This is a genomic window from Polaribacter filamentus (assembly GCF_002943715.1).
GTDB lineage: Bacteria > Bacteroidota > Bacteroidia > Flavobacteriales > Flavobacteriaceae > Polaribacter > Polaribacter filamentus.
In genome coordinates this window covers 1,979,804-2,037,474 of the sequence record NZ_MQUA01000013.1, presented here as the reverse complement: position 1 = coordinate 2,037,474, position 57,671 = coordinate 1,979,804, and the positions used below count along the sequence as shown (strand labels likewise).

Annotated in this window: 28 protein-coding genes and 1 pseudogene (1 of these 29 cut by a window edge); all 29 read left to right on the top strand. The window is 34.8% G+C overall.

What is annotated here, in order from left to right; genetic code table 11:
• Positions 1-453 carry the end of a family 43 glycosylhydrolase gene (locus BST83_RS11445; protein ID WP_104810853.1) on the top strand. The gene continues 486 nt to the left of window position 1, outside the view, so 453 of the gene's 939 nt are visible here — the last part of the coding sequence; its start codon lies beyond the left edge, outside the window; the stop codon is at positions 451-453.
• A gap of 229 nt (positions 454-682) precedes the next feature.
• Positions 683-1,990, top strand: a complete 1,308-nt coding sequence (locus BST83_RS11440; RefSeq protein ID WP_146092158.1) for an IS4 family transposase — start codon at positions 683-685, stop codon at positions 1,988-1,990.
• A 150-nt stretch (positions 1,991-2,140) separates the two neighbouring features.
• Positions 2,141-3,073: a family 43 glycosylhydrolase gene (locus tag BST83_RS11435; protein WP_104809905.1), complete on the top strand. Its 933-nt coding sequence runs from the start codon at positions 2,141-2,143 to the stop codon at positions 3,071-3,073.
• A 73-nt stretch (positions 3,074-3,146) separates the two neighbouring features.
• Positions 3,147-4,253: a hypothetical protein gene (locus BST83_RS11430; RefSeq protein WP_146092157.1), complete on the top strand. Its 1,107-nt coding sequence runs from the start codon at positions 3,147-3,149 to the stop codon at positions 4,251-4,253.
• Between the two features lie 424 nt (positions 4,254-4,677).
• Positions 4,678-8,493, top strand: a complete 3,816-nt coding sequence (locus BST83_RS11425) for a T9SS type A sorting domain-containing protein (RefSeq protein WP_104809903.1) — start codon at positions 4,678-4,680, stop codon at positions 8,491-8,493.
• A gap of 460 nt (positions 8,494-8,953) precedes the next feature.
• Positions 8,954-11,326, top strand: coding sequence for a CBM35 domain-containing protein (locus tag BST83_RS11420; protein ID WP_205853576.1), 2,373 nt, complete (start codon positions 8,954-8,956; stop codon positions 11,324-11,326).
• Positions 11,327-11,791: 465 nt separating this feature from the next.
• Positions 11,792-13,681, top strand: a complete 1,890-nt coding sequence (locus BST83_RS11410; protein ID WP_146092156.1) for a metallophosphoesterase family protein — start codon at positions 11,792-11,794, stop codon at positions 13,679-13,681.
• Positions 13,672-14,598, top strand: coding sequence for a T9SS type A sorting domain-containing protein (locus tag BST83_RS11405; RefSeq protein ID WP_146092155.1), 927 nt, complete (start codon positions 13,672-13,674; stop codon positions 14,596-14,598). Before BST83_RS11410 ends, BST83_RS11405 begins: the two co-directional genes overlap by 10 nt.
• A gap of 98 nt (positions 14,599-14,696) precedes the next feature.
• The gene (locus BST83_RS11400; RefSeq protein ID WP_104809899.1) at positions 14,697-17,300 is read left to right on the top strand and encodes a T9SS type A sorting domain-containing protein; all 2,604 of its coding nucleotides are present in this window, start codon (positions 14,697-14,699) and stop codon (positions 17,298-17,300) included.
• Between the two features lie 116 nt (positions 17,301-17,416).
• Complete coding sequence (locus BST83_RS11395) at positions 17,417-19,399, top strand: T9SS type A sorting domain-containing protein (RefSeq protein WP_205853575.1); 1,983 nt, start codon at positions 17,417-17,419, stop codon at positions 19,397-19,399.
• Positions 19,400-19,665: 266 nt separating this feature from the next.
• On the top strand, positions 19,666-22,371 hold the full coding sequence (locus BST83_RS11390) for a sulfatase-like hydrolase/transferase (RefSeq protein ID WP_104809897.1): 2,706 nt from the start codon (positions 19,666-19,668) through the stop codon (positions 22,369-22,371).
• A gap of 15 nt (positions 22,372-22,386) precedes the next feature.
• Positions 22,387-25,401 (top strand): T9SS type A sorting domain-containing protein, encoded by a 3,015-nt coding sequence (locus BST83_RS11385; protein ID WP_104809896.1) that lies wholly within the window; start codon positions 22,387-22,389, stop codon positions 25,399-25,401.
• A gap of 422 nt (positions 25,402-25,823) precedes the next feature.
• Positions 25,824-28,055: pseudogene (locus BST83_RS11380) on the top strand (GH92 family glycosyl hydrolase); the annotation flags it as partial.
• A gap of 300 nt (positions 28,056-28,355) precedes the next feature.
• Positions 28,356-29,564: a mannose-6-phosphate isomerase, class I gene (manA, locus tag BST83_RS11375; protein WP_104809894.1), complete on the top strand. Its 1,209-nt coding sequence runs from the start codon at positions 28,356-28,358 to the stop codon at positions 29,562-29,564.
• A gap of 273 nt (positions 29,565-29,837) precedes the next feature.
• Positions 29,838-31,223: a 3-keto-disaccharide hydrolase gene (locus BST83_RS11370; RefSeq protein WP_104809893.1), complete on the top strand. Its 1,386-nt coding sequence runs from the start codon at positions 29,838-29,840 to the stop codon at positions 31,221-31,223.
• A gap of 28 nt (positions 31,224-31,251) precedes the next feature.
• Positions 31,252-32,595: a Gfo/Idh/MocA family oxidoreductase gene (locus BST83_RS11365; RefSeq protein WP_104809892.1), complete on the top strand. Its 1,344-nt coding sequence runs from the start codon at positions 31,252-31,254 to the stop codon at positions 32,593-32,595.
• 9 nt (positions 32,596-32,604) lie between these two features.
• Positions 32,605-33,804 carry a Gfo/Idh/MocA family protein gene (locus BST83_RS11360; protein ID WP_104809891.1) on the top strand — a complete coding sequence of 400 codons (1,200 nt, stop codon included), beginning with the start codon at positions 32,605-32,607 and terminating at the stop codon, positions 33,802-33,804.
• Positions 33,805-33,828: 24 nt separating this feature from the next.
• Positions 33,829-35,430: a sulfatase-like hydrolase/transferase gene (locus tag BST83_RS11355; RefSeq protein ID WP_104809890.1), complete on the top strand. Its 1,602-nt coding sequence runs from the start codon at positions 33,829-33,831 to the stop codon at positions 35,428-35,430.
• A 21-nt stretch (positions 35,431-35,451) separates the two neighbouring features.
• Positions 35,452-36,678, top strand: coding sequence for a hypothetical protein (locus BST83_RS11350; RefSeq protein ID WP_146092154.1), 1,227 nt, complete (start codon positions 35,452-35,454; stop codon positions 36,676-36,678).
• Between the two features lie 10 nt (positions 36,679-36,688).
• Positions 36,689-39,013 carry a GH92 family glycosyl hydrolase gene (locus BST83_RS11345; RefSeq protein ID WP_104809888.1) on the top strand — a complete coding sequence of 775 codons (2,325 nt, stop codon included), beginning with the start codon at positions 36,689-36,691 and terminating at the stop codon, positions 39,011-39,013.
• Between the two features lie 117 nt (positions 39,014-39,130).
• Positions 39,131-42,532, top strand: a complete 3,402-nt coding sequence (locus BST83_RS11340; RefSeq protein WP_104809887.1) for an alpha-mannosidase — start codon at positions 39,131-39,133, stop codon at positions 42,530-42,532.
• Positions 42,533-42,568: 36 nt separating this feature from the next.
• On the top strand, positions 42,569-43,825 hold the full coding sequence (locus BST83_RS11335) for an Nramp family divalent metal transporter (protein ID WP_104809886.1): 1,257 nt from the start codon (positions 42,569-42,571) through the stop codon (positions 43,823-43,825).
• A 64-nt stretch (positions 43,826-43,889) separates the two neighbouring features.
• Positions 43,890-44,966 (top strand): class I mannose-6-phosphate isomerase, encoded by a 1,077-nt coding sequence (locus BST83_RS11330; RefSeq protein WP_104809885.1) that lies wholly within the window; start codon positions 43,890-43,892, stop codon positions 44,964-44,966.
• A 147-nt stretch (positions 44,967-45,113) separates the two neighbouring features.
• Positions 45,114-48,254: an FIDD domain-containing protein gene (locus BST83_RS11325; RefSeq protein ID WP_104809884.1), complete on the top strand. Its 3,141-nt coding sequence runs from the start codon at positions 45,114-45,116 to the stop codon at positions 48,252-48,254.
• Between the two features lie 57 nt (positions 48,255-48,311).
• Positions 48,312-49,205, top strand: a complete 894-nt coding sequence (locus BST83_RS11320; RefSeq protein ID WP_104809883.1) for a sugar phosphate isomerase/epimerase family protein — start codon at positions 48,312-48,314, stop codon at positions 49,203-49,205.
• Between the two features lie 2 nt (positions 49,206-49,207).
• Positions 49,208-50,074, top strand: coding sequence for a Vgb family protein (locus tag BST83_RS11315; protein WP_104809882.1), 867 nt, complete (start codon positions 49,208-49,210; stop codon positions 50,072-50,074).
• A gap of 186 nt (positions 50,075-50,260) precedes the next feature.
• Positions 50,261-55,003, top strand: coding sequence for a T9SS type A sorting domain-containing protein (locus BST83_RS11310; protein ID WP_104809881.1), 4,743 nt, complete (start codon positions 50,261-50,263; stop codon positions 55,001-55,003).
• On the top strand, positions 55,000-55,692 hold the full coding sequence (locus tag BST83_RS11305; RefSeq protein WP_104809880.1) for a fibronectin type III domain-containing protein: 693 nt from the start codon (positions 55,000-55,002) through the stop codon (positions 55,690-55,692). Before BST83_RS11310 ends, BST83_RS11305 begins: the two co-directional genes overlap by 4 nt.
• A 64-nt stretch (positions 55,693-55,756) precedes the next feature.
• Positions 55,757-57,067, top strand: coding sequence for an L-fucose:H+ symporter permease (gene fucP / locus BST83_RS11300; RefSeq protein WP_104809879.1), 1,311 nt, complete (start codon positions 55,757-55,759; stop codon positions 57,065-57,067).
• Positions 57,068-57,671 lie beyond the last annotated feature (604 nt).

Here is a 57,671-nt window from a genome sequence, read left to right as displayed (position 1 = left end):
GATCCTAGCTTATTTATCGATGATGACGGACAGGCTTATTTCTATTACGGAGGCGGTGGAAAATGTGCTGCAGGAAAGCTAAAAGATAATATGATGGAAATTGATGGCGAATTAAAACTACAAGAAGGACTCGCCGATTTTCATGAAGCACCATGGGTGTTTAAGCATAAAGATTTGTATTATTTAATTCATTCAGACAATGCGAAACCATTAAATAATATGGTTTATGCCACCAGTGAAAATCCGTTAGGACCGTGGGAAAATCGTGGTGTTTTTATGGATGAGGTAGGTTGTGGAACCACACATGGTTCTGTGGTTAAATACAAAGATCAGTGGTATATGTTCTACCATAATCAAGCGCTTTCAAATGAAGGTAATTTACGTTCTATTTGTTTCGATAAATTGTTTTTTAATGAAGATGGTAGCATTCAAAAAGTCATACAAACTAAATAACTAATTAAAGAAATAGCCTTTTAATAATTTAATCGAAAGAATTCCCCGATGCTTGCGTCGAAATAAAAAAGAAATTCCTATTTGATACCTCATACCCTTGGGTCGAGGTCAATGTCATTAAGTTAACGATTTAAATAACTGATATTCAGATAATTAAATTAGTTATATTCAAATTAATTTCGTATATTTAACTGATAATCAATTAGATGTAAGATGAAAAAAAACACCTATTTTTATTTTTAAAAAGATCGGTAAAGAAATTTTTAGTAGTCAACTTAAAGAAAGCTTTAGAGTTTCAGAAAAAGATTTTACAAGAACAAGAAAACAATCCTTTTCTACAACCTTATTACTTATGATGAATTTTTTAACAAAAAGCCTTTCTATAGAAATAGAAAACTTTGTAAATCATTTAAGACGAGACTGCGGTCTATTAAGTTTAAAATCTTTTACAAAAAGTGCTTTCGTGCAATGTCGTAAAAAAATACAACCAGGAGTTTTTAAAAAATTAAGTGAGATGCTCATTGATGAATTTTATACCGATAATGAACTAGGAATAAAATTATGGAATGGATTTAGAGTTTTAGCAGTTGACGGTTCTTCCATTACGCTTCCCTTTACAGATGAGTTGAAAGGTATTTACGGTCTTGTAAAAAATCAAACAGATACAGGCGTCGTTCAAGCAAGGGTTTCTGTACTCTATGATGTTTTAAATAAGTATGTTTTAGATAGTCAATTATCACCAAAAAAAGAGGGAGAAAGGGCCTTAGGATTGCTACATTTGGTAAAAACTAAAGCACGCGACTTGATTATTTATGACAGAGGATATCCCTCTTATGATTTTATAAATACGCAGTGCATAAAAAACATCGATTATTTGATGCGAATTAAAACAAGTTTTAGTGGCGTTACTAAAACTTTTATAGCCAGTAATAAAACAAGTCAAATTGTAGAAATTTTCCCAAGTAAAAACGCTGTTGTATCTGATAAACAATATGATAGAAATACCCCGATAAAAGTGAGATTACTTCGTGTGAAATTACCCAGCGGAGAAACAGAATTATTAATCACCTCTTTATTAGATAGCAAGAAGTATCCTAATAAAATATTCAAGGAACTATATTTTAAAAGATGGGGTGTAGAAATTTTTTACGATGAATTGAAAAACAAATTAAAAGTAGCGCATTTTTCAGGCTATTCCAACCAAAGTATTTTACAAGACTTCAATGCAGCTATATTCATTAGTAACGTACAGACACTAATCGTCAGCGATTTAGAAGATGAAATAATAGAGCAAACAAAAAACAGAAAGTTAACTTATAAAATAAACACCAATTTATCTTATGGCTTTTTGAAGAATAAAATAGTATCCTTATTTTTCTCTAATACAGATATGGAAGCTATTGTGGAGCAAATTAAAATACTGTTCAAACAAGAACTAGTCCCTATAAGACCCAATAGATATTATCAAAGAAATATAAGGAAATATGTTAGAAGAGAGAAACCGAAAGTTACTAAAAATCAAAAAGATAGCATATGAAAATCCCTTAACTTAATGACATTGGGGTCGAGGTAGTTCATTAATAAAGAAAATAACAAAAGCCAAAATATAAAACACTATTGATAACTAAAATGGGTTGAGGTATCAAATAAAACTCTAATCTGCTGAATCAATTTTAAAACTCATAAAATGAAACATATTTTTGTATTGCTAGCTATGTTTATTATCAACATCGGGGTGAAAGCCCAAAATCCGGTCATCAAGCATCCGTTTACGGCAGATCCCGCTATTCACCAATGGAGCGACGGAAAGTTTTATTTGTATGGTTCGCATGACAAAGACGATGCAGGGGTGTGGGACATGGAAGATTATCATGCTTTTTCTTCAGAAAATTTAGTGGATTGGAAAGATCATGGTGTGGTATTGCGCAATTCTGAAACCCCTTGGAGTGGATCGTTTTGGGCACCTGATACCGCTAAAAAGAACGGCCATTATTATTTCTATTTTCCGGAAGGAGACCATATAGGTGTTGCAGATAGTGACTCGCCTACAGGACCATTTAATAATCCTCGCAGTTTATATAAAATGCCAGATGGCTATGTACAAGCTCATGATCCTTGTGTATTTAAGTATAAAGGGAAAAATTATCTTATTATTTCTGAACGTAAAAGTCTGGATTCGCCTTTTTACCCTGTAGTTTTTACACTTACTGAAACTATGGATCAGATTGTCCCTGGTTCTAAAGAGGAACTTCCACCTATGGAAGGTTTTCATGAAGGACCGTTTCTATTTGAACGAAAAGGAAAAGTATACATGATTGGTGGAGGTTATGCTTCCCTGCGTTATTGGATGGCTGACGACCTTTTTGGTCCCTATGAGTATATGGGCGATTTTTTTAAAGGAAATGACACGTTTACAATCTCAAAAACAGCACATGGTTCTGTTCTGGAATTAGAAGGACAATATTATTTGGCGTATCACTACGATATTTTTCCAGATGGCGCATACCAACGTACAACATGTATTGATTATATGTACTTTAATGAAGATGGCACCATCAAACTTATTACACCAACTAGAGCTGGGGTTAAACCTGTTGTTGTTGAAAAAAAAATAAGATGATGATTTTGAGCTAAACACATAATAGTATAAAGAAAACTCATAAAATAGAAAAGGATTTATAATTCTTAAAGTTATGTCCAAAACAGCTTTCATAAAAATGGTCTTTCTAGAATGTTGGATTATGGCATTAGGTTGTAATCTTGATAAAGTGGTTTTGCAAAATAAAAATCATGGTTTTGAAAAAAGTCTTGCAGGTTGGTCCACATATATAGCACCCAGTATGGCTGCTGATGCTATAATAAAGACGGTCCATAGTGAAGGCGCAAAAAAAGGACAGCACCATTTATTTATGCGTTTGCCCGCTAATGCAAAGGATAATCAATCTCATTTTATTCACATCGGGCAATACCTAGACTTAAAGAAGCAAAAGCGGTACAGGTTTTCTGTGGATGTAAAATGGGCGAATCCAGAGAATACATTACCAAGTGCCATTATTTCCATTTGGGCTAAAGGGAGTGATGCTACTTATTTTGGAAAAGATGTGTGGATTGATAAAGGAGATGGGTTTAAACATTTTGAATTTGAGTTTATGCCTCAGGAAAATGAGAAAGTGTTTTGCTATTTATCGTTATTAACGCATCAAGAAGACTATGATGCTACCGATATTTATGTTGATGAATTTAAGATTGAGGAAATGGGCCTTGTTTTTGTTGAAGCCGATCCCCGACCAGCTTATAAAAATTTGCTTAAAAATACTACTTTTGATGAAGGCTTAAAACATTGGCTTACTACCAGTAATAATCCACATAGGGTAGACCATTTAAATAGTTATGTGCTCAAGGAGGTAGGTAATCCTAAATTACGCTTTGAACTACCAGCAGCAAGTGATTCGGATTATTTAAATAATACTTGGGCGGGTGTTTATCAAAACCTCAAACTGTATGCGGGCAATAACTACCAATTAAAGGTCATGATTGATAGAGTAGTTCCAGATTCAACACAATATCCAACCATTGTTAATATTTATGCTTACAAACCTAAATCGGATTTGAGCGATTCCAGATGGTTGGGTTCGGTAGATTATAAATTCAATAAAGCAGAACCTCATTTATATTCCAAGCGCTTAACCCCTTTAGAAACTGCCGATTACCATATTGTGCTGCGCATATTTGGTTGGGGGAATAACGGCAATCCGTTTAAATTGAATATTGATAATATTAAAGTAGAGCGCATTGAGTAATCTGTCATCTTATTTAAGGTTCTCGATCAGTAAATTATTGCTTGGTAAAATAATTTACTTATACCATTTCTTATTTAAAATTGCTGTAAAATAAAATGATGATTTTTTTCTTTATACGAAATAGAAAAATAAAGCATAGCCTTAGTTATGGTTTTTTTTATGTTGAAGTAGAAAGGAAAAAGGGCGTTTTATTACGGTTATTTTAGATGAGAGATGGTATTACTACAAATTTATTTCAAATGATATCATGCATTCTATTGTTTGTGTAGGATGATTTTTTTTAAACATATCTGTGCTATTTTATACAAATACTAGTGTGTTAATCAATTATTAATCCTATTGTAACTGTTTATTAATCAATTTTTAATAGTCCCATCTACTTTCGGTAACTAAATAATAATTAAACCTAATAACAACTAAACAAATGAAACTACAAAAAATTTTAAGTTGCTTACTTTTTACAGTAGCAACAACATTCAGTTTAAATGCGCAACAATATGATTATGGTTCGCGTGAAACCAAAGGGAACTTATCTAGCTCAATACCTGAAGCTAGTGGCATGGCACCATCTTATAAACATAGTAACTCCTTTTGGGTGCATAATGATGGTGGTTCTTCAAACAATGAAATTTATCTGTACAACTATGATTCTGAAACAATTACAAAAACGGTCACGATAAATAATGAAGAAAATCGTGATTGGGAAGACATGGCGTCTTTTGAATATGGCGGTACAAGCTACCTTGCCATTGGAGCAACTGGAAAAAACAGCAGTGGCGGTAAACGAAGACAAATTATTATTGTTGAAGAACCTGGCAGTAACACTACTGTCTCTAAACACAAAAGATTTGTACTTAAAGATCCAGGAAGTGGTTTGGAAGATATTGAGGCCATTGCTGTAGCTCCATTAGCTAATAAAGTTATTATGCTAGGAAAAGATGGTAATATAAATACTGGCAAATCAAGGATCTATTCTTTTGATTTAAACATGAATAATACCACAACGGTAGATTTAGATTTGGGGCAACCAAGTATAAAAACAGATGAAATGGTATTAAGAGTTACCGGAATGGATATCTCTAAAGATGAAAAAAGAATCATCATCATTGGTTATAAAAATAATACAGGAGATAACGATTTACATGAATATACTGTAAACAATGGACAATCTATTAAAGATGCATTACATGATAATACGCCTCGTAAAATAGATCTTGAAACTAATAAGGGCTACCAATACGAATCTGTTTGTTATGATGAAGAAGGAAAAGATATTTATTACACCTATGAAACAAATGGTGCTAGAGTATATAAATTTAGTGCTATAGAAAACAATACCAACCCATTACCTAGCGATTACTTTTTTGATGTAGAAAGCCTTACAGATTGGACATCTTCTGGAAGTATATCATTAGATAATGATAGAGAAATTGGAGATAAATCTATAAAAGGAAATAGTTTTTCATCGAGTGTGGAGTATAAAAAAGAAATTACAAATGGTAAAACCACAGGTGTTACCCATAACAATGGGAAATTAAAATTTTGGTATAAAGCGAATGACGCTGTTAGTCAAAACAAATCAGATCAAATTCGTGTAGAAATAAGAAGTGTTGGTGGCGACGATAATAATGAGTACCAATGGACTTTAACTAATGTTGTTGCCGGTTGGAAACAATACACTTTAGATTTAGATGATAATGCTAAAACTGGAACAGTAGATTTATCTAACATCAATTATTTTAGAATTTATAATAGTTATGGCAGTTTTGGAAGAACAACATTTTTAGATGCTATCAGTTTTGAATCAGATGCACCAAGTATACCTGCAATAATTGATAATTGTGAATCTACATCAGGATGGTCTTCAGAAAATGGAAGCGTTATTCTTAGTGGTACAAGACAAGAAGGAGATCACAGTGTTAAAATGGAAGGTACTAATGTATTAGAATTCAAAAAAGAGTTTTCTGGAATTAGTACAGGCTATTCTTTAAGTAATGGCATTTTAAAATTGGATTATTATGCAAGTGAAGATTTAGACGATGTTCATTTTGAAATCAGTAGTACAGCCGGATCTAATGTAGATAATGAAGATTTAGAATGGGTGCAAGATGCAAGCGAAGGTTGGAATGCAATTAATATACCTTTGAATGACCCAAATGTTATTGGCTCTGGAAATATTAACTTAAATTCTATTAAGAGTTTTAGAATATTTAACACTACGGAAAACGGTAATAATAGAACCACACGTGTAGACCATATTAGAATTGAATCTTCTTCTTCTAATCCTATTCCCGTCCAAAATGATATTGTAGGTAAGTTAATTACAGGTTACCAAGGTTGGTTTGGAGCTGATGGAGATGGCTCACCAAGAAACCATTGGAGACACTGGAATTCCAGTCAGCCTACTGCAAACGATCAAGATTTTGAACTGTATCCAGATATGCGAGAGTATACCAATACGTATCAAACAGGCTACGCGAATTTAGGAAATGGGCAGCCAACAACATTATTTTCATCTTATGACAATCAAGTGGTTGACAAGCATTTTGAATGGATGCGAGACTATGGTATTGACGTAGCAGCTTTACAGCGTTTTGGAAGTAGTTTAACTAATACAACAAAGAAGGCTCATAGAGATGGTATGGCAACCAAAGTTAGAAATGCTGCTCAAACTTTTGGACGTAAGTTTTTTGTTATGTATGATATTTCTAGCTGGACTAATTTTCAAAGTGAAATTAAAACAGATTGGCAAAATACTATTGATGGAAGTTTAGATTTACTTGCATCACCTGCATATGCGAAACAAAATGGTAAACCAGTAGTTTGTATTTGGGGGTTTGGAACACCAAATAGACCAGGAAACAATGCTTCGTATTTAGATGTAATAAATTGGTTTAAAGGCCAAGGCTGTTATGTTATGGTTGGTTTAGATAAAGATTGGAGACAACAATCGCAAAATTTACAAGCCTTTAATGAGGCCGATATGATTACGCCATGGCATGTAGGTACTTTTGAGTACAGTGGTTTGAATAGTCAGGAGTTTAATCATAGTTGGGTCCAAAAGATAGATGATGATATGGATTATTGTAAAGCAGAAGGTATTGATTATATGCCTGGTGCATGGGCAGGTTTTGCTTGGTCTAACTGGAACGGAGGAACGGTTAATAGCAAACCAAGAATGCACGGTGATTTTATGTGGGATCAATTTTATTACATAAAAAGTAAATTTAATGAGAAAAATATGCCAGCAACGACTTATGTTGCCATGTTTGATGAGTATGATGAAGGTACTGCCATAGCTAAAGCAGCTGAAGACGCGTCTATGATTCCAACAGATCAGTATTTCTTAACACTAGATGCTGATGGTGTGCATTGCTCATCTGATTTTTATTTAAGACTTACGGGTGATGGTGCTAAAATGATGAAAGGCGAAATAGCTTTAACTAAAAACCATCCTACCCCTCATGTTGTTCCTATTACAACAGCAGATGATTATTTGGATGTTTGTGATTCTTCCTATGGATGGAATACCAGTAGCTCTAATACTTTAACAGCTAGTGGTACAGTTCAGGAAGGAAGTCATAGTGTGAAAATGATAGGAGATGGACAGGATGAGTTTTATAAAGTGTATCCAACACCTTATAATACTGAGGTATCTGAAACTGCTGGGGTGCTTAAGTTTTGGTATTACGTAGAAGATGTTTCGAAGTTTAATTCCAGCAACCAGATAGAATTGGGTAGTGGCGGAGCAGCAGATGTAAATGAATACAATTGGAGCTTAAGCGGGTTAACTAATGGCTGGAATGAAATAAGTTTGAACATAAGTGATGCAAACGTTACAGGTGGTACACCAGATTTAGGTGCTATAAACTGGTTCCGTATTTACCGAAGTAAAAATGGTTCTACAACCACACGAGTGGATGGAATTCAATTACAGAATGGGGGCTCTTCTTCTAAAACGGCAAAAAGCAAATTAAAAAATAATGCTGAGTTGTCTAGAATTAATCTTTACCCCAATCCAGCTAAAGGTTTTGTTAATATTGATTTAAATGGTTACCAGACTAAAAACATTCATATTAGACTTTATGATATTACCGGTAAAAAAATTATAGATCAAGAAATTTCAGGTAAGAGTCAATCCGTTTTTAGATTGGATGTTAATCAAGTTAGTTTAGGAATACATATACTTCAAGTTGTATTTGATGGTCAAATTCAAAGGTTAAAGTTGAGTATAAAGTAAAATAGCAAAATAAAAAAGTAATTTAAAGCCAGTGATGTATACATCACTGGCTTTTTTTTTAAACATGCTTAACGGTTCGATTATATCTAATCTAAAACTTAAAGTTTGATTGAATTAAAAAGAGTTTAGGTTTTTGAATATGTTTTTTTTTCAATCATCTATAATGGATTCTTCAAAAGATTTTAGACAGCATATTGTTATTGTTAATAAATGAATATATGTTACAAATTTGCTTCAAAACTTATTATTCATCAGAGGTTTTTAGATGAATAATTTATCAAAATCACAAAATATTTCTTTTTCTTGCAAAGATTATTTGTTATTAATCTTTTGGTAATTTGTTATTAATCAGTAATTAATATTATAATTTACTTTAGCTATAAATTAAATTTAAATTATGGAGCTTATTCAAATACAAAAAAGCACACTGATAGGTGTATTCTTTCTTATAGCAAGCTTTATGGCTTCAGCTCAAAATGATATCATAGGAAAATTAATTACGGGATATCAAGGCTGGTTTGCATGTGATAATGGTGATTCACCTGAAAATAAATGGGTGCATTGGGGAATGGGTTCTAATATTCCTGAAGCAGGAAATTTAAGTTTTGAGCTTTATCCAGATATGCGTGAATATGCCAATAAGCATCCCACTGGTTTTGCTAATTTGGGTAACGGAGAGCCGGCAACCTTGTTTGGATCCTATGATACCCAAACAGTGGATACGCATGTGAGATGGATGAAAGAGTATGGTATAGACTGTATAGCGCTTCAGCGTTTTGGTAGTGCGCTTGGTAGCAGCAAAAAAAAGGCGCATAAAGATGGTATCGCCACTAAAATAAAGAATGCGGCAGAAACCTACGGGCGTAAGTTTTATATGATGTATGATATTTCGGATTGGACAAACTTCCAGAGTGAAATAAAAACAGATTGGAGTAATACTATTAACGGCAGTTTAAACTTACTAGCACCTCCAGCCTATGCTAAACAAAATAATAAACCTGTGGTTTGTTTATGGGGAGTGGGGTCTAATCGCAGACCAGGGGACGTGACATCATGGAAAGACGTTGTAAACTGGTTTAAAAGTCAAGGGTGTTATGTTATTGTTGGAGGTGATAAGAATTGGCGAACTAATGTACCAAATAGACCAGCTTTTGAAGCGGCAGACATGATTTCGCCTTGGCATGTGGGTACGTTTAATGCAAGCAGTATCAATAATTGGGGCGAAAAAATAGAGGAAGATATACAGTATTGTATCGATAAAGGCATCGATTATATGCCTGTGTTGTTCCCCGGTTTTTCTTGGTCAAATTGGAAACCTGATTATGAAAACAGGCCGAATCATCTTCCTCGAATACATGGCAACTTCATGTGGGAACAGTTTTATATCGCTAAATCTAAATTTAATACTAAAAATTTGACTGCTAGTGTTTATGTAGCCATGTTTGATGAGTTTGATGAAGGTACTGCAATAGCTAAAGCTGGCGAAGATGCTTCTATGGTACCAACAGATCAATATTTCTTAACGCTAGACGCTGAAGGTGTGCACTGTTCTTCAGATTTTTATTTAAGACTTACGGGCGATGGTGCAAAAATGATAAAAGGGCGAACTCCTTTGGTGCAAAATCATCCAACACCGCATACCATTCCAATTTATGATAATGGGTATTTTCTTGATGATTGCGATGCATTTGAAGGGTGGAATAGCAAAGCGAGTCTTAATAGTGCTGATAAAAAACAAGGTAGTGCGGGTCTGGAATATACAGGAACAAGTAGTGCGGAGTTTTCTAAATCCTTTAGTACAGTGTATAATCATGAAGCATCCGTTGAAAATGGAGTGCTTAAGTTTTGGTATTATGTATCTGATGTGTCTAAGTTTACTTCAAGCGGTCAGGTAGAAATAGGTAGTGCTGGGGCCTCTGACAGCAGCGAATATAATTGGAAAATGATAGGTTTAGAAAATGGCTGGAATGAAATCAGTTTAAAAATAAGCGATGCTGGCACTACAGGAGGAACCCTAGACTTAAATGCTATAAACTGGTTTCGTATTTATAATGGTAAAACAGGTACAGTAACCACAAAGGTTGATGGTATTTATATAAGCGATGGCGGCAGTATTCCTGCGGAATCATTTGTGCTTCAGGCAGAGGATGTATTGTATAGCGGTGCTTTGGTTTCAAGTGATAATCCAGGGTATAATGGAACAGGTTTTGTTGAATTCCAAAATGCATCAGGAGATTATATTGAATGGGTTGTGAATGTAGCAAAGGCAGGGCGTTATAATTTGACTTTTAAGTATGCGCTAGCTACTGGAAATAGCCCGTTAGAAATGGAAGTAAACGGTGCTACAGAAATGGAATCTTTGAGCTTTTCAGCAACTGGTGACTGGGCGCAGTGGGAAACGGTTGGCATTACTAATCAGGCTTTAAATGCAGGGATTAATACGGTTAGGCTTACGACTGTGGGTTCAGGCGGCGCTAATATTGATGAACTTGTTGTGGAATATATATCAACGCTTTCTATCCCAGATAACTTAGATATTGAAACCAATCAGGTATTCTCAATCCGAAGCTATCCAAATCCTTTTAGTTCAGAAACAACCATCGCTTATCAACTTACAGAAAGCTCTAATGTTACTATCGATATCTATAACATATATGGACAAAAAGTAATGAGCATGTCCAATAATGAACAGCAATCGACGGGGGAACATTCTAAAATATGGAAACCTACGGATTCAGGTAAAATTTCAAGTGGTGTTTACATTTGTAATATTCAGGTTACGAATGCTAATGGCACAGAAAAAAAGAGCCATAAATTAAACTTTATCAGGTAATTGATTAAGAATTCCCTATTTCTTATATTTAGATATGGGGGAGTTTTTTCAAAATAAAAACCGACCAAATAAATATATTTTATCAATCGTTAAAATTAAGTTTATAAAAAGACTTAAAAGAAGACTTGGTAAACTTCTCCTGTAAATCCATACAAAAAATAAACTTTTTTTCATATTAAGTGTTTATTAATCGAATATTAAAAAATAGGTGCTTTTTTTAATTCTTTATTAACTGTATGTGCTTAATTTGTAGTTAAATGAACTAAATACTGAGAATACTGAGAATACTGAGAATACTGAGAATACTGAGAATACTGAGAATACTGAGAATACTGAGAATACTGAGAATACTGAGAATACTGAGAATACTGAGAATGTTCTTTTTATTACAGAAACAGCCATCACTATAATGGGAAAAAGAAAGCGTCTAAACCAAACTAAGAAATAACAAAAACTAATTAAATTATGAAAAATTTCGGACGACGCAGAAACATGATTTCAGGAATAATGTTTCTTGTAATAGCTTGTATATCAACATCTGGTTGGTGTTCCAAAATCGTATACCCATGGCGATCCACAACGGCTATTGTAAAAACGGGGGAAACTTTTGAGGTCTGGTTTGATGCCGACAACGGGCAAACGGTAAATTCCATTGAACTCAAAGGGCCTTACAACACAGTAGGGACAACGTTTAGTGTTGTGACTGGCGATTGGGAATACGATCCATTATCTGGAAATAGATATAATACACGATTAAAGGTAACCGTTCCAGCTTCAGCGCCAGCAGATCGTTATGACTTGATTTTAAAAACCACCAATGGTGATGCGCTGTCTTCAGGGGCGGTCAAAGTAGTACATCAGTTTAAGAACGATTATTATATCATGCATTTCTCTGATGGGCACTTTTATCAAAACGGTCATGATACCAATACGCTGATGGCTAGAAAAACGGCCATGATCGATATAGCAAATATCATGGACTGCGAAATCATTATCGAAACAGGTGATAATATGTACAACGTTAGAAACCATCCAGAACGGGAAGATGAATATTTTTTAGGTATTGAAAGTGATGGTATTAAAGGAATGTCAAATGCCAATGCCGCCACGTTTTTGGTGCCGGGAGATCATGATGCTCATACAGCCAATGACTGGCCACAAGCTACGGTGAAAGTAAATTCAAATTTTTTTAATGATTATTGGGGTTTACAGAACCACAGTTTCAAGTATGGTAACGGTAGATTCATGATGCTTAACAATGCTTGGGGTGTTTCAAAAACTAGTGGTAAAGATCATCAATACCAAACCGATGATGCTATTTCATGGCTTGATGGTGTTGGCTCTGGAGGAAATTTTTTTTTAACAGCAGGGCATGTTTATGATAAAATGCATGAGTTTATAAACGCTGAAGAGCCGTTGGACTTGGTGTTAGCTGGAGATAAACATCATGTAAGAAATGATAATCCGTTTCCATTTGATGACAACAGTGTTGAAATTGCCTATATAGCGGCGTCTATCAGAGATCATTTTGAATATAATCTGTTTAAAGTCAATAATGCTAAGGGAACTTATATTCCTGTATCAGGTCCTACCAGTGTTGTGAGCGTATTAAAAAGTGGCAATCAGGATGATCGTTCTACATGGGAATCCAATCTTACCATAGCATACCAATCGGCTAATGACGGGTCAGTATCTGTAAATTCTGCAACATTGGTAAATCACTATAATTTTTCCATCGAAGGAGCAAAAGTTCGATTTGTAGTACCAAAAGGATTGGCATATCGAGTAATTAATGGTATCATAACTCAGGAGTTTGATGGCGATGCATTTCATATTGTTGATGTCCGTGTTGATTTGGGAGCTAATAGTACCACTGTAGTGGCTATTGAAACAGGCGATCTTTGTCCTGATGACCCCGATAAAGAAACACTAGGCTTATGTGGTTGTGGAGTAGCCGAAGGAACTTGTCCACCTTTAACACTTACTGTCAATAGCGGAAGTGGCGATGGCGATTTTTTGCCTTTTGAGCAGGTAATTATCATAGCAGATACAGCTCCTAAGGGTCAAGAATTTGATACATGGGTTATTAATTCAGGTAGCCCATCCATTGCATTCCCCGTAAAACATTCAACAACTATGACCGTAGGCTCTGAGCCTGCTGAAATAACGGCGACTTATAAAGATTTACCTAAAGTAAATGGTGCTACTTTTGTATCTCAACAAATACCTGCTTTATTACAAGGAGAAACGGTAACGGTAAGTTTTACCATGAAAAATACAGGTACTAAAATATGGACTAAAGATAATCATTATTTGGGAAGCCAAAGCCCTCAAGACAATGAAATTTGGGGTTGAACCGTGTTGGATTAGATGAAGGTGAAAGTGTTTTGCCCAATGCTGAAAAAACATTCACTTTTGATATTACCGTTCCCCTAGAAGCCGGTACTTATATTTTTCAATGGAAGATGCTTGAAGCTAGTGTTGAATGGTTTGGGGGATTGTCAGACATTCGATCTTTTTCATTTGGCAGTTCAGGTGAATATTTGGACGATTGTGATTTTAAAACGGACTGGAACCCTGGGGGTTTAATTCTTACTGGCTCGAACAAAGTACAAGGAACAGCGGCGTTGGAATTTGTGGGCTCTGGTACAGATGAATATAAAAAAGTATTCACAACGCCTTATAATGCACAAGGAACAGAATCAGGAACCGTATTGCAATTTTGGTACTATGTGTCGGATCCCTCAAAGTTTCAATCATCAAACCAAGTGGAAATTAGTAGTTCAGGAGGGCCAGATACCAATGAGTACGATTGGAATTTAGGCAATGACTTGCAAGTTGGATGGAATCTTATACAATTGAACACCAAAGATGCGGGTAAAACTGGGAACCCAGATTTAAATGCCATCAATTGGTTCAGGCTTTATAGAAAAAAGAACGCCTCCGTAACAACACGCATTGATGCCATTCAACTTATAGGCGAAAATGGGTTGTCGGTTGATGATTTTGATACTCGAAAATCTTTCAATATATATCCCAATCCAGCAGATATGAAGGTTCTTGTTAATTTTAGATTATCAAAATCATCAACGGTTGGTTTAACTCTTTTAAACGTTTCTGGGCAAGTTGTTTCGCAACTTACAGAAAAAAAAGAGTTGAATCCAGGAAACCACAAATTTGAAATACCTCTAGAAGACATAAGTGCAGGGGTGTATTTTATGAAAATAACTATTGATAATGCTGTGTCCATAAAAAAAATAGTATTAAAATAGCAGATAACTAATTTTCAGGGTTGTTAAATAAACGCAAAGCGTTGGCTATTTTGATACTAAAAACCAACTAAAACCAAACCAAATAATAATTATTAATAATGAGAAGTTTAAAAGCGCATAGACAGATTTCTACAGGAATTATGTTTCTATTAATAGCGAGTCTTTCATTTTCTGGCTGGTGCCAGCAAATTGTTAAACCATGGCGATCTTCAACCGAAATTGTTAAGGCAGGTGATACTTTTGAAATTTGGTTTAATGCCAACAGTGGTCAAAACGTTAATGACATTGAGCTGATTGGGCCTTATAATAAAGTGATTCCAACGTTTACCGTTTTAAACCAAACATGGATTTACGATCAATGGTCCGAAAGCACATGTAATCAAAAAATAACAGTTACCGTGCCAGTAAATGCTCCAGCAGATCGTTATGGCCTAGTGCTGAAGACATCGCAAGGTGATGTAACTTCACTAGCTTCTGTGAAAATCATCAAAGAATATAAAAAGAAGTTTTATGTCTTGCATATCTCAGATGTGCACCGGTGGCAAACCAGAAATCCTGAAGGAAATTTTTCAATACCAGAAATATCAGCCGTCATTGATGTCGCCAATATTATTGATCCAGAAATGGTTATTGAAACGGGGGATAATCATTACCCAAACAATTCTGGTGTGAGTGATGATAGTCCAAAAAGCACTAAAAACAGGATCATTGATTATATGAACGGCACCTCAGAATATAAAGGGATGAATGATTTTCACGCCGCTGTTTATACCATACCTGGAAATCATGATACACCAAACAAAAGTTATTATCTTGAGTCTGGATATGATGCTAATAACCTGAGCGGCCCTTGGATAAAAACCATAACAAAGGACTATTGGAACAAGAATTACGGCATACAGACTCATAATTTTAAATATGGCAACACTAGGTTTATGGGAATCAATAATTCTTGGTGTCCTGATGGTGGATCTGGTCATGCACCAAACAACACACCCAATTATCTATGGCAAATTAATGACGCTATTAGTTGGTTGGATGACAGCAATGTAGGAGCTGGTAAATTACGTGTTTCTTTTTATCATGTGCCTCAAGAGGGGGTTCCTCAATTTTATAATAGACTTAAAGACCACAATAGTGATTATACATCAAGGTTGGTTCTTGCAGGGCATATTCACCGTACTAGTACGAACCCTTATACTTATGGTGAAGCTAAAATCTTTACTGTAGAAACTGCTCGGGATGGTCAAAAGTTATCACCTTTTAATTTATACCAAATTGATGATGAAACGGGAACTTGGACTCCTGTTGGGAATAGCAGAGCGGCACATGAAGCTATAGAAAGCAAAAGAGATTATGATGCTCAAAAGATAAAGATGAATTACTCGAAATTAAATAATGGTGGTTCAAATAATAACTCTGTAAGTATTATTAATAAATTCACATTTAATATTGAAGACGCTCGTGTTCGTTTTGTAATGCCTAAAGGCGATGACTATGTGGTAAATATAGGGTCTATTACCCAACAGTTTGACGGCGATGATTATCGCATAGTGGATGTTAAGGTTGACTTGTATGCCAATAGCATCTCTATTGTTAATATTTTTCCTGTTTCTGGAACATATAATGCTGCAACGTTTTTATCTCAAAGTGTTCCTGATTTGTTACAAGGAGAAACCGCAGCAGTTAGTGTTACTGTGAAAAATACTGGTACAACAACCTGGACAAGTGGTGATTATTTTTTAGGAAGTCAGAATCCTCAAGATAACAACAATTGGGGAATTACTCAGGTACCTCTGGGTAATGGTGAAATTATATTGCCAAATGAAGAAAAAACCTTTTCTTTTAATGTCAATGTTCCAGATGAAGATGGTACATTTTATTTCCAATGGCAAATGCTTCAAAAAAATTTAGAATGGTTTGGAACTCGATCTGATAGTAAAGCTTACGTTTTTGGAGATGCTAGTGAGTTTCTAGATGATTGTGACTCAAAAATAGATTGGAATCCTGGTTTGTTAAGCCTTACAACAACCAATAAAGTACAAGGAACAGGGGCATTGGAATTTGTAGGTTCTGATACAGATGAATATAAGAAAGTGTTTTTCCCCGCTTATGATGCACATGGAACGAAGGCTGGAACCGTATTGCAATTTTGGTATTATGTGTCAGATCCATCACAATTGTTATCATCAAACCAAGTAGAAATAAGTAGTTCTGGAGGACCAGATGTTAATGAGTATAATTGGAGCTTAAGCAATAGTTTAAGTTTAGGATGGAACTTTATTGAACTTAACACTAAAGACGCAGGCAAGATTGGCAATCCAGATTTAAGTGCCATTAATTGGTTTCGTCTTTACAGGGTTAAATCAGGTAGCGTTACAACGCGTATTGATGCTATTCAGTTAATAGGAGAAAACGGTTTGTCAATAGATGAGTTTGATAATAGGAAGTCATTTAATATATATCCAAATCCAGCAGATACAGAGCTTTTTGTTGATTTTACGCTTTCAAAATCATTAACGGCTAGTCTGTCTCTTATAAATATTTTAGGGCAAACAGTTTCACAACCTATTAATGAGCAAAATTTGAGTCCAGGGAATCACAAACTAGAAATTTCAATTGAAAATTTAAATTCAGGAATATATTTTGTAAGTGTAAAAATGGATGATAGAGTGTTTACAAAAAAAATAGTAATAGAATAACAATTTAGAAAAATACAGATTTGGTTTTTAATATGGACTTTATTAAAAACTAAAGAAATAACGAATTTGAAACAGTTTTTATGAATTTTATTAAAATAATAATAAGTGGGTTAATAATGATTTATATCATAACACCTTTAACAGGACAGGAGCAAAAAATAAATTATGAGGATCCAGAAATAATAGGAAGGCTTAAGTATAGTCCTATAAACGAAACTAGTGGTATGGGACTGTCCTATAAAACAGATAATGCCATTTGGGTACACAATGATTCTGGCGACGGACCTAATATTTACCTTATTGATACCGATGGAAATTTATTAAATAGAGGTGCTGTACAAGGTGCTTCGTCAGCAGATTGGGAAGATTTGTCAACCTTTGAACTAAATGGTAAATCCTATATAATTATTGGAGAATTTGGTGATAATGGAAGAAGTAGGAGTGGTTACAAATTATATATCATTGAAGAGCCTGCTTATGATCCAAATCAAATTTCTGGTCACTCTTATCCAATATTAAGAACCATTAATTATCAATATGACAATGGTAAACAAAATTGTGAATCAGTGGGTGTTGATGTTACTACTGGGAAGATTATTCTATTTAGCAAGTCACATGATAATGAAATTAGATATGTGTATGAGCTACCACTTTCAGTAGAACCAGGAACAGTAAATTTAACAGCAAACAAAATAGCTTCATTGCGAAGTGATGATGCTACTGCCATGGATATTTCAAAAGATGGGCATAGAGCCATTGTGTTAACGTATAAAGATTTTGCCTATGAGTTTATACGTGAAGAAAATGAAACATGGGAGCAAGCGTTTAACAAAGGCGAATATTTTGATGAACCTAATGGGTATAAACTGCCATACCGAACAATTGATATGCCTCTTGATAGAGCAGGAGAAGAATCTATTTGCTATGGAAAAAATAGCAAAGACCTTTACACCATGCGAGAAGGTGTTGGAGCAGAAATTTATTTCTTGAAAGGCTTTTATGAAGAAAATCCTAATTCGCCAAATAAGGCAGCGTTTAGTGCCATGACTGAAATTCCAAAAATTATGGGGAAAGGAGAAAATGCTACAGTTAGTATTACCATGAAAAATATAGGAACCTCAACATGGACTAAAGACGAATTATTTAAACTTGGAAGTGTAGATGATAATGGTCATTTAGGACTTATCAGAGTGGAGTTAACAGATGTGGATGCCATTGCTCCAAACCAAGAAAAAACATTTACATTTGAAATTACTGGCCCTAATACGCCTGGCGCATACAATTTTCATTGGAGAATGGTTAAAGATAACGTGGAGTGGTTTGGAGAAAGAACCCCTAAACAAAAAATAGTGGTATTATCTTCTAATGAGTATTTGGATGACTGTGATGCCAAAACAGACTGGAATCCCGGAAGCTTGCTTTTAAATACTATGGATATAGTGCAGGGAACAGCAGCTTTAGAGTTTGCAGGTTCTACTGAGCAAGAATATTACAAAGTATTTTCGCAACCTTATAATGCACAAGGAACACCTTCAGAAACCGTATTGCAATTTTGGTATTATGTTGAAGATCCTTCAATGTTTGATTCTGCAAATCAGGTTGAAATTAGTAGTTCAGGAGGACCAGATGTAAATGAGTATAGTTGGTCCTTAAGTAATTTAAAATCAGGTTGGAATTTTATTCAATTGCCTGTAAGTAGTGCTTCAAGAATTGGAAGCCCTAATTTGAATGCTATTAACTGGTTTAGGTTATACAGATTCAAAAATGGAACAACCACAACACGTGTTGATGCTATTCAGTTAATTGGAGAAAACGCCTTATCAATAGATGATTTTGACAATAGAAAATCTTTTAATATATATCCTAATCCAGTAGATACCAAGTTTTTTGTTGATTTTACATTATTAGGATCATCAACAGTAAGCATGACGCTTATGAATAGTATGGGTCAAATAGTTTCGGAACCTATTAAAAGACAACATATGAATCATGGAAATCATAAACTAGAGATTCTTGCAGGAACTTTAAATTCAGGGATTTATTTTGCGAATATAAAAATTGACGGTACCGTGTTAACAAAAAAAGTATTGATAGAATAGAAGAGGTTTAATTAGTTCATTATTTGAAAATTACAAATATTTTAGATGAAAGATAATCAACCCTAAAAGGTTTCAAAAACCTTGTAGGATGAAAACAAATACTTTAGTTAGTGTTATTCACTTTTTTTATATTGAACTTATCTTATAATAATCAGACGTTAACTAGTTTTTTTATACAATGTTGAGTTAAACTAAACTTGAAAAAGTAACAGCTTACTCACGTTTGTAATAGGTGGTTTTTATGATAATTAATAAAAGAAAAAACAATGAAAATAGTATTTAAAAAAATCAATAAACAACTTGTAGGTATCTGTATATTACTATGCCTGTCCGTATTTCAAACAACAATTTGTCAAGCACAAAAGAAAAATCTTTTGTTTATAATAACCGACCAGCAACGTTATGATGCCATGAGTATTGCGGGGAATACAGTGCTTCAAACCCCTAATCTTGATCGTTTGGCGCATCAAGGTGCGTATTTTAAAAACGCATATACGCCAATGGCTGTTTGTGGCCCTACCCGTTCATCCATTCTTACGGGTTCTACGGTTGAACATACTGGGGTTAATACAAACGACAAAACATATGACTATCAAGAAGCTGGTTTGATGACCATGCCCACTTTTGATGAGATATTATCTGATAATGGGTATCATTGTGAGTATTACGGAAAATGGCATGCGCTCTCTTCTCATGCCGATGTTTATCAAAATCCTGTTCAGGAGGCAAATAACGGCAGATCAGTTTTTGGCTCTGGAGGGCAAACTCATATTTGGAGGGATGACCTTAGCACATTGGGAGCAATACCCGTACCAGGAAATGGTCAATTTATAGATGGCATGTCAAGATGGCCTTATCTAGCCGATCCTTTGGATAAATATTATGGGATGACATATCAGCAACTACAAGATCAGAGCCTAAAACATATTGAACCCGATCAACACGGTAAACTGCTAATGGATAATGAATACACCATGACGGCTTTTCAAGGAAAACAAACGCTTGAAGCCATTGAAAGGCTTAAAGATGAAACCTTCAGTATTACTTGTTCTTTCCATTTTCCACATTCGCCCATGGTACTTCCGGAGCCTTATTACAGCATGTATCCAACAGCCGACATGGTGGTTCCTACAAGTATTTCAGACAACATGCAAAATTCACCTTATTTACAATCTAATAGTAGGTTAAATAATACGGAATATGCAGATCCTAACAAAATTAAATACATGATTTCCAACTATTATGGTCTCATAACAGAAGTTGATGAATGGGTTGGGAAAATTTTAGATAAGCTTGATGAACTGGATTTAACAGATGATACACTAATTATTTTTACAAGTGACCACGGCGAGATGTTGGGATCTCATGGAATGCGCGAAAAAAATGTATTTTATGAAGAGTCCGCTCATATACCTTTGTTGATGCGTTTTCCGGGCGTTATAGAAGCAGGAAAAACAGTTGAAGGCTATACGTCTTTAGTTGATTTATTTCCTACTATTTTGGATTATCTTGAAGTTCCAGAGCATGCCTCAGAAGGAACAAGCCTTCGTGGACTGATAGAAGGCACAGATCAGGAGCATGGTCAATATGTGGTTACCGAGTGGAACACAAGAGGCGATAGAGATCCAAACTATATGATTGTTAAAGATGGTTGGAAACTTTTAATTCCATTTACAATTACTTCAACGGTAATCAATGCCATGTATGATTTGAATACCGATCCATTTGAAATGAATAATTTATTAGGTAATAATCCCGATCGAGCTTTGCATCAGGATAAAGCAGAAGAATTACGTACACATCTTGCAGAGTGGTTAGAAAAGAATAATTCAATACATAGTTATAGTGTTCAAAACAGAGATTTATTGAATGGTGGTAAGGCAACAGGTAATAATGCATCTTTTGTTTCTCAGTTAGTACCCATAATGGAAGCTGGTAATACTGTGATAGTAAGTATTACTATGAAAAATACAGGGACAACTACATGGACCAAAGAGGGTAATTTTAAATTAGGAAGCCAGAGTCCTGAAGATAATATCATATGGGGGCTGGATCGTGTAAACTTAAGTGTTGATGAAGGTATTGCCCCAAATGAAGAAAAAACCTTTACTTTCGAAATAGTAGTGCCCAATTCAGATGGTATATATAATTTCCAATGGCAAATGATTCAAGACGGAGAGGAATGGTTTGGCAGTAAATCAGCTATTCGGCAGATGACACTTGGAGACCCTGGAAGCTATCTAGATGTTTGTGATGACAAAACAGATTGGAAATCGTCAACAGGTTTGCTATTAAATACAACAGACAACCAACAAGGAACGGGATGTATTGAATTTACAGCAAGTAGCACTGAGGAATTTAAAAAAGTGTTTTCAACACCTTATGATGCCCATGGTACTGAATCCGGAACGGTATTACAGTTTTGGTATTACGTATCAGACCCATCGCAGTTTCAATCATCAAACCAAGTGGAAATAGGCAGTTCTGGAAGGCCGGATGCTAACGAATACAATTGGAACTTAGGTAGTAGTTTAAGTGCTGGCTGGAATTTTATACAGTTAGATACTAAAGATGCAGGTAAAATTGGTAATCCAGATTTGAGTGCCATCAATTGGTTCAGGCTTTATAGAAAAAAGGACGGAATGGTAACCACACGTATTGATGCTATCCAGCTTTTAGGAGAAAATGGCTTATCGGTTAATGAATTTGACAGTCAAAAATCTTTTCATATATATCCTAATCCAGCAGATACAAAGATTAATATTGATTTTACATTATCAAAATCATCAACAGTAAGTATGACACTTATGAATATCATGGGACAGATAGTTTCGCAACCTATTGATAAGCAAATTGTCAATCCTGGAAACCATAAACTTGAGGTAGATTTACAAACTTTAAATTCAGGAATCTACTTTATTAATACAAAGATTAGTAGTACAGTTTTTACAAAAAAATTGCTAATAAAATAAAAGAGCCAGCAAATTATGAGAAGAGTATTAATGATTTTAATAGTGTTTTGTGTCATATTAAAAGGAAAGGCACAAGTAATAGATGCCACAACACTAAATAATAAAATTATGGCAGGTTACCAAGGGTGGTTTAATGCTCCTGATGATGGTAATGAGCATGGATGGATTCATTGGTCTCGCGGTCAAAAACCTAGTGCTGATAATATTACTTTCGATATGTGGCCAGATTTAAGGGAGCTTGATGCCGATGAATTGTTTTCAACCAATTTTAATTATGAAGATGGGTCTAATGCAGGGCTTTATAGTGCCTCTACAACTAAAACAGTTGATCGTCATGTAAAATGGATGAAAGATTACGGTATTGATGGTGTTTTTGTGCAGCGTTTTATAAGTTCGGCGAAAGCCAGAAGGGAACAAAGAGATCAGGTGTTGCATAATGTACGTTTAGGAGCCGAAGCACATGGTCGTGTTTTTGCAAATATGTATGACATGTCTGGTGGAGACCCAGTCACTTTTGTTCAGGATGTTATTAATGACTGGATACATTTGGTTGATGATATAAAGGTTTTAGAAAGTCCTAATTACTTGCATCATGAAGGCCGCCCATTGCTTTCATTGTGGGGTGTTAATGTTGGTGGAAGTTATGGCACACTTACAGCTGCACATTGGGCAGAATTAGTACAATGGTTTACAGTAGATGCTCCCGAAAAATATAAGGTAACCCTAAAAGCAGGCGTTGGTAATGGTTGGAGGCAAGATTCAAATGACTGGCAGGCAGTATATGATGCTTTTGAGGTTATAAGTCCTTGGGCTCCTGGAAGGTATAGAGATAATAATAGTGCGGATATTTATAGGGACACTTATTTTCAAGCCGATTTAGATGATACTGCAAGTAGAGGTATGGAATATATGCCTGTTGTTTTTCCAGGTTTTTCTTGGAAGAATTTAAAAGGAGAAGACAATGCTTTGAACTCTATTCCAAGAAATGGCGGGGAATTTTTATGGCGTCAAATGTATAATGCTATTGATGCTGGTTGTAAAATGGTTTATGTAGCTATGTTTGATGAGGTTGATGAAGGAACAGCCATATTTAAAATTACCGAAAATTTTAGTCAAACACCAACAACTGGCGAGTTTGTTACTCTAGATTATGATGGTATAGACTTACCTAGTGATTGGTATTTGAAATTAACAGGAGAAGCATCCAAAATGTTACGAGGTGATATCAGTTTAACTGACCAAATACCTATAAGTCCGTACCCTAATAGTTCACGGTTTGTTACTCTAGATTTACCAACAATTATAGCCTCAGGAGCTACAACTTTAGTTAGTATTACCATAAAGAATACGGGTACAACTAGTTGGACAAAAGCTGAAGGTTATAAACTTGGAAGCGTAGATCCTGAAAATAATATAATCTGGGGAACAAACCGTGTAGAATTAGAAAATGGAGAGACCATAACTCCGGGCTCAAGTAAAATATTCACTTTTAATATTACTGTACCTGTTTTAGCTAATACATATCGGTTTCAATGGAAAATGATACAAGAAGGAGCGGGTTGGTTTGGAGAAAAGTCTAAACATAGATTAGTTACTGTTGGAAATTCATCAAAGTTTTTAGATGATTGTGATGTTATAACAGCTTGGAATTCATCGGGAAATCTAAGTTTAAATAATACAGAGAAAAAACAGGGGACTAATTGTCTTCAATATACTGGCGTTAACACTAGTGAATTTCAAAAAGTGTTTTCTAAGCCATATAATTCTGGTATTCCTGAAGAAGATGCGGTTTTACAGTTTTGGTATTATACATCAGATGCCTTAAAAATGGGATCATCAAATCAGGTAGAAATAGGAAGTAGTGGTACTAATGATCAGAATGAGTATAATTGGTCTTTAAAAAATTTGAATACAGGTTGGAATCTTATAACGTTAAGAGTAAGTGATGCTGGAAAGATAGGAGAACCAAATTTAAATGCAATTAACTGGTTTCGCCTATATAACAGTAAGTCGGGTTCCGTTTTAACTCGAATTGATGAAATACAAATCTTGGATTATAATGCCAGCGTACCTAAATATGAATTGGTAGTAAACAATGGTACAGGAGATGGCTTCTATATTGATCATACTACAGTTGAAATTTTAGCAGATCAACCGGCTGATGGTTATGCTTTTAAAGAATGGGTAGTAAATGCAGGAGACCCTATAATAACAAAAAAATACTCGTCAAACTCTCAAGTGATTACAACGTCCTCAGATGTAACAATCACGGCTACATATAAAGAGTTGGGCTTATACTTAGATGACTGCGATAATTTAAGCGATTGGAATTCGTCTTCAAGTATAAATTTAAATAGTACGGATAACAAAGAAGGTGTTAGTTGTATAGAATTTATAGGGAGTGTGACCGATGAATTTAAAAAAGTATTTACAAACCCTTATGATGCTAAAGGAACCGAATCTGGTACTGTATTACAATTTTGGTATTACGTCTCAGATCCTTCGCAATTACAATCCAATAATCAATTAGAAATAGGAAGTTCAGGTGGGCCAGATAATAACGAATATAATTGGAACTTAGGTAATAATTTAAATGCTGGTTGGAATTTTATTAAACTTTACACTAAAAATGCCGGAAAAATGGGTAATCCAGATTTAAGTGCCATTAATTGGTTTAGGCTTTATAGAAAAAAGAACGGTTTGGTAACAACACGTATTGATGCCATTCAACTTATTGGCGAAAGTGTGCTGTCAGTAAATGATTTTGATAGTCAAATATCTTTTAATTTATATCCTAATCCGGCAGATGCAGAAGTCTATATTGATTTTACATTATCAAAATCATCAAATGTAAGTATAACGCTTATGAATATGTTGGGGCAAACCGTGTCACAACCTATTAATAAACAACATAAGCACCCTGGGAACCAGTATCTAGAAATTCCTTTACAGATGTTAAATTCAGGAATTTACTTTGTGAACATAAAAATTGATGATGTTCTATTCACAAAAAAACTGTTAGTAAAATAAAATTTTCTAGAATAGTACGCCTTTAAAAACCTGCTTTATAGTTGCTTTTGTAGTGGGGTATTTAGACGTAACGAATATGCGCTTAATAAATTTGAAGAATATTGCTATTGATGGCAATATTCTTACCAGAGATTTTCGAATGCTTCGGGCGAAAACCTAACTCCAACAGAATATGCAACATATTAAATAAATAGTTCTGTAGTCTTTATTGTTTATAATTTCAGTATGATACTTGATTTAATTAAATATTAAGCAGTATTTAATTTGCTATTAATTATCAGAAATAGATTTGTATCAAATATGAAATGAAACCTGATTAGTACAAGTAATACATCTGTTTTTTTCTTATGTCGATAATTTTAAAAAAGACATCATAAAACCAATCAAATAGAAATGTTAAATAACCAAATTCAAAATTTTTAAAACAATTATTAACCTATTCGTTTATTGCATTTAGCTTCTATGCCTGTAACAAAACAGAGCAAAACACACCCTCAATGCTTTCATTTGTTGATCCCATGATTGGAACAGCTGGTGATGGCCATACCTTTCCCGGAGCAACCACACCTTTTGGAATGGTACAATTAAGTCCGTCAAACGACAATAGAGGTAGAAACTGGTGTTCCGGATATCACTACACAGATTCTATTATAAAAGGTTTTGCGCATAACCATATTAGTGGGGCTGGTTTAGGCGCTTTTGGCGATTTTTTAATCATGCCCACTTCGGGAAAATTAATTCTAAATCCAGGTAAAGGAGAGTCTCCTGATAAAAGTTATCGTTCCAGATTTTCTCATAACACCGAAAAGGCGAGCCCGGGATATTATAGCGTTGTTTTAGATGATTATAATGTTAAAGCAGAATTAACAGCATCTCCACGTGTTGGATTTCATCGTTATACTTTTAATAATTCAGGAGAAAACCATATAATAATTGACCCAGTTCATAATATTCGAGAAGGCGTGACAAACACGCAAGTTGAGTTTTTATCAAATACAGCCATGAGAGGTTCAAAAAAATCTCACGGCGCAGCAGGTCCAAGAACGGTTTATTTTTATGCTGAATTTTCAAAACCGTTTGAACAAAAAGGGGTAGTTGTTGATAATGAAACCATAGAAAAAGAATTTAAGGCCAACCATAAAAAAACGTGTGCTTTTGTAACTTATAACCTAAATGCAGGAGATCAAATTGAAATCAAATTGGCGTTATCTTATGTGAGTTTTGAAGGCGCAAAAAAGAACTTTGAAGCAGAAGCAACAAATAAAAATTTTGATACTGCTTTAGCTGAAGCCAAGGAAGTTTGGCTATCTAAACTTTCAAAATTTGACTTAACAGCTAACGAAACTCAAAAAAGAATTTTTTACACAGCGGTTTACCATTCGTTTATTGGGCCTAATTTAATTTCTGATGTGGATGGTAATTATATTGTGGAACAAAAACATTTGAATTCAGACTTTCCTCAATATAGCAATTATTCAACATGGGATACCTACCGTGCAACGCATCCGTTATTTACCCTTGTTGAAAATAAAAAGAATGCTGACTTTGTAAATTCTCTCGCTTCAAGATATACAGATGCCAAAGTAAGCTTACCTATTTGGGAATGTGGTGGATACGATAATTTTTGTATGATTGGGCGCTCTCCAATTGCCGTTATGGGGGAAGCTATTTTAAAAAACATTGAGGGAATCAACATCGATAATGCCTATGCTGCAATGTATGATGCTGCCTTTACTAAAGTAGGAAGTAGCCCTAATTATGGACGAAATAATGGCATGGATAGTTACTTAGAAAGAAGTTATATCACTGCCGATGTAGGAAGTTCTGTGTCTAAAACAACAGAATATAACTATCACGATTATGTTTTAGCTCAAGTTGCTAAAAAGCTTGGTAAAACGGAAGATTATAAGCTGTTTTCTAAACGGTCTAAAGGTTATAGAAACCTATGGAATGACGAAAAGAAATATTTATGGCCAAAAAAAGCCGATGGCGAGTGGATTGAAATGCGCATGGATATTTGGGACGAATTAAAATTTAATTACATCTCTGGAAATATTTGGGCCTATTCAACTTATGTTCCGCATGATACTGATTATCTGATTGAATTGGTTGGCGGAGAAGAGGCTTTTGTAAATTGGTTGGATAATATATATTCAGATAATACAACTATTGATGGACACCAACATGTAGATATATCGGGCTTTATTGGGAAATTGGGTCATGGCGACGAGCCCGGTCATCATACGGCTTATATGTATACTTTGGCAGGTGCGCCGGATCGCACACAGGAAATTGTTAGAGAAATTTGTACTACCATGTATTCCGACAAACCAGACGGAATGATTAATAATGAAGATTTAGGGCAAATGTCATCATGGTATATTTTTTCATCACTAGGGTTTTACCCTGTTAGTCCTGCAGATAGTGAATACGTTATTGGCTCTCCTTTGCATGAAAAAGTTTCGGTGAAATTAGACAGTGGTAAAACGTTGGTTGTAAAAACAGTAAATAATTCATTGGAGAACAAATATGTTAAATCTGCAGTGTTTAACGGAAAAGAATTAGAAAACTTAATAATTACGCATGATATGATTATGGGTGGCGGGGAATTGTTAATTGAAATGAGTGCATCTCCAAAAAAAAGAAAGCTCTAATTATACTTTAGAGTGAGAACTATAACATCTTAAATAGCCCTAAAATAAGCAATTAAGGGTCGTTTTATTAAATAGAGAAGATGGTAAAACATTTTTCATATATGCTGATTGACTCAAGAGGTTTTTAGTCAGTTTGTTACTACATTAACCCAGCAAGTTAGGAATAACACAATGGAGTCATATACTAAATGTCTTATTTAGAGAGAAATAGTAAGAGGGCTGTGGATAGCGTTTGATGGTTATTGATTATTCAATTGGCATTAATAAAAAAATAGAATCATTACATAAATTAAAAAATAAATGTCAAAAGTATTTAAACTAAAAGGAAAAATTCAAAATTATGCTTGGGGAGGAAGCCAATTTATCCCTAATTTATTGAGGCAGGCTCCAAGTAACGAAAAGTGCGCTGAATATTGGCTTGGAGCGCATGAAAACGCACCTTCTGTGGTGGCAACTGAGAATGGAGATCAAAATTTGAATACGTTCCTGAATTCGGATTTAAAAACAAAGTTAGGAGCTGGTATAGCAGAGAAATTTGGACGTTTACCATTTTTATTTAAAGTTTTAGATGTGAATGATATGTTGTCTATTCAGGTACATCCTACCAAAGTTGAAGCCGAAAAAGGCTTTAAAAAAGAAAACGACTTGGGTATTCCGCTTACTGCGCCAAACAGAAATTATAAAGACGATAACCATAAACCAGAAATTATGGTTGCACTTAGTGAGTTTTGGCTACTGCACGGATTTTTGCCAAAAGATAAACTCACGCAAGTACTTGAAAATACACTAGAGTTTCGTCCGTTGCTTCCTGTATTTCAATCCGAAGGCTATTTTGGATTGTATAAAAAAGTCATGGAGCAAACACAAGAGGAAACCAATACTATGCTTCAGCCTCTAATAGTCCCGATTTTTTCAGCTTTTAAAGCTGGGAAATTAAGTAAGTCCAGTCCTGATTATTGGGCTGCAAAAGCTGTAGATACTGCGGATAAAGCAGCCGTTTTAGATAAAGGGATTTATTCCATCTATTTTTTCAATATTGTTAAAGCGAACAAAGGTGAAGCTGTTTTTCAAGATGCGGGCATTCCACATGCTTATTTAGAGGGACAAAACATGGAATTGATGGCAAATTCAGATAACGTGTTACGTGGCGGTCTGACCCCTAAATATGTAGATGTAGCAGAACTGCTTAAACATGTTGTTTTTGAAGAAACGGTTCCAAATATTATGCATGGAGAACTGCAAAATGATGGTATGGAACGCATTTATAAAAGTCCAGCTCCAGATTTTGAATTGAGCCAGATTGTTTTAACTTCATCAAAAATATATAAATCTAAATCTGAAACAGCTCAAATTCTTATAGTAATTGAAGGACAGGTTAAGATTGAGGAAGGTGATATGTGGTTAGATCTCCAAAAAGGGGATTCAGCCATTTTAACTGCAGATAGTTCTTATAAAATGTCATCGTCTAAAAATGCTATTTTGTACAAGGCTACGGCGCCTCAAATCTGAATCAATAAATCGTAAAATTTTAAGAACTTTTATCAGTATTTATAATTTTCAATCTCAATTTTTTTCAGTGTGGTGTTTGTCTTTTTTATAAAGGCATTACGTTATTGGAAATAAAGACTACCTGAGGCATGTTTTTTTTCAAAATTATCCGCGAAATAGTGGTATTAATTCTTAATTAAGAGAATATTATTTATTAATTAAGAATAGCCTTTTACATTTGGTTTAATAACAATGAAGTACGCTAATAAGCATATAATTAATTTAAAGTAAGCAATGAAAGTAAATTTAAAACATTTTAAAATTAATGGAGTATTTGCCGTAGCAATGCTACTAGTTATGTCAAGTTGTGGTCAGACGAAAAAGTACGATGCACCTTGGGTCAGTTTATTTGATGGAGAAACCTTAAACGGTTGGTCTAAAATTGGAGGGAATGCTTCCTATGAAGTTAAGGATGCTACGATTGTAGGAACATCAACTTTAAATACAGCCAATACATTTTTACAATCAGATAAACTTTATGGCGATTTTATTTTGGAGTTAGACTATAAAGTAGATCCAAAATTAAATTCAGGGATTCAAATAAGAAGCAATAGCGTTCCAGAATATAAAAATGGGCGCGTACATGGTTATCAAATAGAAATTGATCCCTCTGAAAGAGCATGGAGTGGGGGTATTTATGATGAGGCCAGAAGAGGTTGGTTGTATGACCTAAAAGAAAACCCTCAAGCGCAAAAGGCATTCAAACAAAATGATTGGAATCATTATCGAATAGAAGCCATTGGAGATACTTTAAAAACGTGGATTAATGGTGTTCCAGCAGCGCATTTAGTAGATGATATGACGGCTACTGGTTTTATTGGTTTGCAAGTTCATAATATCCAAAGTAAAGATAAAGAAGGAACACAGGTCAGCTGGAAAAACATAAAAATCATTACGGATAATGCTGTAAAATATTCAAAAACGAGTGTTTTAGAACCAAAATATACAGCCAATAACCTTTCAAGCCATGATGAGAAGGATGGATGGAAAATGCTTTGGGACGGTAAAACCACCGACGGATGGAGAGGTGCTAAGCTCGATAAATTTCCAGAAAGCGGATGGAAGATTGAAAATGGAGTATTATCTGTATTAGCTTCTGGTGGCCAGGAATCAACAAATGGTGGCGATATTGTGACTACAGAAAAGTATAGCGATTTTGAACTAAAAGTAGATTTTAAAATTACAGAAGGCGCAAATAGTGGTATTAAATATTATGTAGATACTGAAATTAATAAAGGGGCAGGGTCATCAATAGGTTTGGAATATCAAATTTTAGATGATGCGAGACATCCAGATGCTAAACTAGGAAATCATGAAGGCAGTAGAACTGTAGCTTCGTTATACGATTTAATTCAAGCAGATACCACCAAAGTGGTCAACCCAATAGGCGAATGGAACCATGCGTATATTATTTTAAAAAACAACCATGTGGAGCATTGGCTAAATGGTAAAATGGTCTTGGAGTATGAGCGTAAGAGCCCTGAATATCTTAAACTGGTATCTGAAAGTAAATATAATAAATGGCCAAATTTTGGAGCAGCAGATCAAGGGCGGATTTTACTTCAGGACCATGGTGATAGAGTGTTCTTTAGAAACATAAAAATACGTCCTCTAAAATAAATATGAAAAACAAAACAATTACATAAAGATGGGTACAGATAGAAGAGATTTTTTAAAAAAAGCAGCTATGGGAGCTGTAGGGGTAGCTTTAGGAAGCAAAGTAAATGCAATGACTGCAAAGAGTTATTCTAATATTATTGGGGCAAATGAGCGTATCAATGTTGCCATTCAAGGTTTAGGAAGAAGGTATGGAGCTTACAAAGGGCCTATTACAAACAAAAACAACAATATCAAATTGCTTTATTTATGTGATGTCATGAAAAGTCAGCGTGATGAAGCGGCTGCAAATTTTGGTAAAAGTTTAGACTATAAAGTAGCCTTAGAAAATGATATACGCAAAGTATTGGAAGATAAAAATGTGGATGCTGTTTTTATGGCTACGCCAGACCATTGGCACACCCCTGGAGCTATCATGGCAATGCAAGCAGGGAAACATGTATATCTGGAAAAACCATGTAGCCATAATATGCACGAAAATGAACTGGTGGTAGCTGCCCAAAAAAAATATGGCAAAGTAGTTCAAATGGGTAACCAACAAAGATCTTCAACTGAATCTAATGCCATTATCCAGGATATACACGACGGAGTTATTGGCAAAGCTTATAGAGCCACGGCTTTTTATATCAATCAAAGAGGCAAGGTGCCACTACAAACAAAAGCACCACCACCAGCAGGATTGGATTGGGATTTATTTCAAGGACCAGCCCCAAGAAGGGATTATACAGATAACACATGGAACTACAATTGGCACTGGTACGGTTGGGATTATGGAACAGCCGAAATGGGCAACAATGCAACCCATGAATTGGATATAGCGCGTTGGGCCTTGGGTGTTGAATTCCCAGAGCATGTTAATGTTAGAGCAGGAAAGAACCAATATCTTGATGATGGATGGGAAATGTATGATTCTATGGAAGCACGTTTTAAGTTTCCTGGCGAAAAAATTATTGAGTGGGACGGACAAAGTAGAAATGGCTACGACAAATACGGTAAAGGTAGAGGGACGATAGTTTATGCTTCTGAAGGGTCTGCGTTTATAGACAGAGAAGGATTTGAGATATTCGACCTTAAAGGAAAATCCATACGAAGCAGTAAATCTGCTGGTACAGAAGGCGGTATTGCTTTAGGTGGTGGTGGTGATATGACTACCAGACATGCCGAGAATTTCTTTGGGGCCATTCGTGGTAAAGAAACCTTAACCGCTCCTATTTCGCAAGGTGCGGTAAGCCAAGCGATGACGCATTACGCCAATATTGCTTCGAGAATTGATAAACCTTTTGATGTTGATGCAACTACAGGTCGCATTTTCGATCGTGAAGCTATGAAATTATGGTCTCGTACTTACGAATCAGGTTGGGAGCCAAAATTGTAACTTTAGTTTATGAAAAGAAGAGAATTTATTGCAAAAGGCGGTTTAGTGTCAGCAGGAGCTTTGGTAGGAACATCAGCAATTTATGGTATGGCCAATAGTTTCAGTGTAAATAACAGGGTGAATATAGGTGTTATTGGAACTGGAGATAGAGGAAGTGGATTGATACCGTTGTTGAATCAAATTGATGGTGTTCAAGTTGCTGCTTGTTGCGATGTATTGCCTTTTAGATTGGAAGAAGGCTTAGCAAAGACAGAAAATAAAGCTAAGGGTTATTCTGATTATAAGAAAATGTTGGATAATAAGGATGTTGATGCCATTATTGTATCAACTCCTTTTTATACCCATTCAAAAATTGCTATGGATGCCTTGGATGCAGGGAAACATGTGTATTGTGAAAAGACTATGGCTAAAGGATACCAAGGTATTAATGATTTGGTTAAAAAAGTAAGCACATCTTCAACGGTTTTTCAAACAGGGCATCAATATCATAATTCAAAACTCTATGCACATGTTGTCAATCTAATAAAACAGGGTGAAATAGGTAAGGTGGCTTTATTTGAATGTCAATGGAATAGACATGGTAATTGGAGACGTCCTTTACCAGATTCTGATTTAGAGCGCGCCATCAATTGGCGGATGTACAGGGAATATTCTGGAGGTTTAGTGGCCGAATTGTGTTCTCATCAAATTGATTTTATACATTGGGTTTTGGGTGAGAACCCTAAAAAAATAATGGGTACTGGAGGTATCGATTATTGGAAGGATGGTAGGGATACTTATGATAATATCCATTTAATATATGAATATCCAAGTGGCGTTAAAGCGACTTTTGGTTGTCTTACATCCAATGCGTTTGAAAACTATCAAATAAAAGTACAGGGGGACAAGGGAACCATCCTATTGGGCTCTAAAGAAGCATGGATTTATTATGAAAAAGGATTAGAAAAAGAATATGGCGATGTGGATGGGGTATCTGGAGCAACAATGAATGCGAAGGGAAGTAAAGGTATTCTAATCGATGTGCCTCATCAAAACCCAAGTAAATTGGCTTTAATTGATTTCAAAGAAAATATTATTAATCATAAACTACCTATTTCCAACGTCCATACAGGAGCAAATACGGCTATAGCTGTGCAATTATCTTTAGATGCTATTTACAATGAAAAAATCATGCATTGGAACCAGCATCAAACAAAAATGGTGCGTTAATTAAATTATTTTAAATTAAAACAAATGCAATTAAATTTTTATAGACCTATAAACCCAGGATTGTTATTGCTTGCAATGGTTGTTATTTCGTTTTCTGCCATAGCGCAAAAAAAGAAAAACCTATTATTTATATTAACAGACCAACAACAATACAAAGCCTTGAGTATTGCAGGGAATTCAGTGGTAGAAACGCCCAATTTAGATAAGTTAGCTAAAAGCGGAGCTTATTTCAAAAATGCTTATACGCCTATGGCAGTTTGCGGTCCAGCAAGATCTGCCATCCTTACAGGAATGACTGTAGAAAGCACGGGGGTAAATACAAACGCAAAAACGTATTTTTATAATGAAACTCCAGTAATGACCACGCCTACGTTTGATGAAATTTTAACCGAGAACGGTTACCATTGTGAGTATTATGGTAAATGGCATGTTATGTCCAACCATTCCGAGGTCTATAAAAATCCAAAGAAGCAATCCGAGAACGGCAAATCTATTTTTCAACATGGTGGACAAAATCATGTGTATATGGATTATCTCAATGAAAATTTTCCTCAAAGAGGTTTAAAAGAAGGAGAGTTTTATGACACATTTGTGAAAAGGCCTTACAAGCCAGATCCTATAGATTCCTATTACGGGAAGACTTATGAGGTGGTTCAAAAAGATGATAAAAAAAGGAGGTCGCAGCCAAATTTACACGGAGAGTTGAAAGTTCCTGCAAAACACACCATTACAGCGTACCAAGCCAAAGAAACTATTGCGGCCATTGAACGATTAAGGGACACTACTTTCAGTATTACCTTGTCCATTCACATGCCACATGCACCTATGACACCTTCTAAGCCTTATTATAGTATGTACCCTGTTGAAGATATGATACCGCCTTTTAGTATTCATGATGATATGGAAAATTCTCCATATAAAACAGCCAATGGTAGAATGGGACTACCTGAATATTCTGATCCTGAAAAAATAAAATATATGATTTCCAATTACTACGGTATCATCAAAGAGATAGACGATTGGATTGGTAAGATTTTAAAAACTTTGGATGACAATAATTTAACAGATGATACCTTAATTATTTTTACTAGCGATCATGGCGAAATGCTGGGCGCTCATGGGTTACGAGAGAAAAACGTATTTTATGAAGAGTCTTCCCATATCCCATTAATGATACATTTTCCGAAAGAAATTAAGAAGAACACGGTTGTTGATGGTTATGTTTCAAATGTTGATTTGTTTTCAACCATTTTGGATTATTTGGATATTGAAAAACAATACCCTTCAGACGGCAAAAGCCTTAGAGGATTAATAGAGGGCACGGATAAAGAACACGGTAAATACGTGGTCACAGAATGGGATTACAGAGGGCCTGTGGCACCAAATTATATGGTTATAAAAGATGGCTGGAAATTAATGATCCCCTATACAAAAGAATCTACCGTAATAAATGCTATGTATAATTTAAATGACGATCCACACGAAATGCATAATCTTTTAGGAAGCAACCCTAGTAAGTCTAAATACAAAGAAAAAGCCGAAGAGTTAAGAGCTTGTTTATTGGAGTGGTTGAAAAAAAATCACTCAACGCGTTACGATGGTGTAAAAGAAAGACAACTAATCTAGCAGTATATAAAATTTAAATAAATGAGAAAAATTATAACACTTCTTTTTGTGGTTTGCATACAATGGATTTATGCTTCAGACATGAAAAGTATTCAGGAATTTGGTGTAAAGCCAGAAAACAGTGCAGCTTTAAATAAAATAAATTTACAAAAGGCTATAGATTGGGCTTCATCTATTGGGGCAGCACTTTGGGTAGAACCCTCAGATGAACCGTATCATATAGAAGGAGGGATTATTTTAAAAGACAATGTATCACTAATTGGGGTACATGGCCCTACGCCCCGAGGAACCATTCACCAAAATAAAAAACAACCAGTAGGAAGTGTTTTCAAAATAACCGATCGTAAAAACGTATTTATTACTGTAAAGTCTTCAACACAAATAAAAGGCATTCAATTTTGGTACGCTGATCAAACCTTAAACGATCCTTCAGCAATTATTGTATACCCGCCAACTATTCAAGTATCCAAAACCAGTTTTACACAAGGTGTGTATATGTCTTGTTTATCATTTTATGGAGAATATGTAGCTTTTGATTTTAATGCAAGTAGAGAATTTCCTTGTGAGTTAATGACCTTTGAACATTGTTATGGCTTTCCTTTAAGCGGAGAGTTTATAAGGATGAATTATGTTTATGATGTGCCACGTATTTTACATTGCCATGTAAACCCAGCGTCGCAACGATTTATTGGAGGACAGATAAAACGAAATGTGGTTGATGCAGTTATCGCTAAAAAAACCTTTGCCTATGCCATCAATAATACAGATAATGCTCAAATTATAGACCTATTTACTTTTGGTACTTATGGAGGCATTTTTTTAGGAGAAGAGTCCTATGGGCAGTTAACCAATTTTAATTTCGATTGCGTAGCAGTAGGTATTTTAAAGCAAGGCAGTAATTCTAAAAATAGAAATTGGCAAATCACTCAAGGTTCTATTATTGCTAATACAGGTGAAAAAGTAGAGAATATTCACCCAATAATCATAGAAGGTCAGGGGCATACCTCACTAACAAACGTAGAAGCGTTCTCTGGAGGGAATAGTGCTTTAACACCAGTAAAAGAACAAATGTCTTGGGACTATTTATTAGTAAGAGGAAACAAGAAGTTATCGGTTTCTGTTTTTGGAGCACGAATGAGAAACTATATGAGCGATTCTCCTGTTACCATAAAAAATGAAAATGCCATATTACAGTTTTCAGCTTGTATCGATAAGAATGAAAACTTTTACAATACAATAATTGATTAAAATATACAGTATGAGACTCCCCTTTTTTTTTTTTTTAGGATTCATTATACAATCTTGTGAAAATAAACCTGAAAAACATACTGTGTCCAGTAAGAAAACCGCTTTAGTAGATTATGTGAACCCTTTAATGGGTACTGATTCCAAATTTAGTTTATCAAACGGAAATACATATCCAGCCATTGCAACGCCTTGGGGTATGAATTTCTGGACACCCATGACCTCCAAAATGGGCGATGGATGGACCTACAAATACAGTGAAAATAAAATACGAGGTATCAAGCAAACTCATCAACCCAGTCCGTGGATTAATGATTATGCTGCTTTTTCGTTAATGGCAGTTACAGGTGATTTAAAATTCCAAGAAGACGAGCGGGAATCTTGGTTTTCTCATAAAGCAGAAACCGTAAAACCTTATCATTATAAAGTCTATTTGGCCGATCATGATGTGATTGCTGAAGTTGCTCCTACAGAACGCGCTGCACATTTTAAGTTTACATTCCCCGATTCTGAGTCGTCTTATATTATGTTAGATGCATTTTTTAAAGGGTCTATGGTGAAAATTATTCCAGAGGAACGAAAAATAGTTGGCTACTGTAGAAACAATAGTGGAGGTGTACCTGATAATTTTCATAACTATTTTGTAGTTCAATTTGATAAGGATTTTGAGTTGACCCATACTTGGACAGATGATTGGAAACTTCAAGAAAATAGTTTGAACAGTGAAGGCGAACATGTTGGTGCCATTATCGGTTTCAAAACCAAAAGAGGCGAAGTGGTTCATGCTAAAGTGGCGTCTTCATTTATCAGTCTAGAGCAGGCATTATTAAATTTGTCTAGAGAAATTGGAAACGATTCATTTGAAATCACGAAAGATAAAGCTAAAGAAGCCTGGGAAACTGAGTTAAATAGAATTAATGTACAAGATAGTAATACAGATAACCTAAAAACGTTTTATTCTTGTTTATATCGCGTGTTGTTATTTCCAAGGAAATTCTATGAGTTTGATGCCAATAATGACGTGGTTCATTACAGTCCGTATAATGGTGAAGTATTACCAGGCTATATGTTTACCGATAATGGTTTTTGGGATACGTTTAGAGCTGTGTTCCCATTCTTTAATATGATGTATCCTGAACTTAATGGTAAAATTATGGAAGGATTGGCTAATACTTATAAAGAGTCGGGTTGGTTACCAGAGTGGGCAAGTCCAGGACACCGTAATTGTATGGTAGGTTCTAATTCGGCTCCAATAATTGTTGATGCCTTTTTAAAGGGTAATATCAAAGATGAAGCAGTGGTCAATAGATTATTTGAAGCTATGCTTAAAAATGCCGATGTTAATGAGGGCAGACCGCACCCATCTGTTGGACGAGAGGGTATAGATTATTATAACAAACTTGGTTATGTGCCGTATAACGTTGGAATAAAAGAAAATACCGCACGAACCCTAGAATATGCTTATGCCGATTTTACTATTGCAAAAATGGCAGAGAAATTAGGTAAGCACGAAAAGGCTAAACGGTTTTATAAACAATCTTACAATTATAAGAACGTATTTGATTCAGAAACCAAGTTAATGCGAGGTAAAAACGAAGATGGTACGTTTCAAGCACCTTTTAATCCATTAAAATGGGGCGATGCTTTTACTGAAGGTAATAGCTTGCATTATACCTGGTCTGTGTTTCATGATATACAAGGTTTGATTGATTTGATGGGAGGTAAAGACGCTTTTGTAAATCAGTTAGACACCGTATTTACTATGCCTCCAGATTTTGATGCTTCGTATTATGGACAAACCATTCACGAAATTAGAGAAATGCAAATTGTAAATATGGGTAATTATGCCCATGGCAATCAGCCCATTCAGCATATGATTTATCTATATAATTATGCAGGTGTGCCTTATAAAACGCAAAAGCGAATTAGAGAAGTTCTTACTACCTTATACGCTGCCACTCCAGATGGTTATTGCGGTGATGAAGATAATGGACAAACATCGGCTTGGTATGTGTTTAGTGCTTTAGGGTTTTACCCAGTCACCCCAGGGGTTGATGAATATGTTATAGGAAGCCCCTTATTTGATAAGGCTATCTTGACTTTAGAAAACGGTAATGTGTTTTCTATTACTGCAAAAAACAATTCAAAAGATAATTTTTATATCGAATCTACTACTTTAAATGGTAAGACATACAGTAACAATTTTATCACATTTGAAGCTATTCAAAACGGCGGGGAATTCAATTTTGAATTAACAGATACACCAAGTAAAGGTTGGGGTAGTAAACCAGATAATACACCTTACTCTTATAGTACAGAGAAAGCTTATAAGCATTAAAAACGGCAATAAAATTTAATCCAATCATCATAAAAATTCTGAGGTGGATACCAAAAACTTGAAAAGACCAAATAAAATATAAACGCTTAATTAACATTTTCCAATTCAATAACAAAAATGATTTCAAAGTTAATTTATTATAAAACAGCTAAGGTCTTTTTACTCATACCTTTCTTTTTCCTTTTTTCTATTTCTATATGTTTTGGGCAATTGACTACATCTGAAAAGCCAAGTACATATATTGATCCAGCTTCTGTGGATTTGACAATTCCAACCATATTTGCGATACCCTATTCGCATCTCGACGATCAGTGGAGATGGTCTTATCCGCAAGTGGCTCGTGATTTTATAAAAAGCACGTTGGATGACAATTTCGCATACTTTGAAGAGTATCCTAATTTTAATTTTAACTGGACGGGTGCATTTCGATATGCCATGATGAAGGAATATTATCCTGAAAAATATAAAGAGCTTAAGACATGGATTGCTAAAGGGCGGTGGCACCCAGCTGGTAGTTCATGGACCGAAAATGTTGTAAATGTACCCTCCACAGAGTCTGTAATTCGTCAGATTCTTCTGGGGTCACAATTTTTTAAAAATGAATTTGGAACAGAAAGCCGTGAGTATATGCTTCCAGATTGTTTTGGTTTCGCTTACTCATTACCATCGGTGTTGAGTCATTGTGGAATTAATGGGTTTTCAACGCAAAAACTAACTTGGGAATCTGCTAATGGTATTCCGTTTAATATTGGTAAATGGATTGGCCCTGATGGAAATTCGGTGATTGCAGCACTAAATGCTGGTAATTATGCAGGTGCTCATAAAAATGTTTACAGTAATGATGAAGGAACTATTAAACGTTTAAAAGAAAATAAAGAAAGATCAGGGCTTCCTATTGATTATTTTTATTTTGGTGGTGGAGATAAAAACAATGCGGATCGTGGGGGAGCACCTCGTAGAGTCAATCTGGAAACTATTGAAAAGTCTATTGCAACAGAAGGACCAGTAAGACTTATTGTAGCGCAACCAGACCTGATGTTTAATGCGATTACGGAAGAGCAATCTGCAAAATTCCCAACATGGAATAAAGATTTATTGCTTGTTAAACATTCAACGGGGGTGTTAACTTCTCAAGCCTATCAGAAAAAAATTAATCGTGATGCTGAAATATTAGCGGATGCTAGTGAAAAAGCTGCCGTTACTGCGCATTTATTGGAAGGGGCGGATTATCCTTATGAAGCTCTTAATTCTGCATGGGGGCTATTTCTTAGTAATCAGTTTCATGATATTCTTCCAGGAACTTGTATTCCAGAAGCGCATTCTTATGGATGGAATGACGGTATTGTAGCTATCAACAAGTTTGATGGTGTTTACAAAGATGCTATTGGCACGTTAGCGCAAACGCTGAATACAGATGTACCAGGAGTACCTGTATTAGTTTATAATCAGCTATCAATTCCTCGTAAAGATAACGTAGAAGCTTTTATCCCTGAAGCCTTAATTAATGCAAGGTCAATAGCTGTATTTAATGCTAAAGGAAAAGAAGTACCTTCACAAATCACTGAAGGTTTTGATGGTAAGAAACGTATTTTATTCCAAGCGGAACTTCCTGCAATAGGTGGCGCTATATTCTCTATACGTGAGGGGAAAACAAAAATAAAAACGACTGAATTAACGGTTCGTGATAATTATTTGGAAAATAATGATTTTAAAGTAATCATTGATGGTAATGGTGATATTTCAAGTGTTTTTGATAAAAGTATTAACAAAGAATTACTTAAAAAACCAATGCAATTAGAGTTCGGTGAAGATTTTCCAGATAGCAAGCCCGCATGGCGTATTTATTATAAAGATATCATTAAACCCGCTAGGAGTCTAGCGTCTAACCCTGTTTCAGTTAAGATTATTGAGAATGGACCAGTTCGTGCTGCTATTGAAGTGGTTAGAGAGAACGAAGGGACTAAAATTGTACAACGTATAAGACTTTCGTCTGGAGACGATGGCGGGCGTGTAGAAATAGCTAATAAAGTAGATTGGCAAACACGTGGTGCTTTTTTAAAGGCTGCATTTCATTTCACAGCTGAAGCTCCAGAAGCGACATATAACTTAGATCTTGGAGTTATTAAACGTGAAAACCGCAGAAAAAAGCAATATGAAGTACCAACACATTCTTGGATTGACTTAACCGATAAATCTGGTGAATTTGGTGCATCTATACTAACGGGTGCAAAATACGGTAGTGATAAAGTGGATGATAATACCATTCGATTAACATTGATTCATAGTCCAGATACTAGAGATAGCCAACAAGAAGTTCAAGATGATGGTACCATGAGTGAACAGAGATGGCAAGATTGGGGGCGTCATGAGTTTAATTATGGTGTTACAGGACATAAAGGCGATTGGACTACTGAGAAAATACACAAGAATGCGATGCGTTTCGAACAACGCCCTTCAGCTTTTGTTGTGCCAAAGCATAAAGGAAGGGGAAGTTCATTGTCGTTATTAAACATCAATACAGATCAAGTAAATATTCAAGCAGTAAAAATGGCTGAAGATGGATCTGGTGTTGTGGTAAGATTACAAGAATTATATGGTAAAGCTATTTCTAATGTTAGCTTTTCTGCTGTTAAATCAATTACATCTGCTGAGAAGATTGATGGAGCAGAACGTCCGTTGGATATTAAAGTCCCTACAAAAAAAGGTAAGCTAAGTCTAAACTTTAAGCCTTTTGAGATAAAAACATTATTATTAAAAATTCCAGCAGCAACAGCCAAATCTGTATTAACTACGCCTGTTGTTTTGAAATACGACACGGATATTTTTAGTTACAATGACAATCCTGAAGATGGATATGAGGAGGAAGGTTTGGGAGTACACAGACCTAGATCTGAAGCGTATCGTGGTAGTCTTGATGGTAAGGGAGGAACATATCCTGCTGAAATGATTGGTGATAAAGTGCAAGTGGGTAACCTGTCTTTCGATATGGGACCTAAAACAACAGCGGCGTATAATGCTGTAGAATGTATTGGTCAAACTATCGATTTACCTTCTGGTACTCGCGTACTACATCTTTTGGCAGCGGCCGATGTTGAACAAGGTGTCGTTTTTAAAGCGGGTGACAAAGATATTCCGCTAACAGTAGGAGGTTGGTCTGGTTATTTAGGACAATGGGATACCCGTGAATTTGAAGGGGAAGTTGCAGAACTTTCCTATTCTTTGCGAAATCCACTAAAAACGATTCATCCCGCGTATTACAGAAATCACCGCGTTGCATGGTCGGCAACACATCATCATATACCTACTGGAGATAAAATGTATGGTTATAGCTATCTGTTTGCTTACAGATTAGAGATTCCTGAAGGCGCAACTAGTATAACCCTTCCAAATTCAAGATTTGTGCGAATTGCAGCAATGAGTGTTGGTGATGAAGGATATGCAAAACCTTTGCAATCACCTTTTGAGGATTTATATCGTGATAAAGAATTCAAAGACAAATTTGAACACACCAATTATTAAATATTTGTTACAATTTATAAAACCACACAACTAAATATGTCAAATTTTGTAAGTAAGTTTAAAAAAGGGATAGCCTTATTTATGCCAGGAATATTTCTGCTTGGCTTTAATATTGGTACAGGAAGTGTAACGTCAATGGCGAAGGCGGGTGCTACTTTTGGCATGGAACTACTATGGACCATAGTAGCATCATGTTTAGCCACCTATTTTATGATTAGTCTTTATGGGAAGTATACTTTAGTAACAGGCGAAACAGCACTTCAAGCGTTTAGAAAACATGTACACCCTGCTTTTGGTTTGTTTTTTATTATTGCCTTGACAGCTGGAGTTTCTGGTAGTGTTATGGGAGTCATGGGTATTGTTGCAGAAGTGTGCTTCGAATGGTCTAAATCTGCTGTGGATGGCGGTATTCATCCTGCCTATTTTGCAGGTTTTTTCATCGCTATGGTTTACTATATTTTTTGGAATGGAAAAACTCAGTTTTTTGAACGTGCTTTAGCCGTTATTGTGGCTATTATGTCTTTTAGCTTTTTGCTAAACTTCTTTATTATGATGCCGCCTCCAATGGATATTATAAAAGGCTTAGCGCCAGGTATCCCAAGTTCACTTAGTGCTGATGATAAGCCATTTTTAATTATAGCATCTTTAGTAGGGACAACCGTATTTTCCGGATTGTTTATTATTCGAACTACTTTAGTGAAAGAAGCAGGTTGGGATATCACGTATGCTAAGCAACAACGCAGGGATGCCATGGTATCTGTTGTGCTTATGTTTATTATTAGTGCTTCTATTATGGCTGCAGCGGCAGGAACTTTATATGTTGAAGGTAAAGGTATGGAAAGTGCTTCTCAAATGATTGGAATATTAGAACCTTTAGCTGGTAAATTAGCGACTTCTGTATTTGCTATAGGTATTATATCTGCAGGCGTTTCATCTCAATTTCCTAACGTATTAATGTTACCATGGTTGATTTGTGATTATAACAACTCAGAAAGAAATATGACGTTGCCAAAGTATAGAATTATTGTGTTTTTAATTTCATTGTTAGGACTTGTAGTGCCTATTTTTGGAGGTAGACCCATAGCGGTAATGATCGTGTCTCAAGCCTTGAACGCTGTTATTTTACCAGCAACTGTTGGTGGTATTTTATATTTAACCAATAAAAAAGAACTGATGGGGAAATATAAAAACACAACTTTAACAAATATATTTCTAATATTGATTTTATTGTTTTCAATCTTTACTTCTGTAATAGGTATTGAGGGATTAATGGACACATTATCAAGTTTATAGTTCTCATTAATACCAATGATTTAAAATAATTTTCAATTAACAGCTTATGTGTAAATTAAAAACTATGGAGATTCCAAATATACTTTTCTTTTCGGCCAATCGCGTTTGGCGAACCTATCCAGGGGGAAAGAAACTTGATGTTTTAGAAGCATTAGAAAACCCTAAAGATGATCATTTTCCTGAAGATTGGATTGGCTCAACAACACGTGCTGTTAACAAAGGACGAGAACATTTAATCAAAGAAGGCCTTTCGGAAGTGATGGTAGACGGACAAACGCTTACACTTAAAGCGCTTTGTAAAAAGGAGCCGTATGCCATACTTGGTGAGGAGCATTTTAAAAAATATGGCCCCAACACACAATTTTTGCTGAAATTTTTAGATTCGGCTATTCGTCTTCATATTCAGTGTCACCCAACTATTCCATTTGCTCAAAAATATCTTAATAGTAATTCTGGCAAAACAGAAGCTTATGTTATTTTAAGTATTCGTGATGAAATTAAAGATCCATACATCTATTTCGGGTTTCAAAATCCACCAGAAAAGGAAGCGTTAAAACGTATTATTGAAGAACAAGATAGTGAGGCCATGCTTGCTTGTTTTGAAAAAATTTCTATTAAACCTGGTGATGTTTTTGTGGTTCCTGGTGGCATGCCACATGCTATTGGAGAAGGTATTTTTATGGTGGAAATCATGGAGCCAACAGATTTTGCTGTGCGTATTGAGTTTGAACGTGGCAGTTATGTATTACCCGAGGAGTCTCGGTTTATGAATCGAGGCATCGATTTTGCCCTCTCTATGTTTAATTATGAGCCCACTTCGGTAGATACGGTAAAAGAGCACTTTTTCTGTGAACCTCGTTTATTGGAAACACAAAATGAAAGTAATGAGTACATATTGGTTGATGAACAAAAAACCAAGTGCTTTAAGGTAAACCGAATCAACGTAAAGGGAGGGTATACAAAAGAAGCGTTTTCATTCTATATTGGAATTGTTACCAAAGGAAATGGGTTCATTGAAATTCTTGGGAACACCTATTTGGCTGAAGAAGGGGCTAAGTTTTTTGTGCCCTATCAAACAGGTGCTGTGACCTATATTTCGGAAAGTGAAATGGAAATTTTGGTCACATTTCCACCAAATTAAAAGTTTAATCAATGTTTACAATAATGTTGGAATAAGAGTTTAGAGGTATTAGACACTTTTCATTAAGTAGTAATAACCATTACAAAACCTGTATTAGAATTTTAGCAAACAAAGTTTTAGTAAGATTAAATACATAAATTGATACTAATGTCAAAACATAATATTCTTAGCTGTATTCTCTTTTTTGTTTTATTGCCTAAAGCTTTTTGTCAATTAAATGCGAATTTGTTAGGAGATGCAGTAGATCAAGGCAACGACTGTTATTTAATTACTCCAGATTTGAATGAGAAATATGGTGCTATTTGGTATGACAACATCATCGATTTCACTGTGGATTTTGAAATTGTTTTTGACGCCTATTTTGGTATTAATGATGCCGATGATGCAGATGGTATGGCTTTGGTTTTTAAAGCAAACCCTTCACCACAGCTAGGTGGCTTAGGAGGAGAACTTGGGAATGGAGGTGTTAAGTCCTCTTTAATAGTAGAGTTTGATACTTGGCAAAACACCACATCTTATAATGACCCAGTTGAGGATCATATTGGACTTATGCTCAATGGGAATTCAAATCATAATTCAGGATTAGCACTAGCAAAATTTCCTAATTTGGAAAATGGGATGACACATGAAGTTAAATTTTCATGGAATGCCTCATCCAAAAAAATAACAATAACTAAAGATTGCGTTGAAATAATTTCTTACACAGGAGATATTGTTAACCTTGCATTTAATGGAAAATCAAAGGTTTATTTTGGTTTTACAGGATCTACAGGAGGTTCTACCAATGAACAAAAAATTTGTTTCAAGGATATTTCTTTTGTGGAAGGTTTACCAGATCAAGATCTTTGTAAAGGAAACATTTTAGACACTATAGATGCCACTTTTTCGGGAGCAACTTCATATAGCTGGACCCCTACAAGCGGTATAAGTGATCCAATAATTCCTAACCCTATATTTTCATCAAGCACAACCACAACTTATGAAATAACCATTACTCAACAATGTGGTAATGTATCTACTGAAAATTTTACTATTTCGGCACATGAAAATCCTGTTGTGTCAACCCCGTCTGATATAAAAATCCGCAATGCCACGGGAATAAATTTATTCGATTTAACCTTAAAAGAAACTAAAATTCTAAAAAGTCAAAGTACAGCAGATTTTTCAATAAATTATTTTACGGATTCAGGTTACACCAATCAAATAATTAATCCAAGTATGTATTCAAATACCGTGGAAGGGAGTCAAACCATTTATGTTAGAGTTGCTAACAAAAATTATGGAAATTGTTATGTCGATACGAGTTTTGAAATTGAAGTTTATCAATATCCGCAAGTAAGCACGCCAAATTTATATCAGCAATGTGATGATGCTTCCAATGATGGGAAAGCAATTTTCAATTTAAATCATGAAAACATCAAAGCAGAAATCAATCCCAATTATATTAATCAAAGTTTTACGTATACTTATTATGAAACTCAAGCAGAAGCTGAAACTAATGGAGCAGCCGTTACAACACCTTTCAATTACCAATATATCCGTGGCGTTTCCCCAGATACGCTTTGGGTAAGTGTTGAAAGGAACAATGGATGTTTTAGTCTAGTGCCACTTATAATATCTGTTTTTCCATCAAGTGCTAGACTAGGCACTTACGTTCCAGGTTCTATTTATCAATCTGATTATGGGGTTGTTAATTTTGATATGACTAAGGTTAAAAATGAAATCATCAATACCATATTCTCATCTATTTTGGTGACGGTTCATTTTTATGAAACTCATTTGGATGCAGAATTGGAAACCAACGAAATTTTAGATCCTGCAAATCATCAGAATACCAATTCTCCATATTTACAGGATATTTGGATACGAGTAAAAAATGATTTGGGTAATAATAGTTTGGGTTTGCAGGGATTTCCTAATTTGTTAATTGTGGCAGATCCACCAATAGCAAATCCAGTTCCAGTTCAAGTATTATGTGATAATGATGCTAGTATTAATGATGGGAAATGCTCTTTTAATACGTTTCAAATTGAATCAACTATACTTAGTGGACAATCGCTTACAGACGTTACAATAATTTATACCTATTTGGAGGCAGATGGAGTTACCGTTATAAATAATAGCAATTTGCCCAATCCTTTTTTGACCCAAAGCAAAACTCTAAATGTTCGTGTAACCAACAATAATACTGCAAACCCAGATGGTCCCCGCTATGATGAAACCTTCATTGAATTTATAGTTGACAAACAACCTTTAATGAATGCGGTGGATACTCAAATTGTTTGCGATGGTGATTCTGGAGATGTAGATAATGATGGACTGTACCCTTTTGATGCGTCATCCTTTATAAATATAATTATTGGCAATCAAATAGATATGGAAGTCTATTTTGATTACAAAGATGAAACGGGCAGTTTAGTGGTTAATAACAATTTATTACCAAACCTGTTAATTTCTGGTAATCAAACCATTTCAGTACACATTATAAATTCAGTTAATAATAGCTGTTCAGCATCAGGCACTATTGATTTAATTGTAAATCCTTTACCAGACTTTTCAATAGAAACACCACAGATTGTCTGCTCATCAGACCCTACACTTAAAGTTGTTTTAGACCCTTTTGAAACTAATCTTTCAGAAACCTTTACCTATGAGTGGACAGATGAGAATGGCGTATTGCTTTCTAATAACTCTAATTTAGAAGTTTCTGCTCCTGGCACTTATAGGGTAACCTTAACAAAAACCGACGGTACAGGGTGTTCCAAAACACAAGAAATTTTTGTTAATAGCTCAGAATTGGCAATTATTTCTCAAGATGACATTACAATCACGGATATTTCAAGTAATAATACCATAACTGTTAATGAGTCTAATTTAGGACAAGGAGATTATGAGTATGCTCTTGACGATGCGTTTTCATCTTTTCAAGAAGAGTCAATTTTTAAATATGTATGGGTAGGCATTCACACTATTTATGTAAAAGATAAAAAGGGTTGTGGTAAAGTCTCAATTCAAATTTCTTTTATTAATTATCCTGAATTTTTCACACCTAATGGAGACGGAAATCATGATTTTTGGCAAATACAAGCTGTAAATGCCCAATTTCAACCTAGTAGTGATATTTATATTTTTAACCGTTATGGTAAGCTATTAAAGCAACTAGATCCTACTTCTATTGGTTGGAAAGGCTCGCTTAATAGTGCTTTAATGCCAAATGATGATTATTGGCTTAAGGTATTGTTACAAGACGGTAGAACATTTAAAGAGCATTTTACATTAAAAAGATAATCCTAAAACTCATGTTAAAATAAATTAATAACTCAAGACTAATACTTATACCTTTTTATGAAAAAAATAATCTTACTGTGTTTACTCTCGCTGCAACTCATTTCTTGTTTTAATTCTCGGGAAACCGCAAGGAGAGAAAAAACTAGCAACAATCCATTTTTCGCTTACAACTTTGGAGGTTTGGAAAACTTGCCACCTGCCCAACAAATAAAATTACTTAAAGATAACGGTTATGATGGCATCACATTACGAATGGCAGAGGCAGAACATGTGGTTGCTTTTAACGACTTTTTTGAGGTTGTAAAGAAAACGGAAGGTTTTAAAATCTACTCGGTTTTTGTGCGCTATAATTTTGCAGATTCAGAAGAAGATAGAAACAGATGGAAAGCGGTTGTTGATATTATTCAGAATAGAGATATAGATTTATGGTTTATTTTTGGGAAACAGGAGATAGGTGTAGATGATGAAAAGGTTGAAGACATTCTACGAAACGTGGTGGATTATTCAGCTTCAAAGAATGTGTCTGTTACGCTGTACCCGCATAGTTGGTGTTATTTTGAAACCGCTGAACAATCTTTGCCAATGGTTAAAAAAATCAACCACCCAAATTTAAAACTCGCTGTGCATACCTGCCATGAACTAAAAGCAGGAAATGCAGGAAGGTTGCCTGAGATAGTCCATAAAGTAAAAGACTATATCAGTTTTGTAACCATTGCCGGCGCTTCAAAGCAATTGGACACTTCGAGCAGAAAAGCGATGGATGCCACAACCATTCAGCCTTTGGAAGACGGTGTTTATGATTTTGGACCTTTTCTAAAAGCACTTAAAAAAGCTGATTTTAAAGGGCCTATAGGGTATATTAACTTTAAAATAGCTAAGGAACCAGAGGATTATCTTTCAAAATCATTGGCAGAGTGGAAAAGATTAAAAAACATCTATTTAAACTATTGATTATGACATTAAAAAGAATAGTGATTTCCCTATTGTTTATCAGTACTTTCAATATAAAAGCACAAAATTCAGAACCCTACGATGCACCCGACCAAGTGGTTTGGCATGCGCCGTCAAGAACATGGTTTGTTTCTAATTTAGGCGGCGGCATATCTTTGGATAAGGACCATAACGGTTGGATTACCCGAACCGATGAAAAAGGAAAGGTCATTGAGCCTTTTTGGATGGGTAAAAAAGAGGGTATGCATGCACCATCGGGAATGACCGTTCATGGCGATAATCTGTACGTTGTTGATAGGGATGGAGTCTATAAAATTAACATTTCTACAAAAGAGGTTTCAGCTTTTTATGGGATACCTGATGGCTTATTTTTAAATGATATTGCTAGGGATTCCAATGGCGACTTGTATATTTCTGATTTTTTTGGAAATAGAATTTATAAAATTCCATTAAGCACTCAAAAACCTGAAGTTTGGATACAGTCAGACCGTTTGGAGGCGCCCGATGGTTTATACATGGAAGATGGCAAATTAATTGTGGCCTCTTGGGGCGTTTTGTCAGAACCAGGTTCCTTTAACACTTCTAAATTGGGCGATATTTTAAGTATTGATTTGAAAACAAAAAATATCACTTCCATATTAAAAGAGGTTGGAAACTTAGAGGGTATAACTAAAGCAGGAAAGTATTACTACATCACTGATTGGGCTTCTGGAAAATTACTGAAAGTAAATCCTAAGAAAGGAAAAGTCACTGAATTCTTAACAGGTCTTAATCACCCTACAGATCCAAATTATTCCAAAGAATTGAAAGTGCTAGGTTTCCCACAACACGGCACTAACCAAGTGCTCTTTATCAAAATAGGCTGGTAAACGGCCTGTTTAAAGATTATTATCAGGTTTATTTTGTTTTATTATGGTATTAATTTCATTTTAATTCTTTTTTAATTCTTTTTTAACTCTTTGATGTTTTATTTGTTCATTGAGCTTATAAGATATGCTTTAAACTTTTTTAAGGTGGTTTAATTAATAGCTTAATAATTATTAGAAAAATAAAATATGAGAATACCTTCTTTAATCATAGTATGTGCATGTATATGCTCAATAAATATTATTGCTCAGACAAACTATAACTCTAATATATTAAAGACTGATATTAGTGATGGTCTTAAGTCAGAATCGTCTTTATTAACATCCAGTTCTGCAGAAGCTAATGTAGTTATAAGCGAAGTTTTATTACCAATTGAGGTTCTAGGCGCTGAAGGTACTATCGAAGAAAGAACCATTACCCTTATTGCAGATCAAGTTGGGAAAGTTGATAGGTTATGGTTACAGGTTAATAACTTAGGATACGAAAATAAAGCTTCAATACAAATTAATGATGAGGATTGGTACACTTTAAATCATAATAACACCCGCATACAAAGTCCAGAGAGAGAAAGAGGAGGAATGGTTCATGGAGGGCATAATACTATTAGATTAAGCATTCCTGCTCAAGGTTTTAAAATAGGATTAAACACATTAAAATTTAGATTTAATATGTCTGATGCTATTTCAAATGGCTTTCGGGTAGTTAAGTTAAATTTATTAGATGTTAATAAGAATAACATTTTAGATGCCAGTTATTTTGAAGATGATGAACCTATTTTATGGGAAGGTCCCTATACCGATGCCAGTAGTATTCAAGCAGGAAAAGACTTATGGTATAATGGTGATTTGTGGAGTAATTATTTGGAGCCAGGGAAAAAAGGATTTTGGTACGGTTATGAATTAAAAGGATCGGAACCAATTAATGCCAAGTGTGCATCCTGTCATACTCAAGATGGTCGAGATTTAGAGATTTTTAGTTATTCTAATAAATCAATTATAGAGCGTTCTAAATTTCATGCAATGACGGAGGAAGAAGGGAAACTTATTGCTTCTTATATTCGTTCTTTATCTGATGAGAAAGATAATGTTGGACGCTATGGTCGCCCATGGAATCCACCATACCAACCAGGGCTAGAATTACAAAATAAGTCCATTGAAGAATGGGCAGCTGGAGCTGGATTGGATGCTGTTTTGGAAGCTGATAAAGATATGCTCTCTTATATGTTTCCAGACGGTGTAGATCAAGACAAGGTATACGATAGATTTGATTCTGATAAAATGGTTGATAGAACGTTGTTACCCATAGCCATTCAATTACCAGATTGGAAACACTGGTTACCAATGGTACACCCCATGGATGCTTATACAAAGGATGATTATTGGAATGATCCATTAAAGTTTTCTGGAAATAGATCAAATATACACCCAAAACAAGGTTATAAAGATTTTAGAGCGTATTTAGAAGCGATGCCTCCAGCCAATCGTAATCCAGATGACTTAATGAGAAAAAACAGAGACTTTTGGTATCACTATCGCTTTTTTTTAGCTCAAAGGCATGATGGCAATCCAGACCTTAGTGGACATTGGAGAGAACCAAAAAGTAGAGCCACCACAAAGTTAGCTGATGGCGTTCCTAGAGAATTAGCAGCCACAAGTTTGGCGCGGCTAATGGGTGTTCAATTTTTTGAAATTATGAATGAATTTGATTTACAAGATAAAGCGCATTGGTTTGCTAAGCCAGAAGATCAGCCTGCTACACGACAATGGTTTGGTGAAAACTATCAAATATTTGAAATACCTCCGCATTTTCAAGCCTGTGTTTCTGAAAACGAATTACCTATAAATGATGGTTATGATATTGTTGGTAATTGCAATTATTTTTATGGTCAATCGGCTGCAACTGGAGCATATGAATCTACCAACTGGTATCACTTACAGCTTATAATAAATGGAGGAAATGGTATGGTTTCCCATAATTCGCCAATGGATTATAACTACCACCCTGATTTTATTATGAAAGCAAGTAGTACGTCAGGTGTTTATGAACCGCTACGTTATTATCACTCTATGAATGCCATGTATCAATTTAGATCGTGGTCTGGTGCAACAACGCCTAATGATGGTAAAGGCTTTAGAATTAGAGTTCAAGGCCCTTGGCATATAATAGGACGCTCAGATAGTTACCAATTAAACAATTTTTCACCAAGTATTTGGCCAACTTTTTTAGATAGAATTGAGCCAGGTCTATCCAAGTGGGTATTAAATGCACAATTAAGGCAGTTTTTAACCGAAGTACAAAAACCAGAAAACAATCTGGATAATTGGAATCGATTAGCAAATGGAGGCAGTAATGAGTTAGATTCTAAAAGTAAAACAACTTCTCAGCTAAAAGAAATGACCAATTATACAAGTTTATATTATTGGGCAGATAAATTTTATAATTTGTTTCCAGAGTTTGCAAAGCTTGGTGTGGACTGTGAGATTTTAGAAGAAATGTTGGATTGGTGCGAAGAAGCATGGCCTAATATAGATTGGAATCAATTTAGGTCTAAGGGAGAGTTGCAATTAAGTCTCTTAACCGATGGTGGTGATGATTGTACCATGAATCCAAATACCGTTGCTGCGCAAACAACTAACGAAGGAAACAACCCTCTATATGAGTGGTGGGTTGATGAAGAGAAAAGTAGTAATGATACTAATGAATTAGATACAAGTAATTTAAGACCTGGTGCACTTGTAAAATGCCGAGTAACTAGTAGTAAAAACTGTATTGCAAACGGTTGGGTTGAAAAAGAATATACATTACCAAATGAAAGTTTAATTGTGAAAGTGAGAAAGAACAGTGGGGATTGGGAAGAATTAACCAATTCTATTGTTTGTACAGATGATGTTATGGAGTTCAAGATAGATCCAGAACTTCAAAACCCATTATTTTGGCTTGATGCTATGGATGTGAGTAATAATGCTGGTAGCCCTAATGAAAATAGTAGTATATCAGAATGGGTTAATAAGTCTTCAAGTGGTTTTGTAATGCCTATTCAGACAAATGCAAGTTTGAGACCTATTTATAATACCACAGGAATGAATGGATTGCCAGCACTTATGTTTGGGACAAATAATGCAAGTGGATTAGAGTTGTTTTCCACCAGTAATGACGACCTTTTAAATGAGAGCTGGACTATGTTTGTTACGGGTAAATACTATAAAACACCAGCAGGTGATTGGAATGCCATACTTGGGAATGAGAATGGAGATACAGGACTTGGGTCTTATTTTTCTCGTAGTGATGGAAGATCAAGAAATAAATTTAACGGTAGTAATAATTACGGTAGACCATATGAAGATGGAAGTGATTTTGTTTTAATGATTGCAAAAGAAGGTAAAAAAGTTACGGTATATATTAATGGTAAAGAAGAGGAATCCTTTGAAGGATCCTCTGCAAATATGGAAACCAATAGAGCCTTTTATTTGGGGCAATCTGCAAATGGTAACTCTTCTGCTGGATGGTACCACAAAGGACCAATATCAGAAGTTCTATTTTATGATCATAGCATAAGCAGTAATCAAAAAAAATATATTGAAGGCTACTTAATGCAAAAATGGCAATTTGCTGAAGATTTACCTTCAGATCATACTTATAAAGAAAACTCGCCATTAAATGTGAACTTAGAAACTCCAGATGGGGAAACACTAATTTTTAATAACAATGTGAGTACACATGTTGTTAACTTAGATGCTAATGAAAAATTTGGAGATTATGAGTTTACCAAGTCAAGTTGTTCAGAAACAAGTATTTTGTTCAATTTAAGTACCACTGAGTTTATTGGTAATGATATTGTTAAGTACACTATTAATGAAGGTCGCTATAAAGTGGGGAAAGAAATAGTAGTTACTGAACTTGATAACCTTGAATTATTACCAAATTATAGTATTAAGGGCGACTACCAATGGGAACAACCAAATGGTATTATGTTGGCGGTCAATGAGAATCCTGAGAAATTTACTGTAAGAGTAAGTGACCATCTAAGTGTTTGGAAATTACACTTATTGCAAGATATTGCGTCTTGTGTAACGAGTAATCAAGCGTATGATGTTGTAATAAATGTTGATGAACTACCTGAAAGTGAAAAGGATGATGATTTGGATGGTGTTAAAAATGATATAGACCAATGTCCTAATTCAAGACCAGGAGTAACTGTAAATAGTATAGGGTGTTTTGATTTACCAGTAAATAATTTCATTATTGAAACTGTAGGTGAAACTTGTTTAAGTCAAGAAGATGGCTCTATTAGCATAAAAGCGGCAAATACATATAACTATGTAGCTACGATAAATAATTCTGAGACCTTCAGTTTTACAAATGATTTAATAATTGAAAACTTAAGTCCAGGGGATTATTCAATGTGTATTACTATTGTTGAAGAGCCTGATTATGAGCAGTGTTTTAATTTAAAAGTAGATGCTGCCAAAGAGGTTACTGCAAAATCTGTAAGAACTAAGAGAGGTAATATAATTACTGAAGAGGTAACTATCATGTCAGGTACCGCTCCATACACAATTTCAATTAATAATGAAGAAACGCTTACTACATATTCAAGGCAGTTTGAAATTGATGTAAATCATGGGGATAAACTAATTGTTTCTTCTAAATTGAATTGTGAAACGGCTTTTGTAAAAGACATCGATTTGAAAGGTTATTTTACAGCATATCCTAATCCAACAAAGGATATTGTTAATATTATGATACCTAGTTCTAATTTGACAGAAGTAAATGCTGTAATTTATAATGTCTTTCAACAAAAAGTGTTTCAGAACACCTATAAGTTATCAGCTAATAAAATTGAGATTTCATTAAAAAATCTGCCTACTGGAATTTATATTATAAACTTAGGATTAGATTCTCCAGTTAATTTAAAAGTTGTTAAAGAATGATAAAAAACATAATAGCAATTTTAATAATTATGAGTTTTGTAGCTTGTAGTGGTTCAGATTCTCAAGAAGAGGAAGTGCCAGATGAAAATAAAGCAACTACAAAACCGTCATTGATATACCCAACCAATGAATTATTATGCACAGATAACCCGTTAGAGTTTTCATGGAGTCCTTCATTTGACGAAGACGGAGATGTGATTTCTTATGAAATTCAAGTTGCAACTGATTTGGCATTCAGTGAAAATTTTCAAGTATCAACAGTAACTATCCCTAGTGCGAACTTTACCTTATTAAAAGGCGAGTTGTATTATTGGAGGGTTAAAGCAAAAGATAGTAAAAACTTGTCAAGTGATTTTACATCTGTATGGAATTTTTATTCTCAAGGTGAAGGCATTACTAATCATATTCCATATGCTCCTTCGTTAATAAGTCCGGCTTTAAATGAATCGGTATTAAACGCTTCATTAAATTTAAAATGGAGTGCAAGTGATGAGGATGGAGATTTATTATCTTATGATGTCTATTTCGGAACTTCAACCCTTCCTGAATTAGTTGCTGAGAATATAACTGAGACAGGTTTTAATGTTAATTTAAATTTAACAGAAACTACATACTACTGGAAAATAGTAGTAAGAGATGTCAACGGAGCAGAAACTTTAGGGCAAACATGGTTTTTTAATTCCAATTAAATAACTGATTAGATACAGAAATATATTTAAAGCAAATCAAAAAAAATACAACTAAATTTTAAACATGAATAAACCAACAAAAATACCTGTGGTAAAGAAAGAATTTTTAATTCCCTTTATACTAATTACATCTTTATTTGCATTATGGGGTTTTGCAAATGCAGTTACAGACCCAATGGTACAAGCCTTTAAAAAGGTGTTAGAATTGTCAAATTCTGAAGCTGCTTGGGTGCAGATGGCGTTTTATGGCGGTTATTTTTGCATGGCTTTACCGGCTGCAATGTTAATGAGAAAGTACTCTTATAAAGTTGGAATTTTAATTGGATTAGGGCTATATGCTACCGGCGCACTATTATTTTATCCTGCAGCTGTTACAGAGCAGTTTTGGTTTTTTTGTTTGGGATTATATATTTTAACTTTTGGATTAGCTTTTCTTGAAACTGCTGCAAATCCATATGCTTTAGCAATGGGACCTAAAGAAACGGCTACACAACGTTTAAATTTGGCACAGGCATTTAACCCAGTTGGTTTAATAGTAGGACTTTTTGTTGCACAACAGTTTGTTTTAAAGAATTTGAAATCGGATGATGTTGAAAACTTTAGTGCTTTAGACGAAGCTTCAAAAGTATTAATAAGGACATCAGATTTAATGGTAATACGTAATCCATATGTGATTTTAGGATTGGTTATTATATCTGTATTTGTCTTGTTTATTATTAGCAAAATGCCTCAATCAAAAGAAGAAGGGGGTATGCCAAATATAGCAGATACTTTTAAAGTACTTTCAAAAAACAAAAAATATGTTTTAGGAGTTTTAGCTCAAATTTTTCATACTGGTTGTCTTATTATGTGTTGGACCTATATTTATCAGTATGCTGAAGCTATTGGAATTGATAGTGTTTCCGCTGGGTATTATCAAATGGCAGCATTCGTTATATTTACATTTGGACGGGCCGTTGGAACTTATTTATTAAGATTTATTAGTTCAGGTAAGTTGTTATTTTACTTTGCCCTCTTAGGTATTGGATTTACATTGGGTGCCGTTTTTATACATGGTATTATTGGGTTGTATAGTTTAGTAGGAATTTCTTTTTGTATGTCATTAATGTTTCCAACAATTTATGGGATAGCATTAGGTGGTTTAACAGAAGAACAATCTAAAGTGGGTTCTGCAGGACTAATTATGGCTATTGTAGGTGGTGCTCTAATGCCAAAATTACAGGCGCTTATTATAGATATTGGAGGAAATGGTGTTGCGGATACTAATATTCTTGGAGTTCCAGAAATTAATTTTTCTTATTTATTACCTTTACTTTGCTTTGTTTATATAGGTTGGTATGGGTCATATGTTTTTAGAAAACATGAAATTAAATAATTGATAAAATGATTCTAGGATGAGATTTGTTAAAATATTTAGATTTATAATAAGCTAAAAACAGCTAGAATGAGTAAGTATATAAAGCACTAAGATTATTCGAATTTTAGTGTATCAGTCTATTTTTTTTGTTTTTTCAGAATATTAAAAATGACTACGGATACCATAGCATTAGTTTCTGTATTATTTTTAATTTAAACAATAAATTCTCAATATTCAACTTCTTTAAATTCAAATGTAATTTTCATGATTAGGGCTAAGCATTTATAGAATGCACTTGGATATTTAGGTAATGAATAGATTAAAATATTTGACAGATAATTCGATGCGTAATTTGTATTAAAAATTTACGCACCGAATTACGTACCAAGTTTTTAATATATTGAAAAACAGTGATTTATGTTGTTACTTTAAAAGGCACAATTCTCAATTTCAAGTCCTAAATTTGAAACTTTATACTCAGTATATGGCTAATAATTTTTTTAAATTTTAATATTTAAAAACTAAAAACTTGAGGGTTTCCTTAGAAAATTCTCATAAAAAATTATAATATAATTATTTAATGTTTGGTTCATTATGAAAATAATTCTTCATCAACTTGTTC

Coding starts and splice junctions, on each gene's coding strand:
- BST83_RS11330 (WP_104809885.1), top strand. CDS start 43,890: ATGGAGATTCCAAATATACTTTTCTTTTCGGCCAATCGCGTTTGGCGA.
- manA (WP_104809894.1), top strand. CDS start 28,356: ATGTCAAAAGTATTTAAACTAAAAGGAAAAATTCAAAATTATGCTTGG.
- BST83_RS11420 (WP_205853576.1), top strand. CDS start 8,954: ATGGCTTCAGCTCAAAATGATATCATAGGAAAATTAATTACGGGATAT.
- BST83_RS11370 (WP_104809893.1), top strand. CDS start 29,838: ATGAAAGTAAATTTAAAACATTTTAAAATTAATGGAGTATTTGCCGTA.
- BST83_RS11335 (WP_104809886.1), top strand. CDS start 42,569: ATGTCAAATTTTGTAAGTAAGTTTAAAAAAGGGATAGCCTTATTTATG.
- BST83_RS11310 (WP_104809881.1), top strand. CDS start 50,261: ATGAGAATACCTTCTTTAATCATAGTATGTGCATGTATATGCTCAATA.
- BST83_RS11365 (WP_104809892.1), top strand. CDS start 31,252: ATGGGTACAGATAGAAGAGATTTTTTAAAAAAAGCAGCTATGGGAGCT.
- fucP (WP_104809879.1), top strand. CDS start 55,757: ATGAATAAACCAACAAAAATACCTGTGGTAAAGAAAGAATTTTTAATT.
- BST83_RS11305 (WP_104809880.1), top strand. CDS start 55,000: ATGATAAAAAACATAATAGCAATTTTAATAATTATGAGTTTTGTAGCT.
- BST83_RS11320 (WP_104809883.1), top strand. CDS start 48,312: ATGAAAAAAATAATCTTACTGTGTTTACTCTCGCTGCAACTCATTTCT.
- BST83_RS11350 (WP_146092154.1), top strand. CDS start 35,452: ATGAGAAAAATTATAACACTTCTTTTTGTGGTTTGCATACAATGGATT.
- BST83_RS11385 (WP_104809896.1), top strand. CDS start 22,387: ATGAGAAGAGTATTAATGATTTTAATAGTGTTTTGTGTCATATTAAAA.
- BST83_RS11425 (WP_104809903.1), top strand. CDS start 4,678: ATGAAACTACAAAAAATTTTAAGTTGCTTACTTTTTACAGTAGCAACA.
- BST83_RS11395 (WP_205853575.1), top strand. CDS start 17,417: ATGATTTATATCATAACACCTTTAACAGGACAGGAGCAAAAAATAAAT.
- BST83_RS11435 (WP_104809905.1), top strand. CDS start 2,141: ATGAAACATATTTTTGTATTGCTAGCTATGTTTATTATCAACATCGGG.
- BST83_RS11400 (WP_104809899.1), top strand. CDS start 14,697: ATGAGAAGTTTAAAAGCGCATAGACAGATTTCTACAGGAATTATGTTT.
- BST83_RS11340 (WP_104809887.1), top strand. CDS start 39,131: ATGATTTCAAAGTTAATTTATTATAAAACAGCTAAGGTCTTTTTACTC.
- BST83_RS11390 (WP_104809897.1), top strand. CDS start 19,666: ATGAAAATAGTATTTAAAAAAATCAATAAACAACTTGTAGGTATCTGT.
- BST83_RS11315 (WP_104809882.1), top strand. CDS start 49,208: ATGACATTAAAAAGAATAGTGATTTCCCTATTGTTTATCAGTACTTTC.
- BST83_RS11430 (WP_146092157.1), top strand. CDS start 3,147: ATGTCCAAAACAGCTTTCATAAAAATGGTCTTTCTAGAATGTTGGATT.
- BST83_RS11325 (WP_104809884.1), top strand. CDS start 45,114: ATGTCAAAACATAATATTCTTAGCTGTATTCTCTTTTTTGTTTTATTG.
- BST83_RS11360 (WP_104809891.1), top strand. CDS start 32,605: ATGAAAAGAAGAGAATTTATTGCAAAAGGCGGTTTAGTGTCAGCAGGA.
- BST83_RS11345 (WP_104809888.1), top strand. CDS start 36,689: ATGAGACTCCCCTTTTTTTTTTTTTTAGGATTCATTATACAATCTTGT.
- BST83_RS11355 (WP_104809890.1), top strand. CDS start 33,829: ATGCAATTAAATTTTTATAGACCTATAAACCCAGGATTGTTATTGCTT.
- BST83_RS11410 (WP_146092156.1), top strand. CDS start 11,792: ATGAAAAATTTCGGACGACGCAGAAACATGATTTCAGGAATAATGTTT.